The following is a 45,203-nucleotide window of genomic DNA, read 5'->3' as shown; positions in this document are numbered from 1 at the left end:
CGTTGATCCCGAAGAACGCGGCGACGAGGTCGCGGCGCCGGTGGCGACGCCAGTACACGCCGAGGGTGAGGACGGTGACCGCGACGAGGTCGAGGCCGTAGAGGGCGAGCGAGGTCATGGGGTGCTCCTGAGGGTGGTCCCGCCCGGAGGTGCCGGGCGTCGTGGGGACCACCCTCCGCAGACGACCTGTGCGAGGGCTATGACGGGACTGAGGTGGGGCGATGCTCCGGGTGCCGGGTGCCGGGTGCCGGGTGCCGGGTGCCGGGTGCCGGGTGCCGTCGGGAGGCGTGGGTTTCGAGCGCCCGGCGGGGGCAGGAGCTGGGCCGGGCGACGGGAATCGGGAACGCGGGGCCGGGCCAAGCGGCGGGACCAGGAACGCGGGGCCGGAAAAGGCGACGGGACCAGGAATGGCGGTGCGCGACGGGCGACAGGACCAGGAACGCGGGACAGGGAAAGGCGGCGGGAACCAGAAACGCGGGAGCGAGACAGGCGGCAGCCGACGAGAGACATGCCCGGACGGCGTGCCCATCCCGCCTGCCGGACCTCGATCTCCGGCCCCCAGATCCGTCGGGATCGGCCCATCGACGGCGGTCCGACCGCCGAATCGCCATCACCTCGACGGCGCGACGATCTCGATCTCGTGGCCCTGGGCGTTCTCGAGGTACACGGCGGTGTGGTCCGGTCCGCCGGCGTGCGGGAACAGGTCCGAGAACAGCTCGGTCCAGCCGTGCGCCGGAGCCTCGGCGCGCAGGTCCGCGAGCGACGCCGCGTCTCCGATGGTCAGCGCGAGGTGGTTCAGCCCCGGTCGGGTGCGCTCATGGACGTCCCCCGTGACGTCGGGCGACTGCTCGAGCACGAGGTAGCTGCCGTCGGCGTGGTGCCAGGTGCGCCCGGTCGGCCAATCGGGATCGTGGCGTGCGGTCCAGCCCAGACGCCCCAGCAGCCAGCCGAACGCAGCGGCGATCGACAGATCGTGGGTCCACAGCTCCACGTGATGGAAGGCGGGACGGGGGTGGGCGACGGGTCGCACCAGGACATCGGCACCAGCGGCATGGCCGGCTTCCGCCGGGACATCGGCGCCCGCGGCACGGTCGGCCTCCGTCAGGACATCGGCACCCGAGGTACCCCCGGATTCCGCCGACGGCCCCGGCACCTCGTCCCCGGGGACCGTCACTCCCGGGCGCTCCACCAGCGCACGGTGCGCAGGGCGCGGCCCACCGTCAGCGGGACGGCGTCGGGGCGGCGCACGGGGGCGTCGATGGAGGACAGGGCGGTGCGGGAGCGGGACGACGTCGCGACCGGGCGGGCCGGCGTGCCCGGGGAGGCTGTGGAGCCGGTGCGGATCCCGGGTTCCAAGGGCATGGCGCGATCGGGGCCGACGACCCGGCCGCGCCACGGCGCCGTCGCGAAGAGCTTCTCGAAGGAGCGTGTGCCCGTCGTCGTGCGGTTCCTCGCGTCGAAGCGGCGGGAGCGCTCGCGGCAGTCGGCGCCCCAGATCGTCGCGAGCTCCGCGGGGGTCGAGCCCAGGACGCTGCTGTGGCACAGGCCCTCGTCGACCAGCAGGCGCATCGTGTAGGCGACGGCCGCCGCGAAGGTCTGGCGATAGCCGGGGATGCTGCCGCGCTCGCCGTCGAGGTGCGGGAGGTACTCGCCGATGCGCGTCGCCGCACCGGTGGCGTCACCGCTCCACGCCATCCACTGGACGATCATCCCGGCGGCGACCGGGTGATCCGGGCGGCGCATCAGCGCGGTCCACGCCTCATCGCAGACGCGCTCGGCCACGTCGTGGTGACCGGTGAGGCTGAGCGCCATGAGGGATACCGCCTGGACCGTGAAGGGGTGGTCGCTGCAGGTCGGCGCCGGGGTGCCGTCGAAGTGCGCGAGGGCGAGCTCGGCGGCCCGATGCCAGCGCGCGGCGCCCGCCAGCAGCAGGATCTCGTCGGCGGTGGAGCACCCGGGGCAGGGGGCGAGGTCGTCGGGGTACGCCTCGAGATGCAGGGCCCACTGGTAGGCGGCCTCGGCGCCGTCGCCGAGGGCCCAGGCGATCTTGACCCGCAGCGCATGTTCGGCGTGCTCGGAGAAGCCGCCGCGGATCCGGTGCTGACGATAGGTGTGCAGCAGGCGCCGGATCTCCCCGATCGACACCGAGGGGTCCAGGGCGATCTGCTGGATGCGGCGCGCGGACTCGCGCAGGCACAGCGACTGCGCCCGACGGTCCGCGAGTCCAGGATGCTCGTCGATCCAGTGCAGGCACCAGGTGAGGTTGGCGATCCGCATCTCGGTGGGGCGGTGATGCGCCGCGGAGACCCAGATCCAATGGATCCGAGCATCGAACTCGAGGCGATCGTCCGCGGTCGACGTGGCGTGGAGGATCACGGCCTCGAGCTCTTCGAGGTCTGCGAGCTCACGCCCGCCGTCGCGAGTCAGGCCCGCCAAGCGGGTGCGGAGCGCAACGTCGGCGCTGGATTCCATCTGAGAACCTTCGGGAACGAGTGGCACATGGTCGGAGGGTGAACTGGGGAAGCGCGACCCACGGTGTCCCGGCATGATCCACGCCTCGCAGAGCGCTCATCAGGAGAACAGATCGACTCCTGTGTGAGGATCCTTGCGACGATAGAGCATCGGGATGCATCGATCGCGGGCCGGGCGTAAAAGTATGCCGGTTGTCCACGAGTTGTGCACGTCCGAGCGGAAGGTCGTGGCAGGCCAGGGTCCCATCGGCGGTCGTTGTGGGGGGGTTCGTAAGGGTTCCTGCGCATTTCGGCCCGATGGTCGTTCCTCCCGACCGAACAGGTGGTCGGGCGCGCCCACAGATGCTGCACAGCCGCAGCGGGGGCCGCGGCACACGGTCGGCCCCGAGGCTCCCGGCATGGACACCTCGACGCCGCCCTCTGCGACCTCCGGATCCGGCACGGACGGCGGCCCGCGACGCGGATCGGCATCGGCCGATGACGCATCGCGGGCAGCGTCTCCGGACCCTGCCCCCGCCGATGGCACCTCGCTCGTCGTCTCCTCGGAGCCGGTTGCGCCCGATGGCGGGGCGGCCGCGGCACCCACCCCGCGCCACCTCACCCGCCGCGTGCTGCTCGGCAGCGGCGCCGGCGCGCTGGCTCTCGTGGGCGGCACGGGTGTCTGGGCCTACGACCGCTATGTGCGGGACAAGGTCGAGGTGAGCGACGTCGCCGCCGCCGAGGACTCCGCGGGTGTCACGGCCGTCGAGTCCACCGGCGGCGCGTACACCGGGACCGGCTACAGCTCCTCCACCACCACGCTCACCCTCACCTCGACCGCGACGGGATCCGGCTCCGAGGCGCTGGCCTGGTACGCGGCGGACGTGCAGGTCACCGATGCGACCGTGATCCGCTCGGCCTTCGCCCAGGACGAGTTCGGGCAGTCCATCACCGAGAACCCCTCGGAGATCGCCGCCGCCCACGGCGCCGTGCTCGCGATCAACGGGGACTACTACGGGTTCCGGGACACCGGTATCGAGATCCGCAACGGCGTCGCCTACCGCGACGCGCCTACCCGCACGGGCCTCGCGATGTATCGCGACGGGTGCGTCGAGCTGTACGACGAGACCGCGACCGATGCGGCCACCCTCGTGGACCAGGGCGTGTGGACCACCCTGAGCTTCGGGCCCGCCGTGCTCGTGGACGGGGCCGTCCCCGACGGCATCGAGGACGTCGAGGTGGACACGAACGTCGGCAACCATTCGATCCAGGGCGAGCAGCCGCGCACCGCGATCGGGGTGCGGGGCGACAACCACGTGGTGCTGCTCGTGGTCGACGGCCGCTCCGAGGGCTACTCGCGCGGTGCGACGCTCCCGGAGCTGGGCCAGATCCTCGCCGACCTCGGGTGCACGATCGGCTACAACCTCGACGGCGGCGGCTCCTCGGTCATGATCTTCGACGGCGAGCTGTTCTCCAACCCCCTGGGCGCGGGCCGCGAGCGCGCGACCTCCGACATCCTGTACGTGGCCGGGTGATCGCCGTGACCAGGAACGACGGGGTGAGGCGCGGAGGCGCGGGCGCCGGCGGTCGGGTGGCCGACGGGGCTCGCCCGGTCGGGTCGGCGGCGGGGAACCTGCCGAAGGGGACGACGGCTGCGGCACGACGGATCGGGCCGACGGCCGGGCACGGAGGGGCTGGTCCGATGGCCGGGCACGGAGGGGCTGGTCCGATGGCCGGGTCAGGACGAGCTGAGCCGATGGCCACGACCCGACGGATCAGGTCCCGATCGGTGCAGCCGATCGCCGCGGGCCCATCGGCCGAGACAGGACCGGCCCATGTCAAGGCGGCTCCCGGAGCCGTCGTCGTCATCCCGGCCCTGAGGCCGGGCCCGGTGCTGGTCACCCTCGTCGACCGGCTCGAGCGCGAGGGCATCGCCGTGGTCGTCGTCGACGACGGCTCGGGGGAGTCCTGGAGGACGACCTTCGACCGGTGCGCGCTCGCGGGCGCCCACGTCGAGCACCTGCCCGCGAACCACGGCAAGGGATATGCGCTGCGCACGGCGTTCGCGCTGGCCGGGCGCCTGTTCCCGGGCGCAGGGGTGGTCACCGCCGATGCCGACGGGCAGCACACCGTCGAGGACATCCTCGGCGTGCGGGCCCAGCTCGAGGCCGACGCCTCCCGCTGCGGACCGCTCGTCCTGGGCGTCCGCAGCTTCGGGGACGAGGTGCCTCTGCGCAGCCGGCTCGGCAACGCGGCGAGCGCCCTGGCCTTCCGCCTCGCGGCAGGCGTCCCGCTCGCCGACACCCAGACCGGCCTGCGCGGCATCCCCGCCGCGCACCTGGCCTGGGCCGGCACCCTGCCCGGCGACCGGTATGAGTACGAGTACACGATGCTCGTGCGCGCCGCGCGCGACGGCATCGGCCTGGTGCAGCGCCCCATCGCCACGGTCTACGAGGACGGCAACGCCACCAGCCACTTCCGGCCCGTGCGGGACTCGCTGCGGGTGCTCGCGCCCATCGGAGCGTTCGCGGCGTCGGGCCTGGCGGCGTTCGCACTGGACACGAGCCTGTTCTGGCTGCTCAGTGCGATGGGCGGCCCGGTCTGGACGGCGCTGGCGGGGGCGCGCCTGGTGAGCTCCTCGCTGAACTTCTCGATCAACCGGTGGTGGGTGTTCCGCGGCGGTCGTCGCGTGCCGCTCGGCGCCGCCGTCGGCGGGTACGGGGTGCTCGCCGCCGCCGTGCTCGCGGGCGGGATCGGCCTGGTGCAGCTGCTGAGCGTGCTGGGGGTGCCGCTGCTCGCTGCCAAGGTCTCGGCGGACCTGGTGCTCTTCGCGCTGAGCTATGCCGTGCAGCGCCTGGTCGTGTTCGCGGGGCCCGGGCGGAGGCCCGATCCGGTGTCGGTGAAGGCCGGTGTCGAGCCGGAGGCGGTGGGGTCGGTCCGGTGACGTTGCGTGACGGATCCCGCCGCAATCGTGTGACCTGCGCCGATGCCCGACCGGCACTGAGTGGTGACCAGGTTGTGGGACGCACGTAACTGCATGCGAGACGACCCGGTCGTACCATGGCCGAGCCATGTGCCGACTCTTCGCCCTTGCCGCAGACCATCCCGTCACCGCCCGCTTCTGGCTGCTCGACGCCCCCTACAGCCTGCGCGAGCAGTCCCACCACAACGCCGACGGCACCGGGGTGGGGTGGATCGACGAGTCCGGCACCGCATCGGTCGCCAAGCGCCCCATCGCCGCCTTCGAGTCCGAGCGGTTCGAGCACGTGGCCACCTCGCTGACCGCGCGGACGATGCTCGCCCACATCCGGCTGTCCTCCGGCACCTGCAACGCCCGCGAGAACACCCACCCCTTCCTCATGCACGGGATCGTCGCGGCGCACAACGGCGTCCTCCAGGTCACCGAGGCGCTGCGCGAGCGGGTGCGCGCGCTGGGCACCGCGGAGCTCATCGACGGCGACACCGACAGCGAATGGCTCATCGCCCTGATCGCCGGTGAGGTCGCACGCCTCGAGCGTGACGGCGCCGCACGGGACCGGGCGCTGCACGACGGGATCGTCGCGGCCCTGGACCGGGTGGCCCGCACCGTGCCCGTCTATTCCGCGAACCTCGTGCTCGCGCGTGACAACCACCTGTACGCGGTGCGCCTGCCTGCGACCAACGAGCTGTGGGTGCTGGACCGCCCCGCCGGTGACGGCGCCGACCAGGCCCTCGACCAGCGGTCCGACCGGATGCAGGCCACCAGCGACGACCTCCGCGACGTCCACTCGGTGGTCATCGCGAGCGAACCCATGGACGACGGCCCCGACTGGCGCCTCCTCGCCGACGGCGAGCTGGTGCACGTCGACCCCGACGGCCTGGTCACCACCGAGACCCCCTTCCCGGAGCTCGCCCACCCGCTGACCATCGAGGACCTCGGCCTCTCCGCCGCCGCCTCACAGGCCCACGACGCCCAGATCCGCGAACGCCGGGAGCGCCGCCGCGCGGTCGCCGAGGCTGCGGGCACGGCGGAAGGCGCGCTGGTCGGAGCCGTTCCGGCGGAGGCCGCCCCGGGCGATGCTCGGGAGCGTCGCGCCGCCTGACCTGGGGACATGGGGTCCGGGGAGGTACCGGGCCGAGTGGTCGTTCGAACGGACCTGCTGGCCCGGGTGCGATGGGCGACCGGGCACGGTGGGCTGGGTCGCGTGCAACAACCTGACTCAGGGCGACCAAGGGGTCCGATCTCGGAGGGCTCGGGCGCTGGGAGTCAGGTTGTTGCACACCAAGCCTGGTGCCGACGCACGGAGGGCACACACGGAGGCACGTCCAGGCCCGCGGATCCTCGCCGTGAGCCCGTTGCGCCCGGCACGGAGGGCACGTCCAGGCCCGCGGGCGCGGCACGACCGGCCACCGGGAGTCCGCCCCCGCCCGCCCCACGACTGCACCTCTAGACTGACCCGGTCATGAGCGAGCGCACCGAGTCCAGCCCCCCGGCCCCCGACAGCCCGGCCCCCGACAACCAGGCTCCTGGCAGCTCGGCCCGCGTCAGCCCGGCCCCCGACACCCCGGCCGCCCACGTCCAGGCCCCCGGCACTCCGTACCACCGGCTCGCCACCCTGCGCCCGGAGTGGGCACGCCCCTGGCGTCCGGTGCTGACGGTGTTCGTGGCGCTCGTCGCGTACACGGTGTTCGCCTCGTTGCTGCTGGTGGGCAGCGTGACCGTCCTCAGCCTCCTCCCCGGCACCGACCCGGACCTCGGCAAGAACCTCGGCGACCCCACGAGCCCGCTGGACGTGTTCTTCCAGCTGGCCTTCGCGATCCTCGCCCTCCCGGCCGCGCTCCTGGGCGTGCGGATCGGGGGCTGGCGCCCCACCGAGCTGCTGTGGTCGGTCGCGGCCCGCTTCCGGTGGGACCTGCTGAGGGTGCGCGGACCGGTGACCATCCTCGTCCTCGCCGTCGTGGCCGCCGTGCCCCTCCTGACCGGAGACCTGCGACCCGTCGCCGACGTCCCCGCTGGGCAGCTGGTGGCGGTCGTCGCGCTGATCCTCGTTCTCGCGCCACTGCAGGCGGTGGGGGAGGAGCTGGCGTTCCGGGGCCTCGGACAGCAGGCCATCGGCACCTGGCTCCGGTCCCCCGTGTGGGCGATCCTGATCCCGGTGCCGCTGGCGCTGATCGGCCGCGGCTATTCCGGCGAGGCGCTGCTGAACGCCGCCGTGCTGGGCTTGTGCGCGGGCTTCCTCGCGTGGAAGACCGGTGGCCTCGAGCTGCCGATCCTGCTGCACCTGGCCGTGGAGGGCACCACCTCGATCGCCGCGGCGTTCGGCGGCCCGGTGAACCCCGAGGGGCCTATCTCGCTGATCGCGGTCCTCGGCGTGACCGTGGCGCTCGCCCGGGAGACGGAGATCCGGGAGCGCGTGGGGAAGCTGCGAGGCATCGAGCGCCCCGCCGGGGAAGGACCACCCCGCGCCGCGCGCTTCTGAGCTGCGCAGGTCCCGGACTCCAGGCGCCCCGGGCGTCACACAGCCCCGAGCGTCACACAGTCCCGGACGTCACACCGCCCCGCTGCGCCTCCCGTGCAGCCACGGGTCGGCGGCCGTGCTCGCGACGTGGGGCGGCATCACCACCACCGGGCAGTGGGCCTGGTAGATGAGGCTGCGGGCGAACACCGGGTCGGTGCTGAACTCGCGGGCGCGCGGGGCGTCGACCACCAGCAGGGCGGCGCCGCGCGAGGCCTCGACGAGGACGCGGCGCCGGCCGCCGCGGACCACGCGCAGCTCGACACCGCCGGCGTCGTCCCCGAGGGCGTCGTGGACGTCCTCCTCGAGGGCCGACAGGGCCGCGTCGCGCATGACCTCGTCGTTGCCCGCGACCAGCGAGGGCGTGGGGCGCACGGTGCCCGCGGCGCTCGAGGACGGCTTGTAGGCGCGGATCGCGACCAGGCACAGGTTGCGCAGCCGCGCCGAGTCCAGCGCCCACCGCAGTGCCATCGGCGAGCCGGAGCTGTGGCTCACGCCCACGAGCACGAAGCCGTCGGCCGACCGGTGGGTGCCGGGACGGCCACCCGACGGCGCATCCGCCCCTGCCGCTGCGCAGTCCTCACTCCCGCGGTCGCCGCTGTGGGCGGCCTCGGAGGCCGACCCGTCCGCGGCAGCAGCGAGGTTCGCGCCCGCCGGGCTCCCGGCGTCGACGCCGCCTGGCGCCGCACCGCCTCCGCCCGGATCGTCCGCATCCCGTCCCATGTGTGCGCTCATGACGCCGCCTCCTGCTTCTGGTCGGTCCGGCTGAGGGGATCGGCCACGTCCTCGAGACCTTTGCCCTCGGCGTCGATGCCGATCACCAGGGCCACGATGCCGCCGAGCAGCATGATCGCGCTGCCCGCGAGGTAGCCGATGGTCAGCGGCACCCGCGAGGAGGCGTTGCCGATGAGGAGTCCGTAGATGAGCGGGGCGACGGCCCCGCAGATCTGGGCGATCGAGAAGAAGTAGCTGATGGCCTGGCCGCGCACCTCGAGCGGGAAGATCTCCGAGACGGTCAGGTAGGCCGAGGACGCCCCCGCGCTCGCGAAGAAGAAGGCGACGCACCAGAAGATCGTGTGGGTCAGCGGCGACAGCAGGTCGGCCTGGAACAGGAACGCGGAGACGGTCAGGACCACGGCGGCGACCGCATAGGTCCCGAAGATCATGCGTCGCCGGCCGATGGTGTCGAAGAATCTGCCCAGCAGCAGCGGGCCGAGCAGGTTCCCGATCGCGAAGGGGATCATGTACAGCCCGACCGAGGACTTCGCGACGCCGTAGAAGTCCTCGAGCACGATCGCGTAGGTGAAGAAGATGGCGTTGTACAGGAACGACTGCGTGACCATGAGGGTCACGCCGAGGGCCGTGCGCTGCGGGTAGACCTTGAAGAAGACGTGCGCGACGGTGCGCAGCGGCTGCTTCTCCTCGGGCGCGACGGTGATCGCCCGGGAGCTCGGCACCTCGCGCAGGGTGTGCCCGGTCGAGCGGACGTTCTCCTCGATCCCATCGATGATCTTCTCGGCGTCCTCGCCGTGGCCGTGCGTGAGCATCCAGCGGGGCGACTCGGGGATGTGGCGGCGGATCAGGATCAGTGCGAGGCCCAGCACCGGGCCGATGAAGAAGCCGATGCGCCAGCCCCAATGGTCGTTGACCAGGTCCGGGTCCAGCAGGAAGATCGTGGCGACGGCGCCGAGGGTGACGCCTGCCCAGTAGGTGCCGTTGACAGCGAGGTCCACGCGGCCGCGGTAGCGGGCGGGGATCAGCTCGTCGATGGCGGAGTTGATCGCGCTGTACTCGCCGCCGATCCCGGCGCCAGCGACGAAGCGGCAGAGGAGGAAGAACCACATCGAGAACGACAGGCCGGCCAGCGCCGAGCCGATGAGGTAGACGGCCAGCGTCACCACGAACAGCTTCTTGCGGCCGATCCGGTCGGTGAGGCGGCCGAAGAACAGCGAGCCGAGGACCTGGCCGATGAGGTAGACCGTGGCCGACAGCGTGATCTCGGCGGTGTCCATGCCGAGGTCCTGGGCGTAGCCGTTGGCGGCGACGATCTGCACCTCGAGGCCGTCGAGGATCCACGCGGCGCCGAGTCCCACGATCACCATTGTGTGGAACCGCGCCCACGGCAGACGGTCCATGCGGGCCGGGATGAGGCTCGTGGTGGCGCGGGGATTCGCCGCGGAGGGCGGGGCTGAGCTGGTCATGCGGGCGATCCGCTCCGATCGGGGCATCGGGTCGGCGCGCGGGGCTCGGCTTCGGGCACGGGCGTGTCGGCCGGCGGCTGGGACACGTGCGCCGGTGACGCTACTCCTCGACGGGTCGTCGTGGTCCATCTCGACCAGATGGTCCGGAGGGGGCCGAGGGTCTCCCGACGGCCATCACGGCATCGGCCGGGCCGCGACCCGGCTCAGCTCCGGATTGCGTCGATCACCTTGATGCGGGTCGCGATGAGCGCCGGCAGCGCCCCGGCCAGGACGCCCACGACGATCGCCGCCACGAGCCCCACGACCGCCGCCGTGACCGGGAAGGGCGGCACCTGCACGAGCCCCAGCGACAGGAAGAAGTTCGTCACGAACGGGGCCTTGACCAGTGCGATCGCCCCGCCGATGCCGATGGCCCCCGCCACCACGGTCGCGACCACGGACTCCATGAGCACGCCGAAGAAGATCCGCAGCCCGGTCGCCCCGTAGGAGCGGCGAATCCCGATCTCGCGCACCCGGTACCGGATGGTCACCAGCGCGATGTTCACGAGCCCCAGGGCGCCCAGCAGCAGGATCACGACGGCCACGCCGATGATCCCGTAGGCGAGGTACTTGAAGTCGTCGATCTGCATGCTGGAGACCCCGACGGTGTAGTCGCTCCCGAACCGCTCGGTGAGCGCCGACATCACGGCATCGGCCTGATCGGGCTGGACCCACACGAGGTACTGGGCGGACGTGCCGTCCTGGCCGGGGACGCTGCCGGCGGGGAACTGGTCCAGGGCCTGGGTGGGCGCGTAGATCGTGGGCGGGTTCGAGTCCGAGGACGGGACGACGCCGATGACGACGGCGCTCGCGGCGACCCCGCCGTCGCCCACCACCTCGATCGCCTCGGAGCCGAGGTCGGGGGAGCCGAGCTCGGCGTAGATCGTCTCGTCGACCACGATCGCGGGGGCCAGCCGGTCCTGGTCGGAGTCGGCGAACCAGCGGCCGGCCACGGGGACGACGCGGTACATGTCGCCGTACGCGGGGTCGACGGCCACCATCCGCCGGTCCACCACGCCGCTGCCCGTCTGGATGTGGAGGGTCGTGTCCCGCATGCGGGTGCGCTCGGTCAGGCCCAGGGCGTCGAAGGTCTCGAGCACGTCGGAGTCCTGCGTCGGGACGTCGGTCTCGGTCGAGGTGGGCCAGACGTTGAGGATGGTGGGGCGTCCGCCGTACTTCTCGATGGACTGGGTCAGCGCGGCGCTCATCATCCCGCCGCCTCCGAGCACGGCGGTCAGCGCGAATACGGAGAAGGCGACGCCGATCAGCGAGAGCATGATGCGGCCCTTGTTGACCCGCAGCTCCCCGAAGGCCTCGACGAGGGAGGCGAGGATCCCGGTCACGACGCGGACGCCTCGGCCACGGCACCGCGCGCGGTGCGGATCCCGGCGGTGCCCGCGAGGGCGTCCCGGGCGGAGTCCGAGGCGACGTCGTGCAGCACGCCGTCGTCCAGCAGGAAGGAGCGCCCGGACATCGCGGCGACCTGGAGGTCGTGCGTGATGGTCACGAGCGCCGCACCGGAATCGCGGGCGATCTCGTCGAGCAGCCCCATCACGGCCTCCCCGGTGGTGACGTCGAGGGCGCCGGTGGGCTCGTCGGCCAGGATCAGCCGGGGCCTGCGCACGAGGGCCCGGGCGACGGCGACCCGCTGCTGCTCTCCGCCGGAGAGCCGGTTGGGCTTCTGGTGGGCCCGATCGGCCAGGCCCACGCGATCGAGCATCTCCAGGGCGGTGCGCTCGCGGCGCCAGAACTGCCGGGCGGTGCCGTAGAGCATGGGCATCATGACGTTCTCCAGCGCCGTGCGGCCGTCGAGGAGGTTGAACTGCTGGAACACGAAGCCGATCGAGGCGCCGCGCAGGCGAGCCCGGCGGCGGTCCGAGAGCCGTGCGACCTCGACGCCGTCGAAGGCGAGCACGCCGGTGCTCTGGCGGTCGATGAGACCCAGCAGGTTCAGCAGGGTGGTCTTGCCGGAGCCGGAGCGGCCGACGACCGAGACGTGCTCGCCGCCGCGGACCGTGAGGTCCACGCCGCGCAGGATGTCGAGGGTGCGCCCGCCGGGCAGGCGGACGCTGCGGGTCAGGCCCTGCAGGTGCAGCAGCGGGAGTGCCGAGTCGTCGGGCACGGGCGGCAGGGGGCCGGTGGAGGGTTCGGGGGATCCCTCCGGTGCGCCCGGTCGGTCGGTCACCAGGTCACCCCCTGATCGTCCGGGTTGTCGACGCCGGGCACGAACTGCAGGATCTCCTCGTTCTCCTCGAGGCCGCCGGTGACCTCGACGACCTTGTCGCCGCGCTTGCCCAGCGTGACCTCCTGGGCGGTGGGCTCCCCGGTGGAGGGATCCAGGACGTAGACGTTGCCTGTGGTGTCCTCGCCCTCGACGGCGGTGGTGGGGACGGTCAGCACGCCCTGCGCCGAGCCGAGGTCCACCACCACGTCGACCTCGAGGCCGGGGACGATGCGGGTGCCGGCGGGCACGGGGCACCGCAGCGACGCCTGCGAGGAGGCCGTCGTGACGGGCATGCCCGTCGCGGGGTCGATCTCCGGGGTGGCGGGGGTGGCCGGGGTCTCGTCCGAGGGATCCTTCTCGTCGATCCGGGGCGCCTGGCACGGGATGGGATCGGTGCTGCTGGGCAGGTCGGCGCTCGCCGTGAGCGGCTGGTCGAGCAGCTGCAGCTGCTGCTCGGGGGTCAGGGGCGCCGTGATCGCGTAGGTGCCCGGGGACAGCGTCGCGACGGGGTCGCCGATCGACAGCACCTGTCCCTTGAGGGCGTCGAGCCCTTCGATGCGGCCGTCGCTCGGGGCCTTGAGCGTCAGGTACCTGTACTGCGGGCCGGTGGCGGCGGGCTCGGCGGCGGGATCCGTGGCCGCACCCGCGGCGGGAGCCGCCGCGGCCTCGGGCTGGATCTCGACCTTGACCTGCAGGATCCTGTCGCCCTGGAGCACGTTGTCGCCGTTCTTCACCCAGATCTTGACGATCTCCCCGGCATCGGCGGCACGCACGGCCGTCCCCTCGTCGGGCTCGACGGTCGCGGAGAGCTCGAGTGTCGACGTGATGTCGCCGCGGGTCACGGGGACGAGGGCGTAGGTGTCGACGTCGGCGATGGGGGCCTGGACATCGGGTCCCTCGGCCGCGGCGTCGCCGCCGAAGAACGCCAGCTTCACGAGCGCGACGGCGATCAGCGCCAGCACGATCATCCAGATGATCGGGAACACGTACCGCCGGACCGCTTCCATGGGACCCCCTCGCACACCGACCTCGGACGCCCTCGGTCCGGGGTGGGCGCCCGCAGGCGCATCGATCAGCGTACGGAGCGTGACCCGCGCCACGGGTGGACGCCGTCCCTGAGTGTTCCCTGATTCCAGGATGCGGGATCCCGGGGAGCCCCGAGCGGTCTCGGTGGCAGGGGGCTCCCGAGGGCCTGCGCGGCGGTCGTGCGATGCCCGATGGCCCTTCGTCCGTCGGGGGTCCCTCGTACCCTCGCTCCATGAGCGCCATCGCCGATCAGCCCGTGCCGACCCCCGAGGACCGCGCGATCCTCCTCCCGCTGCGCCAGCGGATCCTCGAGCGCCACCTCGGTGTGCGCGCCGTGCACCTGCACCGGCGCGGTCGACCCGACGTCGAGCACCGCGCCGTCGAGGACACCGCGGAGAACCTCTACTCCGTGTCCAAGACGGTGACGGTCCTCGCCGTGGGCCTGGCCCGCACAGAGGGGCATCTCGATGTCGAGGACCGCCTCGTGGACCACCTGCCGGCCCCGGCGGGCGGCTACGGCCGGGGTGTCGAGGAGATCCGCCTGCGGCACCTGCTGACCATGACGTCCGGCAGTCCCGTCACGGGCTTCGCGGACGACGAGCGCCTGGATCCCGACCTCACCGCCCGAATCCTGAGGACGGACCTGGTCCGTGCACCGGGGGCGGCGTTCGAGTACTCCAACGCCTCGACCTACCTGCTGGCGCGCGTGGTCGCCGAGCGCACGAGCCTCGAGGTGCGCGACTACCTCATGCCGCGGCTGTTCGAGCCCCTCGGGATCCTCAATCCCCAGTGGTTCACGTGCCGCGCCGGGCACACCTGGGGCGCGACCGGCCTGTTCCTGCGCACGAGCGAGCTCGCCCGGATCGGTCGGGTGCTCCTGGACGACGGCCGCTGGGAGGGCCGCGAGCTGATCCCCGCGGAGTGGATCGACCGCCTGCATGCGGCCGGGACCTGGGTGCCCACCGCCCGGGTCGACGAGCCGGAGGCCGAGCGGTACGGCTTCCAGGTCTGGGACTGCTCGCCCGAGGGAGCGTGGAGGGCCGACGGCGCCTTCGGGCAGTTCGTCCTCGTGCTGCCCCGCCAGGAGGCCGTCGTGACCATCACCGCGCACCACGAGAGCCCCACCGACCAGATCCTCGCCGCGGTGTGGGCGGAGCTGCTGCCCGCGCTCGACGCCGGGACCGCCCGGTAGGCGGCATCGGACCCGCGCTCGACGCCGGGACCGCCCGGTAGGCGGCATCGGACCCGCGCTCGACACCGGGACCGCCCGGTCGTCGAGACCCGCGCCCGACACCGGGGAGGCCCTGCCGGCGGCCCTGTCGAGAGATGCTCGAAGTTCCCACCCATCCGCTTCTCCCTCCGCTCCGAAGACCCCATGACAGCCCCTCCCGGGGGCGTCGATCGGCCGCCCCCACCGGGCCGATCCCGAGCAGTGAGCACGGAGGAGAACCCCCATGAACATCCGCACCCGCACCCGGATCCCCGTCATCAGCGCCATCGCGGTGGCCATCCTGAGCCTGTCCGCCTGCGGCGACATGGGTGGGGACTCCGCATCGAGCTCGTCGGAGGCCCCGGCATCGTCCTCGTCCTCGGCGGCATCGGACGGCGGCACCTCCTCGGCCCCCATGGCCGATGCGGCCGCGAACCTCGTGGGCCCCGGCTGCGCGGACTACGCCAAGCAGGTGCCGGACGGCGCGGGCTCGGTCCAGGGCATGGCCCAGGACCCGGTGGCTGTCGCCGCCTCGAACAACCCCCAGCTGACCACCCTGACCAAGGCGGTCTCCGGGCAGCTGAACCCCGACGTGAACCTCGTCGACACTCTCAACAGCGGTGAGTTCACCGTGTTCGCCCCGGTCGACTCGGCGTTCGCGAAGGTGCCCGAGGCGGACCTCAACGCCCTGGCGGGTGACAAGGACACCCTCAGCAAGGTCCTCACCTACCACGTGATCCCGGGCCGCATCGATCCGAAGGACCTGCCCGGAACGCACACCACCGTCGAGGGCCAGGACGTGACGATCACCGGATCCGGCGACGACCTGACCGTCAACGGCGGCTCGAAGGTGGTCTGCGGCGGCGTCCAGACGCAGAACGCCACCGTCTACCTGGTCGACACCGTGCTCATGCCGCCCGCCGCCTGAGAGCCCGGGGCGGCGGCACCTCGCCGCCCCAGCGGGGCGTGACATCATCTGCGACACCTGAAGGGGAGGACCGATGCCGGAACGACGAACGCGTGCATCGACATGGCGGGGGATCCTCGCCGGGGTGATCGGCGGCGGACTCGTCGTCGGCGTCGCCGAGCTGATCGCCCTCGTGTTCGGCTCCTCCTCGGCTCCGTTCATCGGGATCGGCGGAGCGTTCATCGACCGCATCCCGCCGGGCGTCAAGGACCTCGTGGTCGGGCTGTTCGGCACCGCCGACAAGGCCGTCCTGTTCGCCTCGATGGGTGCCGTGTACATCGTGATCACCGCCGCGATCGGCCTGCTCGGGCTGCGCGCCCCGCGGGCCGCCGAGGCGGTGCTGGGCGTCCTGGCCCTGGGGGCGGCGGCCGTGGTCGCCACCCGGCCGGGCAATGTGGCCGCCGATGCGATCCCCACGATGGCCGGTGCCGTCGTCGGGGTCCTGGCCCTGCACCTGCTGCTGCGGCGCACGGCCGAGGCGCAGGACGCGGGGGGCCGGCGACGGTTCCTCCGCACCGCGGGCATCGCCGCGGGGGTCGGCGTGATCGCCGGTGCGGTGGGACGCGGCGTGGGTGCCGCGCGGGAGAGGGCGGCGGCGATCCGGTCCAGCTTCACGCTCCCGGCGCCCGCCGTCCCCGCCGAGGCCATCCCGGCGGACGCGCAGGTGGACGTCCCCGGGATGCCGCCCTACCTCACGCCCGCCGCGGACTTCTACCGGATCGACACGGCGCTGGCCGTGCCGCAGGTGGACCCGCAGACGTGGCGCCTGAAGATCACCGGGATGGTCGACAAGCCCCTCACGCTGAGCCTCGAGGATCTGCTGAAGGACCCGCTCACGGAGGCGAACGTGACCCTGACCTGCGTGTCCAACGCGGTGGGCGGGGACCTCGCGGGCAACGCGACGTGGCTGGGGGTGCCCATCCGGTCGGTCCTCGAACGGGTGGGCGTCCAGGCCGGCGCCGACATGGTGCTCTCACGCAGCGTGGACGGCTTCACCGCCTCGACGCCGCTCGAGGCCCTCACCGACAGCCGCAACGCCCTGTTCGCCGTCGGGATGAACGGTGCCCCGCTGCCGGCGGAGCACGGCTACCCGGTGCGGATGGTCGTGCCGGGGCTGTACGGCTACGTCTCGGCGACCAAGTGGGTCGAGGAGCTGACCGTGACGCGGTTCGCCGACGCCACGGCCTACTGGACCGACCGCGGCTGGTCGGAGAAGGGGCCGATCAAGATCGCCTCCCGGGTGGACGTGCCCAAGACGCTGGCCGCGGTGGATGCCGGGACGGTGCGCGTGGGAGGCACCGCCTGGGCGCAGCAGCGGGGCATCGCGGGCGTCGAGGTGCGCATCGACGACGGCGACTGGCGGCCCGCGGAGCTCGGCGGGGAGGTCAACGACGACTGCTGGCGGCAGTGGTCCTACACCTGGGAGGGCGCGACGGCCGGCAACCACACGGTGACGGTGCGGGCCACGGACGGGCAGGGGGAGCTGCAGACCGAGAAGCGCGCCGACCCGATCCCCGACGGGGCCAGCGGCTGGCACTCGATCCAGTTCCGGGTGCGGTGAGGGTGGAGGGTCATCGCACCGTGAGGAGACCCGTCGGGGGTGACGGGGTGGGGCGTCACGGCGGCCGTGTCGGGAACACGCGGCACGCCGGGCCCTACTGGTCGGTAGGCCCGCGACCACGGTCGCGGGCCTCCCCGCTCCTAGGATGACGTCCATGGTCGAGCCCCCGCGAACGCCGGCTCCCGCGGCCGACGCGGAGGAGCTGGCACGCCTGCTGTGCACGGCGGGCACCGGCGACCAGGAGGCGTTCGCGGCAGTGTTCGACCGGGTCGCCGGGCGCGTGCTGGCCCTGGCCACGCGGATCCTGCGCAACCGGGCACTCGCCGAGGAGGCCACCCAGGACGTCATGGTCGAGGTGTGGGAGCAGGCCCCGCGCTTCGACCCGGGACGGGGGAGCGCCCTGGCATGGGTGCTCACGATCGCGCACCGTCGGTGCGTGGACCGCGTCCGGGCGGTCCAGGCGCAGACGGTTCGGGACGACCGGTACGAGGCCCGGGCTGATGCTCCCTGCCCGGACCCGACCGCGGAGGACGCGACGGATCGGCTCGTCGGGCAGCGTGCCCGGCACGCGATGCGCGGGCTCAGCGAGGTCCAGCGGACGGCCGTGCGGCTCGCCTTCCTGGACGGCCTCTCGCAGCGGGAGGTGGCCGAGCAGCTCGGGATCCCGCTGGGCACCGCGAAGGCGAGGATCAGGGACGGGCTGCGGCAGATGAGAGCGACGATGGCGGAGGAGGTGAGAGGACATGGACGATGACGATCAGCAGGAGCTGCACTCCCTCGCGGAGCTGTATGCCGTGGGGGCGCTGACCCCCGAGCAGGACGCGGCGTTCGCCGAGCACCTCCCCACCTGCCCCGACTGCCAGGCGCTCGTGGGCGACTACCTGGAGACCCTTGCGGAGCTCGTCCCCGAGGGGCTGCAGGTGCGGTCCCACGTGCGCACCGACGTGCTCGCCCGGATCCGTGAGCTGCCGCAGGTGCCGCGCGACGAGGCGGTGCCCGACGAGGCGACGCGCGACGAGGTGGGCTCCCCGAGCCCGAGCCCCGACCCGCCCTCGACCGACGGCCCGAGCTCGGCCGCAGGCCTGGGGCCGACCCCGCACCCCAGCCCGAGCCCGCCACCGGTCCGTCAAGGCGGCCGGGCCCGCTGGGCGGCGCTCGGCGCGATCTTCGCGCTCGCCGCATGCCTGGGCCTGTTCGCCGTCGTCGAGCGTCCCTGGGAGGGCCCCGACGACACCGAGCGGATCGGCGCGGTCGTCGCGGCCCCCGATGCCCGCACCTTCGAGACCCAGGGCGATGCCGGAACCCTCACCGTCGTCCTCTCCCCGTCCCAGGGAACCGCGGTGCTCACCGCCGAGGGGCTGCCGCCCGTGGCCTCGGGCCACGTCTACCAGGCCTGGTGGATCGATCCCCAGGGCGCCCCGGTCAGCGCGGGCCCGCTGACCGGCGCCACCGGCTCCCGCAGCGTGACGGTGCTGAGCGGCTCGGCCGTGGAGGCCTCCCAGGTGGCGATCACCGTCGAGCCCGACGGCGGCTCGCGCGCGCCGACCACGCCCGTCGTCGTCGGCGTCGACCTCGCCTGAGACCGTCCGACGGGCGGCACGATCCGTCCGCGCGGTTCCGTGCGCACGGTCGCGACCGGCGTCTACGGTGGGGCCAGTCGCCCTGTTCCGGGATCCGTCCTGGCCATGTCCCCGAGAGGCACCACGATGGCATCCTTCCGCTCGGCCCCACGGCGCCGGACCGTGCTCACGACCACGGCACCCGGGCACCGCGCGGCCCCGCTCGACCCGGTGCCCCTCGGTCCGGCACCGTGCGCACCGCCCCGGCTCGCCCCGGTCGTGACCCGATGAGCGGCCTTCCGGGAGCGGCCCTCGCCCGGCGGACCGCGTGGGCCCTGGCGGCGTCGACGCTGGTCCCCAACCGGCGACGCGGCGCCCTGCTGCGCCGCCTCGGCCTGACCGGGATGGACCGGCCGTTCGTCTGCGCGGGCGTCGCGTTCTCGGACCCGGCAGCCGTCACGGCTGGCCCCGGGTGCTTCCTCAATGCGCAGGTGTTCCTCGACAGCGGCGCGATCCGGCTGGGGCGCAATGTCTACCTGGGGCCGCGTGCGATGCTCCTGACCAGCACCCACGAGATCGGGGACCACGACCGTCGTGCCGGAGAGCCTGTGCACCGGGGCATCGAGGTGGGGGACGGCACCTGGATCGGCGCGGGTGCGGTCGTGCTGCCCGGGGTCCGGATCGGCGCCGGCTGTGTGATCGGCGCCGGCGCCGTGGTCACCGCGGACTGCGCACCCGACGGCGTGTACGTCGGGGTCCCGGCGCGGCGCGTGCGCTCACTGCCCGATTCCTGAGGCGCCGGGTCCGATTCCCCGGGCCGCGCCCACCGTCGACGACGCACGGGCGCCGACGTCCACGCGCTCACCCTGGCCCGCTGCTGACGGGGAGTCCTCACACCTGCGCGGGGATCTCCTCGGCGTCCGGTCCGGCATCGGGCAGGGCATCCGAAGGGTCCGAGACCGTCACCTCGTGCCCGTCCAGGCGCAGGCGGCGCACGCCCTCGAGGGTCATGCGCCGTCCCACGTCGGAGAAGGCGTGCACGCGGGAGGCGTCGAGCACCACGGACGCCTCGTCGTCGACCTGCTCCATGAGGTCCAGCAGCTCCGAGGCCGCCGTGAACTGCACGATCCCCTGCAGCAGGAACGTCACGGTGCCCTCCTCCTCGCGCACCTCGACGGCGTCGACGCGCGCGCGGTCCGAGGCGAACAGGTGCATGCCCATGTCCGCGGACATGCGCTCGAAGGCGAGGCCTCCGCGGACGCTGTTGCCCTGGGCGCTGAGACGCGGGGAGAAGGCGCCGATCCCCACCTGGTCCGGGAGCACCCCCACCATGCCGCCGGCCACGCCGCTCTTGGCGGGGATCCCCACGCGGGTGAGCCAGTCACCCGCCGCGTCGTACATCCCGGCGGCGGCCATCACGGCCATCACCTGCCGCGCCGTGTCGGGCTCCATCAGGCGCTCGCCGGTCACGGGCTGGATCCCGCCGGTGGCCAGCGTCGCGGACATCGCCGAGAGGTCCCGCACCGTCACCAGGATCGAGCACTGCTTCGTGTAGCCCTCGACGACGGGGTCCACCTCCCCGTCCAGCACGTCGTAGGAGGCGAGCATGTGGGCGATCGCGAGATTGCGGTGGGCGTGCTCGAGCTCGGAGGTGAACACGTCCTCGTCGATCCGCAGCCGGCGCCCGGCGAGGTGGGAGAAGAAGGTGAGGATGCGGTCCACCCGCTGCTCCTGCGTGGCCTCGGGCCCCACGAGCAGGGCGTGGACCGTGATGGCGCCCGCGTTGATCATGGGGTTCTTGGGCCGATGGGACTCGCCCTCCAGCGACAGCTCGTTGAATGCCTCGCCGGAGGGCTCGACGCCCACGGATCCGAGCACCCGGTCCAGCCCCCGGTCGATGATCGCGGCGGCGTACGCGAAGGGCTTGGAGATCGACTGGATCGAGAACTCGACGTCGTCGTCCCCGGCGGAGAACGTCTGACCCAGGGTGGTGGTCAGCGCCAGCGCGAAGCGCTCGGGGTCCGCGGCGGAGAGCTCGGGGATGTAGTCCGCGGGTGCACCGCCGTCCTGGTGGCGGAGGTCCTCGAGAACCTCGGTCAGGTAGTCGGGGATCGGGGTCCTCATGGCTCGGTCCTTCCTGTCGGGGTGGGGTCCTCGGATGGTGGCGCCCCGAGGACCATGCGGGCGAGGTGCATCGATCCCTCGATCTGGCGCTCCTCGATGTCCCCGAGGCACGCCATCAGCGAGGACAGGGGGGACGGGCCGATGAACACGTCCATGAGCTCGTTCACGGCCACCTCCATCTTGGTGGGGGATTCCAGGCCAGCGGGTGGGACAGGAGCGTCGTGCGGTCCTCCGTGCGAGGACGGATGAACCCCGTGTGGAAGGTCTCGGTCTGTTCGTGGTCCCGGCGCGCCGGGCGATCGCGGTGACCGTGGCATGCGAGAGCCCTCCACGTCGAGGATCGCCGCCGAGGCGGCGAGCAGGTCGTCGACGACCGTCGTGGCATTCGGAAGGCCGGGGTGCGGGAGCTCGGCGCGTCGATCACGGGCCACAGTACCGATCTGCAACGGGGCCGTCGCCGAAGGAGGGCCTGGCGCGACAGCAGGATCACGATGCGGAGCGAGGCGGAGTGACCTCGACGCGGCGCACGCCCCACCATCGCCCCGAGAGGCTCGTCGGGCCGCCAACGCGCGCGGGTGTGGATCGGGCACACAGATCCCTCCAGGACCGTCTCGTGGACAGGGGCAGAGCGACCGCGGACTCGCGAGGGTGACGAAGAACTGGGCGGCAGGGCCTGGACGGACTGCGCCTGGGACGATGCTCTCTGGTCGATGCAGAGGGTGCGGACACGACGCCCTCTCGCACTGTCGTCACGTGAGGTAAGGATCAACGGTGGCTCGAGCAGACGTCACACCCACCCGACGAACGGTCGCCAGAGGCGCTGCGTGGGCGGTGCCGACGGCGGTCGCGACGATCGCCGCACCGGCCTATGCCGCCAGCTGCGCTGGGCCGATCCCTGACGTCTCGTTCGGGTCGCGCACAGCGGTCGGTGCGACGGCCAACTGGTTCATGGAGTCCGGGTCAGGAGATTTCCCTCTTGATCACCCCTCGGCGCAGACGAGCAGGATCCCCGGTTTCCGCGACTCCGATCCCTTGACCGGGGCCGTCTCCGGACCCTGGTTCGGGGTCGGCAACGAACCCTCGAGGCCCACGGCTCTCGTGGCGCGCAGGAATGACCTCGTCGCCCTCGGAGTCGGATGCTCGTACTGCTTCTCGTTCCACATCTCGACCTGGGAGGGTGCTCCCGCAGGGCTGACGGTCACGGCGGTTCTCGGCACGCAGACGCTGCTGAGCGTCACCACGCGAACCGGAGGCTCACAGGGGATTCTGTCGCGCGATCTTCTGGTGACGTCCTCCCCCTTCACGGTGCCGACCGCCGCCGGGCAGACGCTCGAGATTCGGCTCACGTTCCCGACGGGCGTCGGTAACTCCAGCAACGCCAACGACGCGTACGTCCGGAGCCCGACCTTGACGCGATGCTGAGCGCGTCGTGCGTCGCGTGCCGCCGCCGCCCCTGGCACTTCTGTGTGACGGCGCAACACGCGATGCCTTCGGAGTTTCCCGTGCGCACAGAGGTGTGTTGCATCGGCGAGCAGACGATCGGGAGACTCCGGTCGCCTCGACTCGAAGACGCTCGCGGGTGTGGAGAAGAGCGAGGCAGATGCTGACGATGCCCAGGACCGATCCGCGTGTGCCCCAGGAACACGCACAGCTGCTGATGCGAGCCGCCGGCCAGGCCGCCATCGCGATCACCCGCGGTCGTCCCAGGTGACGCTCGACCGATGCGGACGCTGGACGGGCGCGCACGGCAAACGGTGAAGAAGAGGGAGCCTGGCGCGGCCAGGGGTGGCCGCGCCGACCGCGCACGTCCGCATCGCAGCGCGGTCAGATTGCGTGGCCCTACGGGTTGCTCGTCGCGTCGAGCTCGGGGTCGTTCCCGAGCAACGCATGGTGCAGAGGCACACAGCCACGATCCGCCGCCCCGGGGTGAGGTTCTCGACGAGGGCCGTGCGGGTGAGCGTCCCGGCGAGCCCCCGGCCCGGGTACTCCTCGCCCATGACGGCGTGGTGGAGGATCCGCTGGATGCTGTTCGCCGTCCTCATGGTCCACGGAGGCGGACGAGACCGCCGGAGTGCCGCCCACGAAGAGCGCGAGGCAGTGACGGCCGGGGTCTTCGCAGACGGTGGCCTCGGGTTCCGAGATGCCGGACGGAGGGGGAACCCTGCGTCGGCGATCATGAGGTCGACCTCCCCGGGCCGCACCGTGCTGTCGATCCCTGTCGGGTGCAGGTATTCGATGTGGCCCCGGAACAGCAGGTCACGGTCGCCAAGGTCGTGCGGGGATGGCGCGGGACCGCCATGCCGCCGGTCGCGGAGACGCCGCCCGGGCCGACATGGTCCACGTAGCACCAGGGGCCGATCGGGGAGCGGCGACGCTGGGGCGGGGTGCGCCGCCGACGTCGGAGCCGGCAGGGTCCAGTGGGTATCGGCGGGTTCCAGCGTGCCCGATCGGCTCAGGCGAGCCGAGGGGCGGGCCCCGGGAACAGACCCTCCCACAGTGCGGGATCCCGGTGGGCCGGGCTCGCGGCCTGGAGGAGGCGCGCGGCCGCGCTCTCCCAGGTGAACAGCTGAGCCCGGGCGGGGCCGGCCTCGCCCATCCTCCGGGCGGTCGCGAGATCGGCCATGGCCCGCATCGCGGTGACCAGCGCGTCCACCGAGCCGGGCGTGACCGTGACCCCCGAGGGGCCGATCATGTCCCGTGCCCCGCCCAGGGTGGAGCCGATCGAGGGGACGCCCGCCGCGGCGGCCTCGACGTGCACGATCCCGGCGGACTCGAAAGAGGTGGGCACCACCAGGCACGTGGCCTGCTGGAACAGGCGCGTCATGGTCGCGCTCGCCGCCGCGTCTGCCAGGCGCAGGAACCCGTGGCCGGTGACGCCGGGGCGGTCGATCACGGGATGGTGGCCCACCAGGTCCAGCGTCGCCGCGGGCAGCTCGGCGTGCAGGCGCGTGAAGGCCTCGATCAGCACGGGGCCGTTCTTGTCCTCCCAGTCCTTGCCGACGAACAGGAAGCGAGGGCGGGACCAGTCGCGCGCGGCGGGAGGGATCGTGTGGTTGGTGCCCAGGCCGATGGGGACCACCTTGGCGGCATCGATCCCGAAGTCGTCGATCACCGAGGAGGCGGTCCACGGTGTGGCGGTCGTGCAGGAGCGCGCCGCCGCGAGGGCGCGACGCTGGGCGACGATGCGGGCACGTCGGCCCCGTTCGCCCAGGCGCGCCCAGTCCTCCCAGCCCGCCTCGATGACCTGCGGCACCGTGAGGTCCTCGAAGGTCACCACGCGGGGGTGCCGCACCTCGAAGGACGTGCCCATCCGGACCACCAGGTCGAGGTGCCCGACACGACGCAGCGCCCGCCGGATCAGCGCGGAGCCCAGGTGTCCGTAGGCGGGGGAGATGCGCACCGAGGCGCGGGCCGGGGCCAGGGCGGCCCGCACGTCGCCGTGGCTGCGACGCAGCTCGGCGGGGAGGCGGGGCAGCGCGAGGGCCTGCTGGAACCGCCGCTCGACGCCGGGGGATGCGAGAGCCGAGAGCCCCACGACGTCGTGCCCCAGTGCGCGCAGACCGCGGACGAACCCCATCGGCGTCCCGGACCACGAGCCCGGCTGCTCGGGGTCGCCGTGGAAGGCGACGCCGATCCGCAGGGGGCGCCCGGCGGTGCCCGCGAGGGTGGACGCGGAGGTCACGCTCCCTGCTCCTCGTGGGGCTCGGCCCCCGGGGGCAGCTCGCGCAGGACCGTGGCCATCGGATCGTCGTCGTCCAGGAGGGCCGTCACGATCGAGTCGCCGGTGGTGTGCTGGTGGCGGGACCATTCGAGCGTGATCCCGTGCGCGGCGAAGTCCGCGGGGGCGTCCTCGCCCAGGTACGCGGCGCCGCCGGAGCCGGAGAGGTAGACGCCCCCGCCGACGGCGAGGACCTGCTCGATGAGACGGGGCGGGCCGTTCACGGTGGGCGGCTCGGTGAACAGCAGCGGTGTGCGGATCTCCAGCATGTCGCGGACGACCTCCATGAGGGCGAGGTTCACCGCGTCCAGGGCGTCGCCGGGCACGTCGAGCGCCGCGATCCTGCCCACGAGCTCGTGGCCGCGGGTGCTCCAGTGCTTGGCCCCGTGGTACCGGCCGCCGATCCCGTCGACCAGCACCTTCTGCCAGCCGGGCATCGCGGTGACGGTCGTGATGGGGGTGACGCCGGGCTTGCCGACCAGGGGGATCGAGCACCATGTCCCGCGCATCCGGGCGCGGCGCTGGTAGCCGTACTTCTTGAACTGGTCGTGGCGGGCGACGATGAACGCGTCGGAGATCGCCATCTTGTAGAAGAACCCGGTGTAGGGCAGGAGGTCCGGCTGATGGATCGCGACCCTCATCGCCGAACTCCCTGGGCCCGGGCGGGCACGGTCGGGGTGCGGCGGGCGCCGTGGCTGCTGCCGCCGGGGCGGGCAGCGGTGGGGGCGGGCATGCAGGAACTCCTGGGGGCGCGGCGGTGGGACGGGTGGTGCCGGAGGATGCCGCCGACCGGCGCACCGGCCCTGCGGATCCGCCGCCCAGCATATCGAGCAGGCTCCGGCGGTCAGGTTCTCCGCCGCCCGGGCGACCCGTCGGGGTGGGGCACAATCTTCCCAGCGGGACCCGGGTGCCACACGGCGTCCCAGGCGCCCACCGAGACCGACGAGACGGACAGGACCGGAGATGGGTGCACCCCTGCGGACACGGGCGCGCGAGCTCGCCAAGCGCCTGGTGGGACCACGCTGGCGCACCGTCAAGAACCTCGCGTACCACCCGCGGGCCGTGCGCAGCCCGATGAACCCGCTGTATCGGGCGGGGCTGCGGATCCGCGGCATCGACGAGTCCATCGAGCTGCTGCTCGCCTCCCCGCGCAGCCTCGCGCGCTACGGGGACGGCGAGCTGAGCATCGTCATGGGGATCGACGGCCCGCGCTTCCAGAGCATCGAACCGGAGCTCACGCGCCGCCTGCGACAGGTGCTGGCCGACAGTCGGGACGACCTGCTCATCGGCCTCCCCGGAGCCCTCGTGGACAACACCGACCTCGTGGACTCCGAACGGTTCTTCTGGGGTGATCTCGTGCGACGCGACGGGACGTCCATGCTCGCGTACGTCCCCACCGATCGTCCCTACGTCGACGCGAGCCTGACTCGCGTCTACAGCCCGCACCGCGACGTGCACCGCGCGCGGCGTCGCTTCATCCGCCTGCAGGAGCTGTGGCGCGACCGCGACATCCTCTTCGTCGAGGGGGAGTTCACCCGGTCCGGGGTGGGCAACGACCTGTTCGACGGAGCGCGCAGCATCGCGCGGATCGTCTGCCCGGCGCAGGACGCCTTCTCCTGGTACGAGCAGATCCGTGACGCCATGCTCGAGCACGGCACGGACCGCCTGATCCTGTGCTCCCTGGGGCCGACGGCGACCGTCCTGGCCCACGACGCCGCCGTGGCCGGCCAGCAGTGCGTGGACCTCGGTCACCTCGACCTCGAATACATGTGGGCGCGGGAGGACAGGGGCAAGATCCTCGTGCCGACGCGGAGCGTCAACGAGCTCACCGCGGACGACGACCTCACGTTCGACGGGCCGGAGGCGCAGGAGTACGCCGCGCAGGTCCTCGTGCGGATCCCGGGCGCATGACCCCTCGCCGTCGCGTCGTCGACAAGGTCGTCATCTCGCTCGTGGGCAGCGCCCGCCGTGCAGCGCTCGCCGCCCGCCCGGAGATCGCGGACTTCCGCGTGTTCGATGCCTACGACACCCGCTCCGGTGCCGGGCATCCGCAGTTCGACGAGGCGACGTTCGCGAGGCGCTACGGAAGGCGGCCGCGCGGAGGCGAGGTGGGCGTCACCATCAGCCACCTGCAGGTGCTCCAGGAGTTCATCGCCCAGGACGGCCCGGAGCAGGACGTGATCGTGGTGGCAGAGGACGATGCGGTCCCGTCCCCGGACCTCGACAGAGTCCTGGACCGGATCCTGCGGCGGGTGCGACGCCTGGACCTGGTGCTGCTCGGGGAGCTCGGGACGGGGACGCGCGCGGTGGGACCCGGACCGCTCGCGCACGGACCGTCGAGCTCATGGGTCCAGGTCTCGCTGCTGGCGGTGCCCGTAGGACCCGCGTCCGCGCCGTTCTCGCGCCGGGTGGGTCACTTCACGGGCATGGGCTGGGGCACCGGCCTGTATGCGATGACGCGGGCTGCCGACCGTCGCTACGTCGACCTCGTCGCCCGGGAGCGCGCCGACTGGGTGGCCGACGACTTCATCCGGTGGGCACCCTGGGCCCGGATCGACGTCCTGACCGTCACCCCGCGCCTCGCGACCTTCGAGGGGAGCTCGACGATCGATCGCGCGCCGACCACCCCCAGGCGGGACGGGAGGGACGGTGTCGCGGCCCGTGTGATCGAGACGGCGCGCCGCCACGGGGCGATCGCGCGCCGGGTGGCCCAGGTGACCGTGCGGGACGCGCGGGGGCGGGAATTCCCGTACCTCGATGGTCGCTACGGCTGAGGGGGACCGCCGACGGTCGCCTCCGTCCGGAGCCGTCCGAACAGCGCGATCCAGCGGTCGGCCACCACGTGCACGTCGAGGTCGCGGGCGAAGGCACGGCCGGATCGTGCCCGCTCCTGGCGCCCGTCCCGGTCCGCGAGGGCATCGACCACGGTTGCCGCGATCGTTGCCGGGTCGTCGTTCGCGCACAGGTAGCCGTGGCGTCCGACGATCTCCGTGACGGCCGGCGAGCTCCGGGTCGCGACGGTGGGGACGCCCAGCGCGGAGGCCTCGAGGATGCTCATCGGCAGCCCCTCCGCCTCGGAGACGAGCACCGACAGGTCCGCTCCGGCCAGCGCGGCAGGGATCTCGTGGGGTGCGAGGCCACCGTGCAGCACGACGGCCCCCGGGTGCCGGAGCCGTGCGATCGCGGCCTCGACGCGCGGACGGTCCGGTCCGTCGCCGTGGATGTGCAGCCGCCGCCCCGGGGCGGTGTCGAGGGCGAGGTCGAAGGCCTCGACGGCGAGGTGGACGCGCTTGTCGGGGCTCAGACGGGAGATCGACACGAGCCGGCCCGGGTCCTCCGGCTCCTCCGTGCCCCGGGCGTCGGTGAGGGCGTCGAGGTCGATGGCGTTGGGGATCGCCGCGACCCGATGCCCGTACAGCTCGGCGAAGAGCTCCGCGTCCGCGGGCCAGAGCGCCACGAGCTGAGCGCCGCTCCCGGCGATCCGGCGGACCGCGACGTCGAACAACGGGCGGTACCAATGGTCGAACTCGTAATGCAGCTGATGCAGCTGCTGGGGGCGAGGACGCCCGTGTGCTTCACGATGTCGCAGAGCCTCCGCGACGATCTCGCCCACCCGGGGCTTCATCGTGATGACGACGTCCGAGGCCCCCCATCGGGCCATCTCGCGGTGCAGACGCAGGTCGCGCAGCCGCTTCCACGCGGGGGTGAGGAGCGTCTTGGCGCGCAGGCGCAGGCCCCATGTCCCGGGGAAGTCCACCGCCTGCGGATGGAGCGCGGTGGCGCTGAGTCCGCGGTCGATCTCGAAGACCCGGCCTGACGGCCGCGCATCCGGCAGGGGAGGGTGCAGCGAGAAGAAGGACACCTCGATCCCTCGGCGGCGCAGGCCGGTGGTGAGGTGCATGATGGCGGTCGACACACCGCCGATGTCCCCGAGATCATCGGTGGCGATGACCACCCGGCCGCCAGAGCTCACGGACGCACGTGCCGCACCAGCGCGTACTGCTCCGCGAACTCGAGGCCCCGGGTCTTGCCCACCGCCTCGGCGATCTGCAGGATCGCGCGGATGGGGTGCGGGCCCTCGGGCGACTCCGAGACGTACTGCTCGCATGCGCCGGCCTTGAGCTCGGCCTGCTCGCGGCTGAGGGGTTCGAACACGTTCCACCGCAGGTCCGTGGGGTAGAGGTTCACGTCGTACACGGCCACGTCGTAGACGAACACCTGGGGAGCGGACCAGTGCCCGGGGGTCATCGACAGCCTGGCGGCCCGCATCCCGGCCTCGTACACGGCGATGTGATCCTGCTGCAGCGAGGGGAAGGGCAGGTACAGCTCCTCGGGACGGTGCTCGCGGCACAGGTCGTCGACGGCACCGACCAGAGCCGGGATGTTGCGGTCGAGGTAGCCGTCCTCCATCCCCAGCTCCACGGTGCGCGTCACCCCCAGCACGGCCATGGCCTGCGTGAACTCGCGGCGGCGCACGTCCCCGGAGTCCGCCGCGACGGCGACCGTGCACTCGTCGGGATGCTTGGCGAGCAGCCCGCCGCAACCCATGGACTCGTCGTCCATGTGGGGGGAGAGGACGAGGCGACGCATGGACGTGCTCCTGATGAGGTGGGAACGGGAGACCCGTGGACGGGCGGGGTCGAGCATAGCGAGCACACGGGCCCGGGACGCGGTGCGGGGCCGGCGACGGGTGCGGAGGGACCCGGCCCACCCGCGCTATCGTCGTGGTCCTCGGTCCCTCAAGGCGGTGACGATGCAAACCATGGCTCGACGGCCCGACGGGCAGGGCGTCACCGTCGTCCTTCCCGTCCACAACGGAGAGCGCTTCGTGCGCCGGGCCGTCGGATCCGTGCTGGCGCAGACGTACCAGCACGTCCGTCTCCTCGTCGTCGACGACGGATCCACCGATGCGACGCCGACCATCCTCGACGAGGTCCGGGATCCACGGATGTCCGTGATCCGGCTCGATCCGCGCCAGGGGGTCACAGCGGCCTTGCAGGCCGCGATAGGTCAGGTCGTCACTCCCTTCGTCGCTCGGGTCGATGCCGATGACGAAGCGCTTCCCGCCTGGCTCGACGCCTCGGTCGCGCACCTGGTCGCCGAGCCGACGGTGGATGTGATGTCCTGCGGCTCCCAGCCGGTGGACGTCGAGGGCCGGCCCATCGGCGAGCCGATCGTCAATCCTGCAGATCATGACCGGATCGCTGTGGGACTGCTGGTGGCTCCTTGCCTGGCACACGGTGGGACCGTCGCGCGCACCGATGTGATCCGCACGATCGGCTATCGGGCATCGCTCCACGGCGCAGAGGACTACCACCTCTGGGCGGACGCGCTGCTCGCCGGCCATCGCTTCGCGAATCTGACCGGGATCCACTACCTGTATCGCCAGCACCCGGGGCAGTGGACCCGCACGGAGAGACCGCAGACGGACCGCGCGCACCGGGCCGTGCAGGTGCACCTCGTCGAGCACCTCTGGCCGGAAGCCCCGGCGTCCATGCGCCGTGACATCGCCCGGTGGCTGTGGATGTGCCACCTCACGACGTCAGGTCGCCGTGCAGGTCGTCCCGACATCGACCTCGGCCTGCACGTGACCCGGTACCTGGTGGAGCATCCCGTGTCCGTGCTGCCCATCGCGGGCGTCCAGGGGATGCGCCGCCACCTCATCACGCGCGATCTCGTGGCCCGTGGCGCGACGCCTCGTCCGAGGGGGCTCCGCGATGCCTGGGGAGACCTCTCGCCCCGTGAGCGGGTGCCGATCGTGGCGCGGGTCGTCCGGTCGAGGCTGCGGGCGCTGTGTTCCCGAGGGCCGGGGCCGCAGAGCTGACCGCTCCGAGGGCGCCGTGCGCGCGGTGCCCGCCACACGGTTGCGGGCCTTCGGCGCCCGTGGGTCTAGCCTGGAGAGATCGGGCGCTGTTCCCCGGCGCCGTCCGACCGCTACCGGAAGGCATCACCATGGCACGCACCACCTTGGCACAGCTCCTCGTCACCCAGCTCCGCGACATGGGCGTCGAGCGCATCTACGGGCTCGTCGGGGATTCGCTGAACCCCGTCGTCGACGCCGTCCGCACCACCAAGGGCATCGAGTGGGTGCACGTGCGCAACGAGGAGGCGGCCGCCTTCGCCGCCGGTGCCGAGGCCCGCCTGACCGGAAAGCTCGCCGTCTGCGCCGGCTCGTGCGGCCCGGGCAACACCCACCTCATCCAGGGCCTGTACGACGCCCACCGTGACGGCGCCCCCGTGCTCGCGATCGCCTCGCACATCCCCAGCGCGAAGATCGGCACGGGCTTCTTCCAGGAGACGCACCCGGAGTTCCTGTTCCAGGAGGCCTCCGCGTTCTGCGAGGTCGTCAACTCCGGCGAGCACGGCGCGACGCTGCTGCACATCGCCACCCAGACCGCCATCGCGACGCCGGGCGTGTCCGTGCTGGTCCTTCCCGGTGACATCGCCGATCAGGAGGTCTCCGGGCCGCTGACCAAGGACCTCGCCTACGACCTCGGACGTGTCCTGCCCGCGGCCAAGCCCGTCGACGAGCTCTCCCGCCTGATCGACCAGGCCGACAAGGTCATGCTGTTCGCCGGCGCCGGGGTGCGAGACGCCCGAGAGCAGACGCTGGCCCTGGCCGAGGCCGTCAAGGCCCCCGTGGGCCATGCCTTCGGCGGCAAGGAATGGATCGAGTACGACAACCCCTTCGACGTGGGCATGAGCGGGCTGCTGGGCTACGGCGCCTGCTACGAGGCGATGCACGAGGCGGACCTCGTGATCCTCCTGGGCACCGACTTCCCCTACAGCGAGTTCCTGCCCGCGAACGAGGGCATCAAGGTGGTCCAGATCGACCGCGACGCCGCGATCCTGGGCCGTCGCGTCCCGCTGGACCTCGCGATCCACGGCGACGTGGGCCTGACGCTCGATGCGGTGCTGCCCAAGATCCGCGAGAAGACCAGCCGTCGCTACCTCGACGCCATGCTGCGCAAGCACCACAAGGCGCTGACCGGCGTCATCGCGGCATACACCAAGAACGTCGAGAAGATGCGGCCGATCCACCCGGAGTTCGTGGCCTCGACCCTCGACGAGCTGGCCGACGACGACGCCGTGTTCACCGTGGACACCGGCATGTGCAACGTGTGGGGCGCCCGGTACATCACCCCCAACGGCAAGCGCCGCGTGTTCGGCTCCTTCCACCACGGCACGATGGCCAACGCCCTCCCGCAGGCGATCGGCGCCGCCGCGGCCTTCCCGGGCCGCCAGGTGATCTCGATGTCCGGCGACGGGGGCCTGGGCATGCTGCTGGGCGAGCTGCTCACCGTGAAGCTGCACGACCTGGGCACCAAGATCGTCGTCTTCAACAACTCGAGCCTGGGCATGGTCAAGCTCGAGATGCTCGTCGAGGGCATCCCGGACTACGAGACCGACCACGCCGCGGTGAACTTCTCCGCGATCGCCGAGGGCGTGGGCATCCCGACGGTCCGCATCACCGATCCCAAGAAGCTCAAGAAGCAGCTGGGCGATGCCCTGGCGCTGCGCGGCCCGGTGCTCATCGACGTCGTGACCGACCCCGACGCCCTGTCGATGCCCCCGAAGATCACGGCCCAGCAGATCCGCGGGTTCGCGACCTCGGCCAGCAAGATCGTGCTCGGCGGCGGCGTGGGCAAGATGGTCGACATGGCCGCGACGAACGTGCGAAACATCCCGCGCTGATCCACCGGAGCCGTCGCGGCGGCGCGCATCCGAGCCCGGGCGCGCGCCGCCGGGCGTGTCCGCTCGCTCTCACCTGCGCTGATCCGGTGTCGGCGGGCGTCCGGATCGCCCTACCATGGCCGGGACCTTGACACTGCCGGACGAACGGGCCCCCGTGACGATCGAAGACTTCCTCCGCCTGCTGCTGCGCAACGCGCTGCTGCTGATCGTCGTGACGGTGATCGGCGCCGCCGCCGGCTTCGGCTACTCGTACACCAAGGCGGAGGTCTACCAGGCCTCCGCGCTCGGCTTCGTCAGCGGAGCCGCCGGCACCAACACGGACCCGGCCACGGGGACCCAGGGCGAGTACTCCAAGGCCCAGTTCTACCTGCCGCTGTTCCAGACCCGCACCGTCGGCCAGGCGATCGTGGACCGGCTGGGCACCGGCGCCAATCCGGACGCCGTCGCGGGCTCGCTCACGGCCACGCTGGACCCCAACGCCCCGATCATCACCGTCACCGCGACCGCCGGCACCGCCCAGGAGGCCAGCGACATCGCCAACGCCTCCATCGAGGCGGTCGCCGCAGAGGCCGACAGCCTCGAGCCCGGCTCCGGCTCCCAGCTGCGGGCCTACCAGGTGGCCCAGCAGCCCGGCGCCCCCATCGGCCCGGACCGCACGCGCTACGGCGCCGCCGGGGCGGCCGTGGGCCTGGTCATCGCCCTCGGCCTGGCGTGGCTGCGCAACCGCAACGACTCGCGGATCCGCACGGCCGACGACATCCGCACCGCCCTGGCCGTCCCCTCGCTGGGCGTGCTGCCCGACGCCAAGGACTTCGCGCGGCCCAAGAAGGGCCCCCTGCCCGAGCCCCGCAGCTTCCACGCCCGTGAGGCCCTGCGCAAGATCCGCACCAACCTGCGCTACGTCGACGTGGACGAGCCGCCGCGGTCGATCGTCGTCACCTCGACGGCCCCCGGCGAGGGCAAGTCCACCGTCGCCGCGAACCTGGCCCGCGTCATGTCGCGCGCCGGTCAGCGCACCCTCCTCATCGACGCGGACCTCCGGCGGCCCGTCGAGGCCCGCCAGTTCGGGATCGACGGCTCGGTGGGACTGTCCCAGCTGCTGGCCGGCGGCGTCGACCTCGCCGACGTGATCATCGAGGACCCCGCCTCCCGGGTGCGGATCCTCCCGGCGGGGGAGATCCCGCCCAACCCCTCCGAGCTCCTGGGCTCGCGCCGCATGCACGAGCTCGTGGCGGCGCTCAGCGAGGAGTACTTCGTCATCATCGACGCGCCGCCCGTCCTGGCCGTCACCGACGCCCAGCTGCTGGCCCGCCACACCGACGGCGCGATCCTCGTGGCCGTCCCCGGGCGCACCCGCTCCGAGGGCGCCACCCGCGCCGTCGAGGCGATCCGCGGGGTGGGCGGCAAGGTGTTCGGCGTCGTGATGAACCGCGCCCCCCAGGGCCGCCTGACCCGCATGGCCTACGGCGACGCGGAATACGGCTACTCGGCCCAGGGCTACGGCTCGCGCAAGTACGCCTACGGCTACGCCAAGGGGCAGGTCACCGGGCCCGAGGCCGAGGTCGAGGTGGCCGACGACGTCGTGCGCGCCGAGACGCCGCAGTCGGTGCTCCCCGAGCAGTCCGCCCCCGCCCACACCCACACCGGCGATCCGGCTCCGGCTCCGGACGTCGCGCGGGCCGCGGTCGCACCGGCCGCACGCGGCGGCCGCCGCATGCGCCGCGTCGAGGACCCGTCCCCCCAGGAGGGCCAGGGCCGATGATCGACGGTCTCGGAGCGATCATCCCGGTCCACGGACCGATCGCGCCCGTGCTCGACCTCCTGGCGGACCTCGTCGGCGAGGGCACGGCCGAGGAGTCACGGCCCGAGCGGATCCTCCTCGTCGACGACGCCTCCCCGATCCCCGTGGACCCGGCGGACCTGCCCGCGGGCATCGACCTGCTGCGGCGCCCCGTCAACGGCGGCTTCGGCGCCGCCGTGAACACCGGGCTCCTCGAGCTGGGCCTGCCGCTGGCCCTCGTGCTGAACTCCGACCTCCGCACGCCCCCCGGCCTCGCCGCCGAGCTGGTCGCCCACGCGGCCCCCTGGCAGCCCGCGGTCGTCGGCTGCCGCAACGCCTCCCCGGAGGGCCGCTCCGGGTACTCCGCGCGCCTGTTCCCCACCGTCGCCCAGCAGACCACCGAGTGGCTGGTGCCGCTCGCGGGCCTGCGCGGCCACGACCGCCTGCACCGCGCCGTCGGCCACGACCTCGCCGCCGAGCGCGCCCACGGCCTGGTCCCCGTGGACTGGGTCAGCGGTGCCGTGCTGCTGCTGCCCGTCGCCGAGGTGCTCGCAGCCGGCGGCTTCGACGAGGGCTTCGTCATGTACGCCGAGGAGGTGGACCTGGCCCTGCGCCTGCGCGAGCGCGGGGTCCCGGTGCTGCTGGACGCCGACCTCAGCGTGGTCCACCTCGGCGGAGGCTCCTCCGCGGGGGAGGCCGTGCGGCGCCGGCGCCTGGTGGCGGCGCGCCTGCGCTACGCCGCCAAGCACGGCAACCGGCGCGCGCTGGTGACCGCCCTGACCGCCGCGAGCGCCGTCAACCTCGTGTGGAACACGGGGCGCCGCGTGGCCGGTCGCGATGTCGCCCCGCTCGCGGTGGCCCGCGAGGAGCTCACCGCGATCCATCGGCCCGTGCGGACGGGAGAGCTGCGATGACCGCCGTGCGCCCCCGCACGCTGCTGGTCACGCCCGCGTTCCACGACTACGGGCGCAGCATCGGCGAGGCGCTGGGCCGCCAGGGGCACGACGTCGTGACCCTGCGCTACGACGCCTACGACACCCTCGCCCAGAAGCTGCGGCTCAAGGCCACGGTCGAGCTGCCCGAGCAGCTGCCCGCGGCCCTGCGCCGCGGTGCCGCGCCGCGCGACGCCGAGCGCACCCGCCTCACGGACAGGGTGCTCGCCGCCCTGGCCCGCGAGCGTCCGGACCGCGTGCTCGTGATCAAGGGCGATGCCCTCGACGAACGGTTCTGGGACGCCGTCTCGGACCGTCCGGTCGCGCTGTGGCTCTACGACGACCTCCACCGCCACGAGCACACCCCGGAGATCCTGCGGGGCATCGACCTCGTCGCGACGTACTCCCGCAGCGAGGCGGCCCTGCTGTCCTCCGAGCACGGGGTGCGGGCGATGCATCTCCCGCTGGCCTTCGACCCCCATCGCACGCCGGTGGACCTGCGCCGCAGCGGGCTGGTCGCCTTCGTGGGCGCCGGGTATCCGCACCGCGTGCAGGTGCTCACCGAGCTCGCGGCCCGTGGGCTGCCGGTCCACGCCTGGGGCCGCGACTTCTCCCCCCACCCCATCGACCGCCTGCGCACCTGGTCGTGGCGCCGGCCGCCGGTGGCGGGATCCCGGGACGTGAGCCTGGCCGAGTCCTACCGGATCGCGGGGCAGGCCGCTGCGGCCGTCAACATCCACGGCACCCAGACCGATGCCTCGATGCGCACCTTCGAGATCCCCGGCATGGCCGGGGTGCAGCTCGTGGACCGCGACGACGTCGCGGAGTTCTACGACCTGGGCACCGAGGTGGCCGTGTGGCACGACGTCGACGAGCTCACCGCGCTGTGCCGCCGCGCCCTGACCGACACCGCGTGGGCCGATGGCCTGCGCGCCGCGGGACGCTCCCGCACGCTCGCCGAGCACACGTTCGACCACCGCATGAGGACCCTGGAGGCGTCGTGGGACTGAACCATCCCGAGGATCTCGAGCTGTGGCGGCTGTGGCAGGCGGGCCGCCGCCCCGGCCGGCGCGCCCGCCACGCGCTCGGGCACGCCGCCGCCGACGTCCGCGCGCGCGTGCGTCCCGGCGCCGGTGACGGGAACGTCGCGGAGCCCGTACCCGCCTGGACGCTCTCGACGCGGGCAGCGGTCCCGGCGAGCGACGGACACGAGGGCGGGCGGGTGCTCATCGTCCTCGACGCCGCGACCCCCACGGTCCGCGCGAGCCTGCTGACGCCGCTGCCGTACCTGACCGGCCCGGTGCAGGTGCTCGCCCCGGAGGGTCTCCTCGTCCCCGAGGCCGATGGGCCCGGCTGGGAGCACCGCATCGTCAGCGACCTCGGCGCCGTGATCGGCCCCGACACCGTCGACGCGATCGTCAGCATCGGCCAGCACCTCGACACCGGGGAGCGGGTCCACCGCCTGGCACGCGCCCGCTCGATCCCGCAGTACGTGGTCCAGCACGGCGTGCTCACCCCGTTCACCCCGCCGCTGCCCCGCGACGCGATCCTGCTGGCATGGAGCGAGGCCGACGGCCGCTTCTGGAGCGCCGGGCGCCGCGACGTGGGCGTCGCCGACGTGGGCTCCCAGCTGCTCTGGCAGGCCGGGCACGACGCCGGCACGAGGGGCTCCGCGTCCGGGAGCGCGGCGCGCCGGTCACCAGCGACCGATCCCGACGACCGGGCAAGCACGGCCGACCCCGGCGCGCGCCCGGTGTTCCTGGGGCAGATCCACGGCGCGGAGCTGTCGCGGCGCGTCACCGTGGGCGCCGCCATGCGGTTCTGCCGCGAGCACGGCGTCCTGTACCGCCCCCACCCCGCCGAGACCGACCTCGTCTCCCGTGCGATCCACGCCGTGATGCGCCGCCGCGGCATCGAGTTCGCGACCGACGACGTGCCGCTCGCGCAGCTCGACGCGCCCGTCGCCGCCGTGTTCTCCACGGGGATCCTCGAGGCCGCCGCCCGCGGGCTGCCGGCGTGGGCGTACGGTCCCCACGCCCCCGGCTGGGTGCACGAGCTCTGGGACCGCTACGGCATGCGCCGCTACGGCGGGTGCGAGCCCACCCCCGCGCCGCGCCGCCCCGATGCCGAACCCGCCGCGTCGATCGCCCGGGTCCTGGAGGCTCGCCGATGACCGCCCTGGCCGTGATCCCCGCCCGCGGCGGCTCCCAGGGCGTGCCGCGCAAGAACCTGCTGCCGCTGGGCGGGCGCCCCCTGCTCACCTGGACCGTCGCCCAGGCGCGCGCCGCCGACGACGGGGACCTGATCGTCGCCGTCTCGACCGAGGACGCGGAGATCGCCGAGGTCGCCCGCGCCGCCGGTGCCCGGGTGATCGAGCGCCCCGCGGAGCTGGCCCAGGACACCACCCCGACCGAGCCCGTCGTGCTGCACGCGATGGATGTCGTCGAGGCCGAGGGCGCGACGCTGGACGCCGTGCTGCTGCTGCAGGCCACGAGCCCGGTGCGCCGCCCCGACACCATCGGCCGGGCCCTCGCACGGTTCCGGGAGACCGGCGCCGACAGCCTCGTGGGCGTGATCCCCTCGACCCCGTTCTTCTGGCACCTGCCGAGCGCCCCCGGCGCCCCCGCCACCGCGGACTACGACCCTGCGCACCGGCCCCGCCGCCAGGAGCTCACCGCCCAGCAGCTGCACTACTTCGAGAACGGCAGCCTGTACGTCACCGCCCCCGCGATCTATCGCGCGCACGCCAACCGCATCGGTGGGCACACCGAGCTGTTCGTGCTCGACGAGACCGAGGGCATCGACATCGACACCCCCGCCGACGTCGCCGCGGCCGAGGCCATGCTGGTCCGGCTCGGCTGGAGCCTGACATGATCATCGACCGCCAGACCGCCCCCTACCTCGTCGCCGAGGACTTCAGCGTCCTCGAGGCGCTGCGGCGCATCAGCGCCAACCAGTCCCGGGTGGTGTTCCTCGTGGACCCGCACGGCGTGCTCACCGGGTCCCTCACCGACGGGGACGTGCGACGCTGGCTCACGGAGCAGGCCACCCCGGACCTGCAGGCACCGTGCCACGACGCCGCGAATTCCCGGCCCGTGACCGCCGCCGAGGGTGTCCCCGTCGCGCGGATCGCCGCGCTCCTGCGGCCCGGCGTCGACCGGGTCCCGGTGCTCGACGCCCGCGGACGCGTCGTGGCGGTCGCCGCCCCGGCCCCGCGCACCCTCCGGATCGGCCGCCACGCCGTGGGCGCCGAGCACCCGGCGCTCGTGATCGCCGAGATCGGCAACAACCACCAGGGCGACGTGGAGCTGGCCCGTCGCCTCGTGGATCTCAGCGCCGACGCCGGGGCCGATGCCGTGAAGTTCCAGCTCCGCGACCTCGCGGCCCTGTACCGCAAGGGCGGCGCCGGAGGCGCGGGGGAGGACCTCGGCCCCCAGTACACGATGAACCTGCTGGCCAAGTACTCCCTGTCCGTCGAGGACATGTACCGCGTGTTCGACCACTGCGCCGCCCGGGACATCGACGTGCTGTGCACGCCGTGGGACGTGCCCTCGGCCGATGCCCTGCACCGCTACGGGATCCCGGCGTACAAGATCGCCTCAGCGGACCTCACCCATCACGACCTGCTGGCCCACGTCGCGGACCTCGGCAGGCCCATGATCGTCTCGACCGGAATGAGCACCGAGGCCGAGATCACCGGCGCCGTCGAGGTGCTGCGCGAGCACGGGGCGGCCTTCGCGCTGCTGCAGACGCAGTCCACCTACCCCGCGCCCTTCAAGGACGTGAACCTGCGCTACATGGACCGCCTGGCCGAGCTGGGCGACTGCCCCGTGGGCTACTCCGGCCACGAGCGCGGCGGCCACGTGCCCGTGGCCGCCGTCGCGCGCGGGGCCGCGATCATCGAGAAGCACGTGACGGTGGACCGCACCCTGGAGGGCAACGACCACAAGGTCTCCCTGCTGCCCGAGGAGCTGCGCGAGATGGTGCGGCGGATCCGCGACGTCGAGGAGGCGCTGGGCTCGGCAAGCCCCCGCGTGGTCTCCACCGGTGAGCTCATGAACCGCGTGAACCTCGCGACCTCGCTCGTGGCCACGCGCGACCTGCCCTCCGGGCACCGCGTCACCGCCGAGGACGTGGAGGTGCGCAGCCCCGGCCGCGGCCTGCAGCCGGACCGCCGCGACGCCCTGCTGGGCGTGACCCTGCACCGCGACGTGCCCGCCGGGGACTTCTTCTACCCCGGGGACGTCACCGGTGCCGCCCGCGAGCGCCGCACGTACCGCTTCCGCCGGCCCTGGGGGCTGCCGGTGCGATTCCACGACGTGGCCCCGCTGCTGGAGGTCTCCGAGCCCGACTTCCTGGAGTTCCACCAGAGCGCCCGGGACATGGACGTGGACCCCGCCGCGATCTTCGCGCCGGGGGTGCGCCTGCCGCAGTTCCACACCGTCCACGCCCCGGACCTGTACCCCGGGGACTTCCTCATCGACCTCGCGAGCCCGGACGACGCGATCTGGGAGCGCTCGATCCACGAGGTCCAGCGCGTCATCGACATGGCCCGCCGCCTGCGCGAGCACTTCACCACCGAGCAGGACCCGATCGTGATCGTCACGATGGGCGGGTTCCTGCCCGACCGCCACGTGACACCCGCCGAGCGCTACCCGCTGTACGAGAGGGTCCAGCGGGGCCTGGAGCGCCTGGACGAGTCCGGGGTGCGGCTGACCGCCCAGACCCTTCCGCCCTTCCCGTGGCTGATGGGTGGCCAGCAGTACCACAACCTGTTCATGGAGCCCGAGGACACCGCCTGGTTCTGCGAGACCCACGGGCGGCGCCTGACCTTCGACGTGTCCCACTCCAAGCTCGCCGCGACCTTCCACCACCAGCCCTTCAGCGAGTACGTCGACGTCATGGGCCCGTACATCGAGCACCTGCACATCGTGGACGCGACCGGCGTCGACGGCGAGGGGGTGCAGGTGGGCGACGGCGAGGTGGACTTCCGGGACCTCGCCCAGCGGCTGGACCGCCTGGCGCCGCACGCGCCGTTCATCCCGGAGATCTGGCAGGGGCACGTCGACGGCGGGGCCGGGTTCTTCACGGCGTTGGATCGGTTGGAGTCGTGGTTCTGAGGCGTGCGGGCGGGCGTCGGCTCGGCCCCGGGGCCGAGCGGGCCCTGCCGCTCGCGCTGTGGGTCTCCGCGACCTCGGAGGTCGGCGGGGTCGCCCGGCACGTCCTCGACGTCGCCGATGCGGGAGTGCCCGGCTGGCGCCTGGCGGTCCTCTGCCCCGAGGGACCTCTCGCCGAGGAGCTCCGTCGCCGGGGCCACGCCGTCGCGGTCGGGCCCGTGGGCGCGGCCGACGGCATGGCCCGCGCCGTGGGCGCCGTCCGCCGTGCCGTGGCGCGACTGCGCCCCGACCTCGTGCACAGCCACCTCGCCTTTGCGGACCTCGTGGTCCTCGCCGCGACGGTCGGGACCCGGAGGCCCGACGGCCGGCGCCTCGCCCGGGTGAGCACGGAGCACGGGATCGCCGGGGTGCCCGGCCTCTACAACGCAGGACGGGCGCGGGCGCGCATGATGGCCGCCGCGCACCGGCTGCGTCTGGCCCGCACCGACCAGGTCATCGCCGTGAGCGCGTCGACCCGCGAGCAGGTGCTCGCGCAGTGGGGTGACGGGGCACCGATCACGGTGGTCCGCCACGGCATCGAGCCCGGGGACCATCCCGATCCCCGTCCCGGCCTCCGCGTGCTCTCGCTGTCGCGGCTGTCCCCCGAGAAGCGGATCGACGCCGTCATCACGGCGTTCTCCCAGGTGCACGGCGAGCACCCCGAGGCGACGCTGACGATCGCGGGAGACGGCGTGCTGCGCGCGGAGCTCGAGAGCCAGGTCCGACGTGAGGGCCTCGCCGGGGCGGTCACCTTTGGCGGCACGGTCGACGCCCGGACCGCCCTCGCCGAGCACGACGTCGTCGTCCAGCTGTCGCGCTGGGAGAACCTGTCGTACACGGTGCTCGACGCCTGCGCGGCCGGTCTGGGCGTCGTCGCGACGCCGGTCGGGGGCAACCCCGAGATCCTGCCGCCGCAGTGTCTCGTCGACGCCGTGGACACGGCCGCCGTGGCCGGGGCGATCGTGCGCCAGGGGCTCGACCTGCCCCAGCGCCCCCCCACCGGGTCCGTGGGAGGATCGGTGGCACGGATGACCGCGGCGATCGCCGCGGTCTACGCGAGAACGGGGGCCGGCGCATGACCTCGGCACGCGGACCAGCCGCGCGGCGCGTCGCGGACCCCGGTCCCGACCGGGGTGCGGTCACCCACGAGGCACGCCGGCTCGCAGGGTGGATCGGGACGCTCAAGCTTCCCGAGGTCGTGCTGTTCGCCCTCATGTTCACCGATGTCGGACCGATCCTCGGCGGCCACGCGAGCGAGCTGTTCCTGGGCTGTGCCGTGCTGCTGGCCCTGTTCCGGACGCCCGCGCACGACCTGGGCAGGTACCAGATGCTCGTGCCCCTGGCCGGAGCGGCGCTGTTCTACGTCGCCGCCGTGTCGTTCCTGGACCCGCCCGAGGACGGGTCCGCGGACTGGCGGCTGCGCCTGCTGCGCCTCGTGGCGGTGACGATCCTGGTGTTCGTCCTGGCGTCGGGCCGGATCGACCTGCGGTCGGCCGTGGCCGGCGTCGCCCTGGTGTGCGTGGTCAACGTGCCGCTGTTCTATGCCGGGGTGGTCCAGGACAGCTACGGCGGATACCTCACAGGGCTGATCGGCGACAAGAACTTCGCCGGCCTGACCTACGCCGTGGTGGGGCTCCTGTGTGTCGCGCTCGTGCGACGACTTCCCCTGAAGGTGCTCGTGCTCTGCGCCTTCGCGGGTCCGCTGTGGCTCACGGGCTCGCGGACCTCGCTGGCGGGCTATGCGTTGGGGGCGGTCTGGCTCGTGCTGGGTCCTCGGCTCCCGCTCCTGGGCAAGCTGGTCCTGGGCGCCCTGTCCTACGTCGCCGTGCGCCTCACGGCGGAGGACTTCTCGCAGATCGGGGTGTTCTCCGACCGCGCGGGGTCGGATCTGCTGCGCGCACGGATCGACGCGGCCTCGGAGATCAAGGTCCACGAGGCCGGGTTCTTCGGCGACGGCCTGGGCAGCGCGTTCGTGGTGATCGAACCCGACCGATGGTTCTTCCACAACTCCTACTGGACCGCCCTGGTCGAGGGCGGGTGGCCCTGGCTCGGGGCCATCCTGATCCTCACGGTGGTCGCCCTGCTGCACCCGCTGCGACCGCGCACGGGAGCACCCCTGGGGATCGCGATGGGCCTGGGCGTCGTGCTGCTCGTGACGGGCGAGCGCATGGGCGAGGTGTTCTACACCCTCCCGTGGGCGCTCGCGGTCGCCTACGGGCTCCAGACGCTCCTGCGCGCCCGCGACGGGGATCCCACCCCCGGCTCGCTCTCGGTCGTCGCGCCGGACACGCCCGACCAGGTGCTCGGGGCGCACGCGCGCGGGGGGACCCGATGACCCGCGACGGCGCGATGCCCGGAGCGCGGGAGGCCGCCGATCCCGAGGTGTCCGTCATCATCTGCGTCCGAGACGGGGAGGCGGTCATCGGGCGCCAGCTCGCCGCGCTCGACGCGCAGGTCGAGCATCCGCGTTTCGAGGTGATCGTCGTCGACAACGGATCCCGGGACGCGACGTCCGAGGTCGTGCGCCGATGGATCCGGGCGGAGGGCCATGCGGCGGCATCGGCCGTGCTGGTCCCCGGTGGCCGCGCACCCAGCATCCCGCGGGCGCGCAATCTCGGCGGGCTCCGTGCCCGGGGAAGGGTCCTCGCGTTCTGCGACGCCGACGACGAGGTGGATCCGCGGTGGGTGGGGGCGCTCGCGCGAGCCTGCTCCGACGACGCCCTCGTGGGTGGGAGGCTCCAGGCCATCCGCCCCGACGGCTCGCCGTCCCCGGACGACTTCGACCAGGGCCTGGCGCGGACCACCTACCTGCCGCACGTCATCACCGCCAACTGCGCGCTGCCCCGAGAGCTCTTCCTGGCGGTCGGCGGCTTCGACGAGTCGCTCCCGGCGTACGGCGTCGAGGACGTCGACTTCTCCTGGCGCATCCAGGAGGCCGGGCACCGGCTCGTCTTCGCCCCCGAGGCCTCGGTGCGCTTCCACCTCAGCGGCCGATCGGCCTCCGTCCGCAAGCGGTTCCGGCTCGGCATGGGCCGGATCCTCATGGCCGACCGCTACCCGGCCTACGACGCGCGCCCCTACGGTCTGCGCCTGTGCGCAGGGGACATCGCGACCGATGCGCGCGCGCTCGTGGCGACCTCGATCCGCCGCGGCCGTGTCGATCCGGCGACGGCATCGCTGCTGGTCGCCTCGCTCGGGAGAGCCGTGGGCCGGGTGCGGTACCGCCGCGGGGTCCCCCGGCGTCTGCTGGCGCGCGATGCCTCGGACGGGAGCACGGCCGCACGACGTCCGGGGGGCGATGCGGCGCGCGGTACCGGGCCGTCCCGGATCGCGATCGCGGCGAACAATGCCGAGATCGGCGGCGGCGAGGTGATGCTGCTGCACATCGCCCGGGCACTGCGGTCCCTCGGGATCTCCGTGCTCGTGCTCGGCCCGCGCGCCGAAGGCGGCATCGTGGACGCCGCCGCGGACGAGGGCTTCGCGGTGACGGCGCTGGCCGGACCGGGGCGACGCGCCTACCTGCTGTCCCTGGCACGGTGGCGCCTGCGGCACCGGCGGATCCCCCTGTGGTGCAACGGCCTGGTGCCCGCCCTGGCCACCACGGCCCTCGGCCCCCGCCTGATGCACCTGCACCTGGTGCCCACGGGCAGCCGTCGACCGGCCGCCCGGCTCGCGCGACGCGGTGCTCGCGCGGTGCTCGTCCCCTCGGTGTTCATGGCGACCGAGGTCGACGGCGCCACCGTGCTGGAGAACTGGACGGACGATCTCGGTGCACCCGCACGGCGCGGGGGTGCCGCCCGGGACGCGGGCGTGCTGCGGCTCGGATTCCTGGGACGCACGACGGTGGACAAGGGCATCGGGGTGCTCGCGGAGGCCGTCGCCCGCGTGCTGGAGCACCGACCCGGAGCCGTGCGGCTCGTCCTCGCGGGGGAGCCGCGGTTCGGGGACGACGACGACGCCCGCGCCCTGGCACGATGCGTCGAGCTGCTCGGCGACGCCGTGGACCTGATCGGGTGGACCAGCCGGGAGGACTTCTTCGAGAGCATCGACCTCGCCGTCTTCCCCTCCGTGTTCGAGGAGCCCTTCGGCCTCGTCGCCGCCGAGGCCATGTCCGCCCGCGTGCCCTTCGTGGTCTCCGATGCCGGGGCGCTGCCCGAGGTCGTCGGACCCCTGCATCCGTGGGTCGCCCGCCGCGGGGACGCCGACGACCTCGCGCGGGTCATCGAGCAGGCGATCGATGCGGGACCCGAGGAGCGGCAGGCGGTGGTCGACGTCGCGCGGCGCCGTTGGGAGGCGCGGTACAGCGCCGACGCGGGGACCCGCCGGGTGCGCGACCTCCTCGCGACGCTCGACGGTCCGGGCGGCGTGGACGGGGCGATGCGCCCGTGAAGGTCGCCATCGCCCACGACTACCTCACCCAGCGCGGCGGCGCCGAACGGGTGGTGCTGTCGCTGTGCCGCGCCTTCCCCGAGGCGGAGGTCCACACGCTCTTCCACGCACCCGAGCAGACGTTCCCCGAGTTCGGTGACCGCGTGATCCGCACGGGGCCGCTGAACGGCATCGTCGTGCTGCGCCGCGACCCCCGCCGGGCGCTGCCATTGCTGCGGGCGGCCTCGTCCCGGATGCGGATCGACGCGGACGTCGTCGTCGCGTCCTCGTCGGGCTGGGCGCATGCCTTCCCCACGAGGGGTCGGCGTCTCGTGTACTGCCATTCCCCGGCGCGGTGGCTGTATCTGCCCGAGGACTACCTGGGCGCGGCGGGACCGCTGGCCGTCAAGCGGCTCGCCCTCGGTGCTCTGGGCCCGTCGTTGCGGCGCTGGGACCGCCAGGCCGCCCACGCGGCCGATGCCTACCTGGCGAACTCCAGCGTGGTCCGGGATCGGATCGCCGATGTCTACGGGATCGCCGCGCAGACGCTGTTCCCGCCGTTCAATCCCGAGGTGGCGCTCGGGGATCGGCAGCCCGTCGACCAGCTCGGGCCGGGTGGTCATCACCTGATGGTGGCGCGGCTGCAGCCGTACAAGGGGATCGACGCGGTGCTCCGGGCCTTCGCCGACCTGCCCGAC

The 45,203-nt window shown here is 73.1% G+C and carries 38 protein-coding genes (1 of these 38 only partly in view); 25 read left to right on the top strand and 13 right to left on the bottom strand.

Annotated elements, in window-relative coordinates; genetic code table 11:
* Positions 1–610 precede the first annotated feature (610 nt).
* Positions 611–1,189 carry a VOC family protein gene (locus ACT3TZ_RS02850; protein ID WP_444581883.1) on the bottom strand — a complete coding sequence of 193 codons (579 nt, stop codon included), beginning with the start codon at positions 1,187–1,189 and terminating at the stop codon, positions 611–613.
* Positions 1,171–2,472: a hypothetical protein gene (locus ACT3TZ_RS02845; protein ID WP_444581882.1), complete on the bottom strand. Its 1,302-nt coding sequence runs from the start codon at positions 2,470–2,472 to the stop codon at positions 1,171–1,173. Before ACT3TZ_RS02845 ends, ACT3TZ_RS02850 begins: the two co-directional genes overlap by 19 nt.
* Before the next feature lie 397 nt (positions 2,473–2,869).
* On the opposite strand from ACT3TZ_RS02845, the gene ACT3TZ_RS02840 reads away from it, so the two are divergent.
* The 4 genes from ACT3TZ_RS02840 to ACT3TZ_RS02825 all read left to right on the top strand — a co-directional run bounded on the left by ACT3TZ_RS02840 (position 2,870) and on the right by ACT3TZ_RS02825 (position 7,909).
* On the top strand, positions 2,870–3,985 hold the full coding sequence (locus ACT3TZ_RS02840; protein ID WP_444581881.1) for a phosphodiester glycosidase family protein: 1,116 nt from the start codon (positions 2,870–2,872) through the stop codon (positions 3,983–3,985).
* A 221-nt stretch (positions 3,986–4,206) separates the two neighbouring features.
* Positions 4,207–5,394, top strand: coding sequence for a GtrA family protein (locus tag ACT3TZ_RS02835; RefSeq protein ID WP_444581880.1), 1,188 nt, complete (start codon positions 4,207–4,209; stop codon positions 5,392–5,394).
* 127 nt (positions 5,395–5,521) lie between these two features.
* The gene (locus ACT3TZ_RS02830) at positions 5,522–6,532 is read left to right on the top strand and encodes a class II glutamine amidotransferase (RefSeq protein ID WP_444581879.1); all 1,011 of its coding nucleotides are present in this window, start codon (positions 5,522–5,524) and stop codon (positions 6,530–6,532) included.
* 360 nt (positions 6,533–6,892) lie between these two features.
* On the top strand, positions 6,893–7,909 hold the full coding sequence (locus tag ACT3TZ_RS02825; RefSeq protein WP_444581878.1) for a lysostaphin resistance A-like protein: 1,017 nt from the start codon (positions 6,893–6,895) through the stop codon (positions 7,907–7,909).
* Positions 7,910–7,978: 69 nt separating this feature from the next.
* Here the strand turns inward: ACT3TZ_RS02825 and ACT3TZ_RS02820 are convergent, their stop codons facing one another.
* From ACT3TZ_RS02820 to ACT3TZ_RS02800, 5 genes are all read right to left on the bottom strand, one after another.
* The gene (locus ACT3TZ_RS02820; RefSeq protein ID WP_444581877.1) at positions 7,979–8,680 is read right to left on the bottom strand and encodes a universal stress protein; all 702 of its coding nucleotides are present in this window, start codon (positions 8,678–8,680) and stop codon (positions 7,979–7,981) included.
* The gene (locus tag ACT3TZ_RS02815) at positions 8,677–10,146 is read right to left on the bottom strand and encodes an MFS transporter (protein ID WP_444581876.1); all 1,470 of its coding nucleotides are present in this window, start codon (positions 10,144–10,146) and stop codon (positions 8,677–8,679) included. Before ACT3TZ_RS02815 ends, ACT3TZ_RS02820 begins: the two co-directional genes overlap by 4 nt.
* A gap of 203 nt (positions 10,147–10,349) precedes the next feature.
* Complete coding sequence (locus ACT3TZ_RS02810) at positions 10,350–11,528, bottom strand: ABC transporter permease (RefSeq protein ID WP_444581875.1); 1,179 nt, start codon at positions 11,526–11,528, stop codon at positions 10,350–10,352.
* On the bottom strand, positions 11,525–12,307 hold the full coding sequence (locus ACT3TZ_RS02805) for an ABC transporter ATP-binding protein (protein ID WP_444581874.1): 783 nt from the start codon (positions 12,305–12,307) through the stop codon (positions 11,525–11,527). Before ACT3TZ_RS02805 ends, ACT3TZ_RS02810 begins: the two co-directional genes overlap by 4 nt.
* A gap of 59 nt (positions 12,308–12,366) precedes the next feature.
* Positions 12,367–13,416 (bottom strand): efflux RND transporter periplasmic adaptor subunit, encoded by a 1,050-nt coding sequence (locus ACT3TZ_RS02800; RefSeq protein ID WP_444581873.1) that lies wholly within the window; start codon positions 13,414–13,416, stop codon positions 12,367–12,369.
* A 251-nt stretch (positions 13,417–13,667) separates the two neighbouring features.
* Here ACT3TZ_RS02800 and ACT3TZ_RS02795 point away from each other — a divergent pair, with 251 nt between their 5' ends.
* The 6 genes from ACT3TZ_RS02795 (at position 13,668) to ACT3TZ_RS02770 (ending at position 19,526) form a co-directional block, all read left to right on the top strand.
* Positions 13,668–14,627, top strand: a complete 960-nt coding sequence (locus ACT3TZ_RS02795; protein ID WP_444581872.1) for a serine hydrolase domain-containing protein — start codon at positions 13,668–13,670, stop codon at positions 14,625–14,627.
* 262 nt (positions 14,628–14,889) lie between these two features.
* Positions 14,890–15,573, top strand: a complete 684-nt coding sequence (locus ACT3TZ_RS02790; RefSeq protein ID WP_444581871.1) for a fasciclin domain-containing protein — start codon at positions 14,890–14,892, stop codon at positions 15,571–15,573.
* Between the two features lie 73 nt (positions 15,574–15,646).
* Positions 15,647–17,173 carry a molybdopterin-dependent oxidoreductase gene (locus tag ACT3TZ_RS02785; RefSeq protein ID WP_444581870.1) on the top strand — a complete coding sequence of 509 codons (1,527 nt, stop codon included), beginning with the start codon at positions 15,647–15,649 and terminating at the stop codon, positions 17,171–17,173.
* A 154-nt stretch (positions 17,174–17,327) separates the two neighbouring features.
* Positions 17,328–17,927: a sigma-70 family RNA polymerase sigma factor gene (locus ACT3TZ_RS02780; protein ID WP_444581869.1), complete on the top strand. Its 600-nt coding sequence runs from the start codon at positions 17,328–17,330 to the stop codon at positions 17,925–17,927.
* The gene (locus ACT3TZ_RS02775) at positions 17,917–18,753 is read left to right on the top strand and encodes an anti-sigma factor (protein ID WP_444581868.1); all 837 of its coding nucleotides are present in this window, start codon (positions 17,917–17,919) and stop codon (positions 18,751–18,753) included. The genes ACT3TZ_RS02780 and ACT3TZ_RS02775 overlap by 11 nt, the downstream gene beginning before the upstream one ends.
* 266 nt (positions 18,754–19,019) lie before the next feature.
* A complete protein-coding gene (locus ACT3TZ_RS02770; RefSeq protein WP_444581867.1) occupies positions 19,020–19,526 on the top strand; it encodes an acyltransferase in 507 nt (168 codons plus the stop codon).
* Positions 19,527–19,623: 97 nt separating this feature from the next.
* Here the strand turns inward: ACT3TZ_RS02770 and ACT3TZ_RS02765 are convergent, their stop codons facing one another.
* Together ACT3TZ_RS02765 and ACT3TZ_RS02760 are read right to left on the bottom strand one after the other, a co-directional pair.
* Positions 19,624–20,856: a glutaminase gene (locus tag ACT3TZ_RS02765; RefSeq protein ID WP_444581866.1), complete on the bottom strand. Its 1,233-nt coding sequence runs from the start codon at positions 20,854–20,856 to the stop codon at positions 19,624–19,626.
* Positions 20,853–21,023: a hypothetical protein gene (locus tag ACT3TZ_RS02760; protein WP_444581865.1), complete on the bottom strand. Its 171-nt coding sequence runs from the start codon at positions 21,021–21,023 to the stop codon at positions 20,853–20,855. The genes ACT3TZ_RS02765 and ACT3TZ_RS02760 overlap by 4 nt, the downstream gene beginning before the upstream one ends.
* Positions 21,024–21,627: 604 nt before the next feature.
* Here ACT3TZ_RS02760 and ACT3TZ_RS02755 point away from each other — a divergent pair.
* Positions 21,628–22,278: a hypothetical protein gene (locus ACT3TZ_RS02755; RefSeq protein WP_444581864.1), complete on the top strand. Its 651-nt coding sequence runs from the start codon at positions 21,628–21,630 to the stop codon at positions 22,276–22,278.
* Positions 22,279–23,308: 1,030 nt separating this feature from the next.
* Here ACT3TZ_RS02755 and ACT3TZ_RS02750 read toward each other — a convergent pair.
* Positions 23,309–24,538 carry a glycosyltransferase family 4 protein gene (locus ACT3TZ_RS02750; RefSeq protein WP_444581863.1) on the bottom strand — a complete coding sequence of 410 codons (1,230 nt, stop codon included), beginning with the start codon at positions 24,536–24,538 and terminating at the stop codon, positions 23,309–23,311.
* The gene (locus ACT3TZ_RS02745) at positions 24,535–25,215 is read right to left on the bottom strand and encodes a WbqC family protein (protein ID WP_444581862.1); all 681 of its coding nucleotides are present in this window, start codon (positions 25,213–25,215) and stop codon (positions 24,535–24,537) included. Before ACT3TZ_RS02745 ends, ACT3TZ_RS02750 begins: the two co-directional genes overlap by 4 nt.
* A 322-nt stretch (positions 25,216–25,537) precedes the next feature.
* Between ACT3TZ_RS02745 and ACT3TZ_RS02740 the strand changes: the two genes are divergently transcribed.
* Positions 25,538–26,485, top strand: coding sequence for a GT-D fold domain-containing glycosyltransferase (locus ACT3TZ_RS02740; protein ID WP_444581861.1), 948 nt, complete (start codon positions 25,538–25,540; stop codon positions 26,483–26,485).
* Entirely contained in the window at positions 26,482–27,348 is an 867-nt protein-coding gene (locus ACT3TZ_RS02735) for a glycosyltransferase family 25 protein (protein ID WP_444581860.1), read from the top strand. The genes ACT3TZ_RS02740 and ACT3TZ_RS02735 overlap by 4 nt, the downstream gene beginning before the upstream one ends.
* Here ACT3TZ_RS02735 and ACT3TZ_RS02730 read toward each other — a convergent pair.
* Together ACT3TZ_RS02730 and ACT3TZ_RS02725 are read right to left on the bottom strand one after the other, a co-directional pair.
* On the bottom strand, positions 27,339–28,547 hold the full coding sequence (locus tag ACT3TZ_RS02730; RefSeq protein ID WP_444581859.1) for a glycosyltransferase family 4 protein: 1,209 nt from the start codon (positions 28,545–28,547) through the stop codon (positions 27,339–27,341). The genes ACT3TZ_RS02735 and ACT3TZ_RS02730 overlap by 10 nt on opposite strands.
* Complete coding sequence (locus ACT3TZ_RS02725; RefSeq protein WP_444581858.1) at positions 28,544–29,164, bottom strand: PIG-L deacetylase family protein; 621 nt, start codon at positions 29,162–29,164, stop codon at positions 28,544–28,546. Before ACT3TZ_RS02725 ends, ACT3TZ_RS02730 begins: the two co-directional genes overlap by 4 nt.
* A gap of 172 nt (positions 29,165–29,336) precedes the next feature.
* Here ACT3TZ_RS02725 and ACT3TZ_RS02720 point away from each other — a divergent pair, with 172 nt between their 5' ends.
* The 12 genes from ACT3TZ_RS02720 to ACT3TZ_RS02665 all read left to right on the top strand — a co-directional run.
* Positions 29,337–30,398 (top strand): glycosyltransferase family 2 protein, encoded by a 1,062-nt coding sequence (locus ACT3TZ_RS02720; protein WP_444581857.1) that lies wholly within the window; start codon positions 29,337–29,339, stop codon positions 30,396–30,398.
* 128 nt (positions 30,399–30,526) lie between these two features.
* Positions 30,527–32,269, top strand: a complete 1,743-nt coding sequence (locus tag ACT3TZ_RS02715; RefSeq protein ID WP_444581856.1) for a pyruvate dehydrogenase — start codon at positions 30,527–30,529, stop codon at positions 32,267–32,269.
* A 127-nt stretch (positions 32,270–32,396) separates the two neighbouring features.
* Positions 32,397–34,031, top strand: coding sequence for a polysaccharide biosynthesis tyrosine autokinase (locus tag ACT3TZ_RS02710; protein ID WP_444581855.1), 1,635 nt, complete (start codon positions 32,397–32,399; stop codon positions 34,029–34,031).
* Positions 34,028–34,963 carry a glycosyltransferase family 2 protein gene (locus tag ACT3TZ_RS02705; RefSeq protein WP_444581854.1) on the top strand — a complete coding sequence of 312 codons (936 nt, stop codon included), beginning with the start codon at positions 34,028–34,030 and terminating at the stop codon, positions 34,961–34,963. Before ACT3TZ_RS02710 ends, ACT3TZ_RS02705 begins: the two co-directional genes overlap by 4 nt.
* The gene (locus ACT3TZ_RS02700) at positions 34,960–35,991 is read left to right on the top strand and encodes a CgeB family protein (protein WP_444581853.1); all 1,032 of its coding nucleotides are present in this window, start codon (positions 34,960–34,962) and stop codon (positions 35,989–35,991) included. Before ACT3TZ_RS02705 ends, ACT3TZ_RS02700 begins: the two co-directional genes overlap by 4 nt.
* Complete coding sequence (locus ACT3TZ_RS02695) at positions 35,982–37,154, top strand: hypothetical protein (RefSeq protein WP_444581852.1); 1,173 nt, start codon at positions 35,982–35,984, stop codon at positions 37,152–37,154. The genes ACT3TZ_RS02700 and ACT3TZ_RS02695 overlap by 10 nt, the downstream gene beginning before the upstream one ends.
* Positions 37,151–37,855, top strand: coding sequence for an acylneuraminate cytidylyltransferase family protein (locus ACT3TZ_RS02690; protein WP_444581851.1), 705 nt, complete (start codon positions 37,151–37,153; stop codon positions 37,853–37,855). Before ACT3TZ_RS02695 ends, ACT3TZ_RS02690 begins: the two co-directional genes overlap by 4 nt.
* Positions 37,852–40,101, top strand: a complete 2,250-nt coding sequence (locus tag ACT3TZ_RS02685) for an N-acetylneuraminate synthase family protein (RefSeq protein ID WP_444581850.1) — start codon at positions 37,852–37,854, stop codon at positions 40,099–40,101. The genes ACT3TZ_RS02690 and ACT3TZ_RS02685 overlap by 4 nt, the downstream gene beginning before the upstream one ends.
* Positions 40,092–41,216, top strand: a complete 1,125-nt coding sequence (locus ACT3TZ_RS02680; protein WP_444581849.1) for a glycosyltransferase family 4 protein — start codon at positions 40,092–40,094, stop codon at positions 41,214–41,216. The genes ACT3TZ_RS02685 and ACT3TZ_RS02680 overlap by 10 nt, the downstream gene beginning before the upstream one ends.
* Entirely contained in the window at positions 41,213–42,472 is a 1,260-nt protein-coding gene (locus ACT3TZ_RS02675) for an ABC transporter permease (RefSeq protein ID WP_444581848.1), read from the top strand. Before ACT3TZ_RS02680 ends, ACT3TZ_RS02675 begins: the two co-directional genes overlap by 4 nt.
* On the top strand, positions 42,469–44,526 hold the full coding sequence (locus ACT3TZ_RS02670) for a glycosyltransferase (RefSeq protein WP_444581847.1): 2,058 nt from the start codon (positions 42,469–42,471) through the stop codon (positions 44,524–44,526). The genes ACT3TZ_RS02675 and ACT3TZ_RS02670 overlap by 4 nt, the downstream gene beginning before the upstream one ends.
* On the top strand, positions 44,523–45,203 hold the 5' portion of the coding sequence (locus tag ACT3TZ_RS02665; protein WP_444581846.1) for a glycosyltransferase. It continues 429 nt past the right edge of the window; only the first 681 of its 1,110 coding nucleotides appear in the window; it begins with the start codon at positions 44,523–44,525; the stop codon falls past the right edge of the window. The genes ACT3TZ_RS02670 and ACT3TZ_RS02665 overlap by 4 nt, the downstream gene beginning before the upstream one ends.

Origin of the sequence: Brachybacterium sp. AOP25-B2-12 (assembly GCF_052378625.1) — a bacterium.
Classification (GTDB): Bacteria; Actinomycetota; Actinomycetes; order Actinomycetales; family Dermabacteraceae; genus Brachybacterium.
The sequence above is the reverse complement of the archived record's forward strand: the minus strand, read 5'-3'. Positions and strand labels throughout refer to the sequence as shown.

Excerpts from the sequence above, each read along its gene's own strand:
- ACT3TZ_RS02845 (WP_444581882.1), bottom strand. The coding sequence starts at position 2,472 with ATGGAATCCAGCGCCGACGTTGCGCTCCGCACCCGCTTGGCGGGCCTG.
- ACT3TZ_RS02840 (WP_444581881.1), top strand. The coding sequence starts at position 2,870 with ATGGACACCTCGACGCCGCCCTCTGCGACCTCCGGATCCGGCACGGAC.
- ACT3TZ_RS02835 (WP_444581880.1), top strand. The coding sequence starts at position 4,207 with ATGGCCACGACCCGACGGATCAGGTCCCGATCGGTGCAGCCGATCGCC.
- ACT3TZ_RS02830 (WP_444581879.1), top strand. The coding sequence starts at position 5,522 with ATGTGCCGACTCTTCGCCCTTGCCGCAGACCATCCCGTCACCGCCCGC.
- ACT3TZ_RS02825 (WP_444581878.1), top strand. The coding sequence starts at position 6,893 with ATGAGCGAGCGCACCGAGTCCAGCCCCCCGGCCCCCGACAGCCCGGCC.
- ACT3TZ_RS02820 (WP_444581877.1), bottom strand. The coding sequence starts at position 8,680 with ATGAGCGCACACATGGGACGGGATGCGGACGATCCGGGCGGAGGCGGT.
- ACT3TZ_RS02815 (WP_444581876.1), bottom strand. The coding sequence starts at position 10,146 with ATGACCAGCTCAGCCCCGCCCTCCGCGGCGAATCCCCGCGCCACCACG.
- ACT3TZ_RS02800 (WP_444581873.1), bottom strand. The coding sequence starts at position 13,416 with ATGGAAGCGGTCCGGCGGTACGTGTTCCCGATCATCTGGATGATCGTG.
- ACT3TZ_RS02795 (WP_444581872.1), top strand. The coding sequence starts at position 13,668 with ATGAGCGCCATCGCCGATCAGCCCGTGCCGACCCCCGAGGACCGCGCG.
- ACT3TZ_RS02790 (WP_444581871.1), top strand. The coding sequence starts at position 14,890 with ATGAACATCCGCACCCGCACCCGGATCCCCGTCATCAGCGCCATCGCG.
- ACT3TZ_RS02785 (WP_444581870.1), top strand. The coding sequence starts at position 15,647 with ATGCCGGAACGACGAACGCGTGCATCGACATGGCGGGGGATCCTCGCC.
- ACT3TZ_RS02780 (WP_444581869.1), top strand. The coding sequence starts at position 17,328 with ATGGTCGAGCCCCCGCGAACGCCGGCTCCCGCGGCCGACGCGGAGGAG.
- ACT3TZ_RS02775 (WP_444581868.1), top strand. The coding sequence starts at position 17,917 with ATGGACGATGACGATCAGCAGGAGCTGCACTCCCTCGCGGAGCTGTAT.
- ACT3TZ_RS02770 (WP_444581867.1), top strand. The coding sequence starts at position 19,020 with ATGAGCGGCCTTCCGGGAGCGGCCCTCGCCCGGCGGACCGCGTGGGCC.
- ACT3TZ_RS02765 (WP_444581866.1), bottom strand. The coding sequence starts at position 20,856 with ATGAGGACCCCGATCCCCGACTACCTGACCGAGGTTCTCGAGGACCTC.
- ACT3TZ_RS02745 (WP_444581862.1), bottom strand. The coding sequence starts at position 25,215 with ATGAGGGTCGCGATCCATCAGCCGGACCTCCTGCCCTACACCGGGTTC.
- ACT3TZ_RS02740 (WP_444581861.1), top strand. The coding sequence starts at position 25,538 with ATGGGTGCACCCCTGCGGACACGGGCGCGCGAGCTCGCCAAGCGCCTG.
- ACT3TZ_RS02735 (WP_444581860.1), top strand. The coding sequence starts at position 26,482 with ATGACCCCTCGCCGTCGCGTCGTCGACAAGGTCGTCATCTCGCTCGTG.
- ACT3TZ_RS02725 (WP_444581858.1), bottom strand. The coding sequence starts at position 29,164 with ATGCGTCGCCTCGTCCTCTCCCCCCACATGGACGACGAGTCCATGGGT.
- ACT3TZ_RS02720 (WP_444581857.1), top strand. The coding sequence starts at position 29,337 with ATGGCTCGACGGCCCGACGGGCAGGGCGTCACCGTCGTCCTTCCCGTC.
- ACT3TZ_RS02715 (WP_444581856.1), top strand. The coding sequence starts at position 30,527 with ATGGCACGCACCACCTTGGCACAGCTCCTCGTCACCCAGCTCCGCGAC.
- ACT3TZ_RS02705 (WP_444581854.1), top strand. The coding sequence starts at position 34,028 with ATGATCGACGGTCTCGGAGCGATCATCCCGGTCCACGGACCGATCGCG.
- ACT3TZ_RS02700 (WP_444581853.1), top strand. The coding sequence starts at position 34,960 with ATGACCGCCGTGCGCCCCCGCACGCTGCTGGTCACGCCCGCGTTCCAC.
- ACT3TZ_RS02690 (WP_444581851.1), top strand. The coding sequence starts at position 37,151 with ATGACCGCCCTGGCCGTGATCCCCGCCCGCGGCGGCTCCCAGGGCGTG.
- ACT3TZ_RS02685 (WP_444581850.1), top strand. The coding sequence starts at position 37,852 with ATGATCATCGACCGCCAGACCGCCCCCTACCTCGTCGCCGAGGACTTC.
- ACT3TZ_RS02675 (WP_444581848.1), top strand. The coding sequence starts at position 41,213 with ATGACCTCGGCACGCGGACCAGCCGCGCGGCGCGTCGCGGACCCCGGT.
- ACT3TZ_RS02670 (WP_444581847.1), top strand. The coding sequence starts at position 42,469 with ATGACCCGCGACGGCGCGATGCCCGGAGCGCGGGAGGCCGCCGATCCC.